Here is a 56,128-nt window from a genome sequence, read left to right on the forward strand (position 1 = left end):
TGGCATGATGGTGATGGCGCTGGCCGTCGCCATGCTGACCACCGCTTGATAACGCTTTATCAATGAAAAAGCCGCCCGGTTCGCCGGGCGGCTTTTTGTTTGGCCGATGGTTTGGCCTAAGCAGGCTCAGCGCGGCGCTTCGTAGAGCTCCAGCGGCAGACCGTCGGGGTCGGCGAAGAAGGTGAAGCGCTTGCCGGTCAGCTCGTCCACCCGCACCGGCTCTACCACCACCTGATGAGTCAGCAGATGGGCGATGACCCGGTCTAGATCGCTGACCCGAAAGGCGAGATGGCGCAGGCCGCAGGCTTCGGGCGTAGAGGGGCGGCTGGGTGTGACAGGGAAGCTGAACAGCTCCAGCTGACTGCCATCCGGCAGGGCCAGATCCAGTTTCCACGACTGGCGCGCTTCGCGCAGGGTCTCGGCGATGATGGGCAGCCCCAGCACCTGGTGGTAGAAGTGGCGCGAGCGTTGGTAATCGCTGGCGATAATGGCCACATGGTGGATGGCGTCAAACAGCGGAAAGGTCATGGTGCTTCCTTGTCAGCAGCATAGTGAACGGGCAGCCTGTGCTGCCCGTCCTGTTGATTTAGTTGAAGAAACTACCGAGCAGGTCATCCAGTGCACTGCGCGGTGAGCTGCTGGCACAACCGGCCGGTGATCCCATGGTGGCGGTCTTGGCCGGTACTTGCAGGCTGCCCGGACAGCCGTTGGTGACGTGGGTACCGCTGGCGCGGGAGAAGTTGGCCCAGCTGACCCCTTCCGGCATCTTTAGCCCCAGACTGTTGACGCCGCGCTGGCTCATGTAGCCGCTAAAGAGTTGCAATGCGCCGCTGGCACCGGTCAAGCCTGCTGGAGTGTTGTCATCGCGACCGACCCAGATGCTGACCAGCTCGTTGTTGTCCAACCCGGCAAACCAGGAGTCGCGCAGCTCGTTGGTAGTGCCGGTCTTGGCGGCCATGGTGGCACCGGGGAACTTGGCACTCAGCGCGCGGGCCGTGCCCTGACTCACCGTCTTGGTCATGGCGAACAGGGTCAACCAGCTTGCCTGCTGGTCAGTGACCCGCTTGGCGGTCTGATCATGCTTATAGAGCAGGGCACCATCCCCATTGACCACGGCGCGAATGGCCGACAGCGGCTGGGTCAGCCCCTGATTGGCGATGGGCAGATACATCTGGTTCACCTCCATCGGGGAGAGGGCTACCGCCCCCAGCACCAGCGATGGATAGGGCTGGATCTCCTGCTGGACACCCAGTTTGTGCAGGGTATCCACCACCTTCTCCAACCCGACCTGCAGACCCAGATTGACGGTCGGCACGTTGAGGGAGCTGGCCAGCGCATCCATCAGCGGCACGCTTTGGCGGAACTTGCGATCGTAGTTTTGTGGTGTCCAGATCTGACCATCCTGACCGCGAATGCGGATCGGCTGGTCCTTGAGTGGGGTCGCCAGGGTCAGACCGTTAGAGAGGCCAGTCAGATAGACCGCCGGTTTGACCAAGGATCCAATCTGGCGGCGGGCATCCAGCGCCCGGTTGAAACCGGCATAACGGGGATCCCGGCCTCCGACCAGTGCCACCACTTCCCCTTTATGCCAGTCAGAGACCACCATGGCGGCTTCGAGGCGTTTTTTGCCACGCAGCTTCTCGATATCGCGCAGGCCGAACTCGACCGCCTGCTCGGCCGCATGCTGGGCGATAGGGTCGAGGCTGGTGAAGATCTTGAGGCCAGACTGCTTGAGCAGATCGGCACCGAAGCGGCTCTGGATCTCCCGCTTGAGCAGCCCCATAAAGGCCGGGGTACGGCCATAACTCATCTGGCCACGGGCGATGATGCCGAGGGGCTGGCGGCTGGCCAGATCATACTCGGCCGGTTGCAGGCTGCCGTGATCCATCAGCAGTTTCAGCACCAGATCGCGGCGGGTTTTGGCCCGCTCCGGGAAACGCCAAGGGTCGTAATAGGAGGGGCCCTTCACCAGCCCCACCAGCAGGGCGACCTGATCGATATCCAGCTCGTTGGCCGGAATACCGAAATAGAAGTAGGAGGCGAGGCCGAAGCCGTAGACCCCTTGCGAGAAGTTCTGCCCCAGATAGACCTCGTTGAGGTAGGACTCGAGGATCTCGTCCTTGCTGTAGCGATAGTCGATCAGCACCGCCATATAGGCTTCTTGCAGTTTGCGCCACAGGCTGCGCTCGCGGGTCAGGAAGAAGTTTTTGGCCAGCTGCTGGGTGAGGGTGCTGCCCCCTTGCACGGTGCGGCCCGCCAGCAGGTTCGCTGCCATGGCGCGGATGATGGCCACCGGCGAGACGCCGCCATGCTGGTAGAAGTCGCGATCCTCGGTGGTGAGCAGGGTCACCAGCAGGCTGTCGGGCACCTCGGCGAGGCGGACCAGCAGGCGATCTTCCCGATCCTCGGTGTTGAGGCGATCGAGCAGCACCGGGTCCATCTGGGCGTAACCGAGCTGGCGCTGGTTCTCCAGCGACTGGATCCCCTCAAGACGCGGACCGTTGAAGGTGAGGCGCAGGCCACGGGCACCATCGGCCCCGTCATAGAACTGGAACGGGCGGCGAATAAGCTCGATACGGTTGCCATTGATGCTGTATTCGCCGGGGGTATGGGGCTGACGCACCTGCTTGTAGCTCAACATGTTGAGTTCGCGCAGCATTTGGGCCTGGGAGATGCGCTGGCTGGGGTAGAGCTCCAGCGGGCGGCTGTAGACCATCACCGGCAGTTGCCACTTCTCGCCATCGAAGCGCTCGCGCACCTTGGTATCCAGATAGATGCCGAATACCACCATAAAGGCCGCCACCACCAGGGAGAGCTTGAAGCCAAGCCAGAACAGCTTGCGCCAGATGGTGCGTTTGGGAGCTGCCTTCTTGGGGGGGCTCTTGCGTCGTTGGGTTGCCATGGTTCCTCTTTACCTGTTCGTCATTATTCGTTGTGTTGCCATCGCGGCGTAATCGAACGATCGTGGCCGATTATCCATCAAATGGTCGGTGAGATTTCGTTCATCGAACCTACAACCCCATCTTCTTCTTGATGACCTTGGTCGGCATCGCCTCCAGCGGATTGTCCGGCCAGTAGTGGCGGGGATAGCGCCCCTTCATCTCTTTCTTCACCTGCTCGTAGGAGCCAGCCCAGAAGGCGGCCAGATCGGCGGTGATCTGCAGCGGCCGCTGAGCGGGGGAGAGCAACTCCACCACCAGCGGCACCCGGCCATCGGCCACGCAGGGGGTCGAACCTTGCCCGAACATCTCCTGAATGCGTACCGGGATCACCGGTGCCTGCCCCGGCTGATAGCGGATCCGCACCCGGCTGCCGGTCGGTGCCGCAAAGTGGCTCGGCAGCGCCTCGTCCAGTCGCTTGGGCAACGGCCAGGGCAGGGATTGGCGCAAGATGTCGCCGAGGTTGAGCTTTTTCAGCTGCTCCAGCCGGGTCATGCCACTCACTGCCGGTAGCAGCCACTGTTCCAGACCGGCCAGCAGGCTGTCGTTATCCATGGCGGGCCACCCCTCATCGGGCAGCCAGTCGCGGGCGCAGCGCAAACGGGCCAGCAGTCCTTCGCTGCTCTCGTCCCAAGGCAGCACATGCAGCCCCTTGCGGCGAATGCCTTGCAGCAGGCAGCGTCCTTTCTGCTCATCAGAGAGTTCGGTCAGCGGCCGCTGGCTCAGCACCAGTTCGCCTAACACCAGCTGGCGTTCGGCGCGCACCCGCTCTTCCCGTTCATCCCAGTCGAACCACTGTCGTTCGCTCACCAGCTCTGGCAGCAGGCGCACCAGCTCCTCCAGCTCGACCGGTTCGGCGATAAAGATGCGGCTGCCGCGATCGTTCTGCCCCATCTCGATGGCGATCAGGGCCGCTTGTCCCTGACATGGATGACCTTCTACCAGATCGCAGCTCACCCCACCACCGAGTTGATAGCGACTGCCGCTGCGCAGCTTGCCGATGCGATCCGGCCAGGCGAGGGCGCAGAGCAACCCCAGCCACTGACCCTGCGCATTGGCAGGGCGGGCGCCAAGCCGTTCAAACCAGCGGGCCGCACTCTGGCGCAGGGCTCCCTGACGGCGGTGGAACAGCACAGAGAGGCGCTCCGAGCCTCGCATATCTTCTTCCTGCAACGCCACCAGATATGCGGCATCGGCGACAATCCCTGTCAGACCCTCGGACTCCAGCTCGCGGGCGCGCAGCAGCATGCGGGCGAGGCGAGGGTGGGTACCGAAGGCGGCCATGGCACGGCCAGCGGCAGTAAGTTGTTGCTCACCCAGCGGCTTCATGGCGCCAAGGGCCACCAGCAGCCGCTGGGCGCTGGCCACTGCGGCGGCGGGGGGCATGTCCAGCAGCGGCAGATCTTCCACCTTGGCGCCCCACTGGGCGGCGTCCTGCAGCAGGCCGGTCAGCTCCTGAGTGAGAATGTCTGGCGGGCTCTGCTCGGCGAGCCGCTCCTGCACTTCGCTGCTCCAGAGCCGGTAGCAGACGCCGGGGCCGAGACGGCCGGCACGTCCTGCCCGCTGGGTGGCGGAAGATTTGGCTATCTGGCGGGTCTCCAGTCGGGTGACGCCGCTTTTCAGATCAAAGGAGGCGCGCCGCTCCAGCCCGCTGTCGATCACCACCGAGATCCCCTCGATGGTGAGGGAGGTCTCCGCCACATTGGTGGTGAGCACCAGCTTACGGCGGCCAGCAGGCGCCGGTTCAATCGCTGCTTGCTGCGCCGCCATGTCGAGGCGGCCGTAGAGGGGGGCGAGGGTCACATCATCCGGCAGCCGCCCTTCCAGCCACTGTGCCAACCGCTCGATCTCCCCCTGTCCCGGCAGAAACACCAGCAGGCTGCCGCGGTGGGCGGCCAGCGCCTCCTGCACCACGGCGCCGACCTGCGGCTCCAGCCACTGCTGGCGGTTGGCGGGGCGGTAGTGGTAGTCGATGGGAAAACCGCGTCCCTCGGAACGGATTACCGGGGCATCCAGCAACAGGCGCTCGAGCGCCATGCCATCCAGAGTAGCGGACATCACCAGCAGCTTGAGGTCATCGCGCAGCCCTTGCTGGCTCTCGATGGCGAAGGCCAGCGCGGTATCGGCGTGCAGACTGCGTTCGTGGAACTCATCGAAGATCACCAGCGAGACACCGGTCAGCTCGGGGTCTTGCTGCAGCATCCGGGTCAGCACCCCCTCGGTCACTATCTCGAGCCGGGTCTGGCCACTGGTGCGGCTCTCGCCACGGACCCGCAAGCCAATGCGCTCGCCCACCTTCTCCCCCAGCTGGCGAGCCAGAAAGCTGGCGATATTGCGCGCCGCCAGCCGCCTTGGCTCCAGCATGATGATGCGGCCGGGCAGCCGGTTCTGGCGCACCAGCTCCAGCGGCAGCAGGGTCGATTTGCCTGCGCCGGGAGGCGCCTGCAGGATTACGCTGCTGTGGCTGTCGAGGGCGGCAAAAAGTTCGGGCAAGACCGAAACGATGGGGAGCTGGGACAAAGCGATGGGAACCTTCTGTGACGAGCGGGAAATCGGCGCCTATTCTGCCACAGCCAGCCGCGCCACCGTGAGTGGATGTGACAGGCTGGCCAGTCGGGCAGGTGGCGAGACACGGCCGGATAGCTGTCATAGAATGAGGCCATCCAGTGAGCGTTAAAGAGGTACTCTCATCGATATGGCAAAACTCTTCTTTGCTCTGCCCGTCAAGGCGCTCGCCCCCGAGCTTATCGGCTGGCGCGATCAGCAGTCCTGGCCCGGTCAGCCGGTGCCGCAAGCAAACCTCCATCTGACCCTGGCCTTTCTGGGGGAGGCGGACGAGTTGACCACCCGTCGTCTCATTGCTGCTGTTGAACACCAACACTGCCCGCCGCTCTCCATCAGGCTGGATGAGACCGGCTGGTTCAGCCGGGCCAAGGCCGCCTGGATCGGCCCGAAAGAGTGGCCCAACGAGCTGAACGTATTGGCCCGGGCGTTGCGCCGCCATGGCGAGAAGCTGCGCCTTGGCAATGGCGAGCAGGGTTATCGCCCCCACGTCACCTTGTCGCGTAAGGCGGGTGAGGCGCCGGCACCCCTGCCAGCCCCAAATTTTCTGCTGCAGGCCGATGAGTTCTGCCTCTATCAATCCATCTCGACCCCGGACGGGGTTCGCTACCAGCCGCTCGCCTGCTGGCCGCTTCGCACCAGAGAGAAGGTAAGTGCATGAAGTTTGATCCGCCATTGCAATCCGGTCAGCTTATTTCACGCTACAAGCGGTTTCTGACCGATGTGCAACTTGATAACGGTGAGCTGATCACCATCCACTGCGCCAATACCGGCGCCATGACCGGCTGCGCCGAGCCGGGTACCCGGGTCTGGTACTCCACCTCCGACAACCCCAAGCGCAAGCTGCCCAACAGCTGGGAGATCGCCGAGAGCCCGGCGGGCCACTTTATCTGTGTCAATACCGCCCGTGCCAACCAGATCGCCCGCGAACTGATCGAGCAGCAGGCGCTAGCCCCGCTGGCGGGTTACAGCCGGTTGCGCACCGAGGTGAAGTATGGCGAAGAGAACAGTCGCATCGATCTGCTGCTGGAAGATGACGAGAAGGGCAATTGTTACATCGAGGTAAAATCGGTGACCCTGCTCGACGAGCGGGAAGGGGCTGGCATGGGTTACTTCCCTGATGCGGTCACTGCCCGTGGTGCCAAGCATTTGCGGGAACTGATGGCGATGAAAGCGGCAGGCCACAGGGCCGTGCTGTTATTTATGGTGTTGCACTCCGGAATAACCCGGATGCGCCCTGCAACCCATATAGATCCGCACTATAGTCTGCTAATTGAGCAGTCAATAGCAGCCGGGGTTGAAATTTTATGCTATCGGCCCCATGTTGGGGTCTACGGCATGGTGGCTCAGAATTTTATTCCGTTTGAATCTGGCCACTTGTGATCCGAGGGATGTGGATAAATATAGGATTAGGTAACATTATTGGTACGGCTCGTTTGCTTACCCGTTACCCTTCTGCTATAGATGTCGCCCTCAATTTATGGATGGCACGTGTAGCGTGTTGAATTAGGAGACAGGGCATGCCAACAGGCGAAAGCAGAAAATCTCTGGGCCCCCTGGCGATTGCGGGTGTCGAGCCTTACCAGGTCCAGCCGGGTGAGGAGTACATGAATGACAAACAAAAGACGCATTTTCGCAAGATCTTGGGCGCCTGGCGTAATCAACTGATGCAGGAAGTTGATCGCACAGTTGATCATATGAAAGATGAAGCCGCTAACTTTCCGGATCCGGTAGATCGTGCCGCGCAAGAAGAAGAGTTTGCTCTCGAGTTGCGTACCCGGGATCGTGAGCGCAAATTGATCAAGAAGATCGAAAAGACCTTGGTGTTGCTTGAAGACGATGATTTTGGTTACTGCGAGCATTGCGGTATCGAAATTGGTATCCGTCGTCTTGAAGCCCGTCCTACCGCCGACCTTTGCGTCGACTGCAAGACGCTGGCCGAGATCAAGGAAAAACAGATGGCCGGTTGATCCCGCCCCTCTGACAGATAAAAAAGGGAGCTCGCAGGCTCCCTTTTTTATTGAGCTTTTGGCGGGTGGCCCCCAGAATGCAGCCTCAATGTATTGCTTACCCGAACAGCCATGTCAGTGAATACCACGCCCTTACCCCACATACGCCCCTATGTCGGTCGCTTCGCCCCCTCACCCTCAGGCCCGCTTCACTTCGGTTCGCTGATTGCGGCACTTGGCAGTTTTTTACAGGCCAGAGCGCAGCAGGGGCGCTGGTTGGTGCGGATTGAAGATATTGATCCGCCGCGGGAGATGGCGGGGGCCGCGGGTCTGATCCTCCACACGCTGGAGGCATACGGCCTGGAGTGGGACGGGGAGGTGATGTACCAAAGCGATCGCCACGACCGCTATGACCAGATCATCGATCAGCTCTATCGGGCTGGTGATCTCTACTGGTGTCGCTGTACCCGCCGCGAAATCATGGCTGCGGGGGGGCTTTATAGTGGCCACTGTCGCCCCCTTGGGCTGACTGCAGAGGGTTGCGCCGCCCGGTTGCGCCAGCACCAGCCTGTCTACCACTTCGATGACAGGTTGCAGGGCCATATCGCGGTGCCAGCGGCGCTGGCCGAAGAGGATTTCATTATCCGCCGCCGTGATGGCCTCTATGCCTACAACTTGGCGGTAGTGGTGGACGACATGGACAGCGGCATCACCGAGATAGTGCGCGGCGCCGATCTGCTGGAGCCCACGGTGCGCCAGATTGCGCTCTACCAGACCCTGGGGGCGCCGGTGCCTGACTGGGTGCATCTGCCGCTGGCGGTGCTGGCCGATGGCAACAAGTTGTCGAAGCAGAACCATGCGCCGGCACTGGCCCTCGATGAGGTGCGCCCGGCCCTGTGGCAGGCGCTGCACTTCCTCGGCCAGTGCCCCCCCCCCGAGCTGATGGCGAGCCGGATCGACGAAATCATCGGTTGGGGCATTGCCAACTGGCAGCTCGAACGGGTGCCCGCCAGCCAGAAGATCCCGCTGGACGTTGAGTAAATAGAGCCAGTTTTCGTGTAATAGGACGGGAGCTAGGCGCAGATAGACCGCTATTTTTGGGGCCGGATTGATTCAAATGAGGTGAAGTCACCACATGGTTTTTCATTTGGCCAGGCGTGAGCTATGCACAGGTAGACCGCTATTTTTGCTGACAGACGGTTTCATGCGGGATCAATTGTCAGCATGGTTTTTCATTTGGTCAGGCGTGGGCTATGCACAGATAGACCGCTATTTTTGGGGCCGGTTTGATTCAAATGAGGTGAAGTCACCACATGGTTTTTCATTTGGTCAGGCGTGAGCTATGCACAGGTAGACCGCTATTTTTGCTGACAGACGGTTTCATGCGGGATCAATTGTCAGCACGGTTTTTCATTTGGTCAGGCGTGAGCTATGCACAGATAGACCGCTATTTTTGGGGCCGGTTTGATTCAAATGGGGTGAAGTCACCACATGGTTTTTCATTTGGTCAGGCGTGAGCTATGATAGGCCGCTATTTTTTGGCCTCCCGTCAATTTAGAAGTAATTAAGAGGTGTACCATTTTTTCCCAGATCGCAAACTTTTGCCGCAAGGTGCTCGGCAAGGAAGACGGCGAGCAGCCGGCGGAATCTCCTGTTCCAGCCCGTGTCGCCGGTCAACGTCGTACCTTAAGCCGTGACCAGCACCCTGTTTCGCGCAAAGAGATCAGCGAGAATGCACTCAAGGTGCTCTATCGCCTGAACAAAGGGGGTTATGAAGCCTACCTGGTCGGCGGCGGAGTCCGGGATATTCTGCTCGGGAAGACGCCCAAGGATTTCGACATCGCCACCGATGCGACGCCGGAGCAGATCAAGGCGCTGTTCAGCAACTGCCGCCTGATTGGCCGCCGTTTCCGCCTGGCCCACATTGTCTTTGGTCGTGACGTGATCGAAGTGGCCACCTTCCGGGGTCACCACCATCAGGTCAATACCAGCAAACATATGTCGGTCCAGTCTGACGAAGGCATGCTGCTGCGCGATAACGTCTACGGCACCATCGAAGAGGATGCCGAGCGCCGCGACTTTACCGTTAACGCCCTCTACTACAGCGCCAAAGATTTCACCCTGCACGATTTCGAGGGGGGGCTGGAAGATCTGGCCGAGCGCAAGCTGGAGCTGATCGGTGATCCCGAGACCCGCTACCGCGAAGATCCGGTGCGGATGCTGCGTGCGGTACGTTTTGCCGCCAAGCTGGATATGACCATCAGCCCGCGCACTGCCGCCCCCATCGCCGAATTGGCCTCGCTGCTGCAGGATATTCCTCCGGCCCGCCTGTTTGAGGAGACGCTCAAGCTGTTCCTGGCTGGCGACGGTCTGGCGACCTACAAGCTGTTGCGTGAATATGGTCTGTTCCAGCCATTGTTCCCGCAAGTGGCTGCGCTGTTCACCCCGCACGGCAACTCCCCTTACGAGCAGTTTATCGAACATGCCCTGGCCGATACCGATGCACGGGTCCGTGAAGATAAGCGGGTCAATCCGGCGTTCCTGTACGCCACCCTGTTGTGGGGTTGTGTCGAAGCCCGTGGTCGGGTACTGGAGAATGAGAGTGGTCTGCCCTGGTATGACGCCTTCATGCTGGCGATCAACGAGGTGCTGGACAATCAGGTGCGGATCATCGCCGTTCCCCGCCGTTTCACTACCGATGTCCGCGATATCTGGGCACTGCAACAGCGTCTGACCCGTCGTCAGGGCCGTCACCCCGAGCGCGCCATGGAGCATCCCAAGTTCCGCGCGGCGTTCGACTTCCTGTTGCTGCGCAACCGGGTCGAGCGTGGTCTTGGCGAGCTGGCCAGCTGGTGGGAGCGCTATGTCGCCTCCAATTCCGATGTGCGGCCGCAACTGCAGCGGGAGGCGACCCGCCGCCCTGCGAGTGGCGAGCGTGCCCCGGCCGCTGAACCCCGCAGCGCTGACGGCGAGAAACGCAGCAGCAACAGCCGCAACCGTCGTCGCCCCCGTCGCCGCAAACCGAAAGTGGCCGAGTGATAACAGACGTGATGACCGAGGTCTTCATCGCGATTGGTTCCAACCTGTCTGACCCGCTGGGTCAGGCTCGTCGCGCCGTCGCCGCCCTGGCAACGTTGCCGGAATCTGTGCTGGTGGAGGCCTCGTCGTTTTACAGCAGCCGTCCCATGGGCCCTGCTGACCAACCGGACTACGTCAATGCCGTGGCCCGGCTCAACACCCGGCTCGCGCCCCTTGCGCTGCTGGATCAATTACAAAAAATCGAGCTGGAACAGGGACGTGTGCGCAAAGATGAGCGGTGGGGACCCAGAACACTGGATCTCGATCTGCTGCTCTATGGGGATCAGGTGATCAACCATGAGCGTCTGATCGTACCCCACTACGGCATGAAGGAGCGGGAGTTCGTACTGCTGCCCCTTGCCGACATTGCGCCTGCTCTGGTGCTGCCCTGCGGCACCCCGCTCGCCCGACTGGTTGCCCGCTGCCCGCATAATGATTTGGCCATCATTGCGCCGAGTGCAGATCTACAGGAGCCTCTATGAGCAAGATCACCACCGCCAGCCTGCTGAAGATGAAGCAGGAAGGTCAAAAGTTCACCGCCATCACCGCCTATGATGCCACTTTTGCCAAGCTGTTCGACGACGAAGGCGCCCACGTGCTGCTCATCGGCGATTCGCTGGGTATGGTGCTGCAAGGGGGTCAGGATACCCTGGCGGTCAACATGGATGAGATGGTCTATCACACCCGCTGTGTGGCGCGCGGTGCCAGCAAGGCGCTGGTCATCGCCGACATGCCGTTCATGAGCTACGCCACCCCGGAGCAGACTTACCAGAACGCCGCCCGCCTGATGGCTGCCGGTGCCCGCATGGTGAAGCTGGAAGGGGGCGACTGGCTCTGTGACTCCATCCGCCACCTCACCCGCAACGGGGTGCCGGTGTGCGGTCACCTCGGCCTCACCCCGCAATCCGTCCATGTCTTTGGCGGCTTCAAGGTGCAGGGGCGTGACGAGTTTCAGGCCCAGGAGATCTACCGTCAGGCCCTCGAACTGCAAGCGGCCGGTATCCAGCTGCTGGTGCTCGAGTGTGTGCCCACGGCGCTGGCCGAGCGCATCACCAAGGCGCTGCGCATCCCGGTGATTGGCATAGGTGCGGGTCCCGCGACCGACGGCCAGATCCTGGTGATGCACGACGCCTTTGGCGTCACCTCCGGTTATGTGCCCAAGTTCACCAAGAACTTCCTGGCCGAGACCGGTGATGTGCGTGCCGCCATCCGCCTCTATGTCCAGCAGGTGAGCGAGGGGAGCTTCCCCGGCCCTGAACACTGTTTTAACTGATCCGGTTCGGTATTCTGATGGGGGCATATGCCCCCATTTGCCTTTGTTGGCCAGAGATATTTAATCCGGATCTTGTTAATTCATCTGAGGTTGTGCTTCTGCATAGTTGAATTGCTGATAGTTGAACTACTGGATAGTTGAACTATTGGATAGTTGAGCTGCAGATGATGCTGGTGAACAATCCAGTGCCATCCGCTTTGGGTGATGTAATCCGTCTCTTTTTGATTTATCGGAAGGTGAATTGCTGATGTTGGTCGTAAATAATCCCGTCGTTCTGCGTGAGCAGATCAGCCAATGGCGCCGTGAAGGGCGCGCCATCGCATTCGTGCCCACCATGGGCAACCTGCATCAGGGTCACCTGACTCTGGTGAAAGAGGCGCACAGCCACGCCGAGAAGGTGGTGGTCAGCATCTTCGTCAACCCGATGCAATTCGACAAGGTCGAGGATCTCGCCAACTACCCGCGCACCCTGGAGCAGGATTGCGCTGCGCTGGAAGCAGCCGGTGTCGACATGGTGTTCACCCCGACCCCGGAGATCATGTATCCGCAAGGGCTGGCGAGTCAGACCTTCGTCGAGGTGCCGGGCCTCTCCGGCCTGCTGGAAGGGGCGCTGCGTCCGGGTCATTTCCGCGGTGTCAGCACCGTCGTTACCAAGCTGTTCAATCTGGTGCTGCCGGATGTGGCCTGCTTCGGTCAGAAGGATTACCAGCAGCTGGCACTGATTCGCAAGATGGTGGCCGACATGGCGATGCCCATCGAGATTGTCGGCGTGCCCACTGTACGAGCCGAAGACGGGCTGGCGCTCTCTTCGCGCAACGGCTACCTGACTGCCGCCGAGCGGGCGCTGGCCCCCGAGCTGGCACGCACCATGAACTGGATCGCCGAGCAGATTGAAGCGGGTGACCACCACCTGCCGTCGCTGGTGGCGCAGGCCAGTCAGCGTCTCGACAACGCCGGTTTCCGTACCGATGCCATCGACATCGTCGATGCCGCCACCCTCGAATCCGCCACTGACGAGAGCGTGCAGCTGGTGATCCTGATGGCTGCTTATCTGGGCAAGGCCCGCCTTATCGACAATCAAGTGGTCACGCTGCAACAAGCCTGAACCCGCCACAACCAGGAGGACCCCATGTCCAAGAAGGTTTACTGCATTGCCCAATTCCTGCCCAAACCCGGTCAGGAGCAAGCCCTGTTTCAGGTGCTGCAGGCGCTCGAACCCAATACCCTGCGTGAGGATGGTTGCCTGCAATATCGGGTGACCCGCCACATCCTGAGTCCGTTTGCCGAGGGGGAGAGCTTCCCTATAGTGTTCAACGAAATTTGGCAAGATATGGCGGCTTTCGAAGCCCACTGCCAGCGCGTCGAGATCACCACGTTCTTCGAGCGTTACTGCCTGGCTGATGATGGTTTGGCCGCCAAGTGGAACGTCTGCGTCTATAGCGACGAACCCGAGCAGTACGACGCCCCCGTAAAGAAGTAATTCCCCCGATTGCCAGCGGACGCCCCCTCGGGCGTCCGCTGTTTTTTCGCGCCTGCAATCCGGCGTTCTCCCCCGCGACCCCGCTCGCACCCGCTGTTTTCTCTCTCCACAATCGGCCCTGATGGCCGCTACAGGTGTTTATTTATGTTTACCTTGTTTACTTCATTGCTCTTCTGTCTGCTCTGTTTCGCCCTGACCCGGCTGCCCGCGACTGTGCCGCTGTCGCGCAAGGTGCTCGCCGGTCTGCTGCTGGGGGGGCTGTTTGGTCTCGGTCTGCAACTGGGGTGGGGCGCCGATGATGCCGGTGTCCAGCAGACGCTGGAGTGGGTCAATATCGTCGGCGGCGGCTATGTCAGCCTGCTCAAGGTGGTGATGATGCCGCTGGTGTTCACCTCCATCCTCTCTGCCATCAACAAGCTGGAGCAGGCCCAGTCCCTCGGCAAGATTAGTGTCGTGCTGATCGGCTCCATGCTGACCCTGGTGATGATCGCCGGTGTGGTGGGGATGACCATTACCCACCTGAGCGGCCTTACCGCCACCGGGCTGTTGAGCCACGGCAGCGACAGCGCCGCCCTGCAACAGAGCATGAGCACCATCGACAGTGCCCAGACTCTGCCTGCCCTGCTGCTCTCGCTGGTGCCCACCAACTTTGCCGCCGATATGGCGGGTAGCCGCGGCCTCTCGGTGATCGGGGTGGTGATCTTCACCGTGCTGGCGGGGGTTGCTCTGCTCCAGCTGAAGGCGGAGCAGCCGGAGGCGGGGGCTCGCGCTGCCGTGGCCATCGACACCCTGCAACTGTGGGTGATGAAGATGGTGCGGGTGGTGATTGCCCTCACCCCCTATGGCGTGATGGCGCTGATTGCCCGAGTGGTGGCTCACTATCCCCTGAGCGAGATCCTCAGCCTGCTCGGCTTTATTCTGGTCTGCTATGTCGCCATTCTGGCGATGTTTGTGGTGCACATGGTGATCCTGCTGCTGATCGGCCAGAACCCGCTGCACTATTTGCGGGAGGTGTGGGGCGTGCTCACCTTCGCTTTTGTCTCCCGCAGCAGCGCGGCCTCCATCCCTCTCAGCATCGAGACCCAGCAGCGCCTTGGGGTGCCCGCCAGCATCGCCAACTTTGCCGCCTCGTTCGGTGCCAACCTCGGCCAGAACGGCTGCGCCGGTATCTACCCGGCCATGATGGTGGCGATGATCGCCCCCATGCTCGGCATCAACCCGTTTGATCCCCTGTTCCTGCTCACCCTGCTGCCGGTCATCGCGCTCGGCTCCATCGGGGTGGCCGGGGTGGGCGGCGGTGGCACCTTCGCCGCGCTGATCGTGCTCTCCACCCTCAACTTTCCCATCGCGCTGGTGGGGGTGATGATCGCCATCGAGCCGCTGGTGGACATGGGCCGTACCGCCCTCAACGTCAACGGCTCCATCATGGCGGCGATGATCACCAAGCGGTTGCTGGGCAAACAGCAGCTGGCCCAAGTGCAGAGTCAGGAGCAGGCACTGGAGCAGCCACAGGGCGCCAGCTAACCCTGAGTGCGACGCAATATGAAAGAAGCCCGCAGTTGCGGGCTTCTTTATGTCGGCAGTGTAGCCTTGTGGGCCGTGGTTACTCGGCAGAGACGGGGTAACCGGCCCCTTTCCAGGCGAAGATACCGCCCGGTACCCGATAGACCTGCTGATAGCCCTGAGTCACCGCCCAGGCGGCGGCATTGTGGCTGCGGCCGCACTTGACGAAGCCGCAGTAGATCACCACCGGACGGGACTTGTCTTCACCCAACAGCGCCTGGAACTGCTCCGGGGTGCCGCTCCCCTCGACGATCTCGCTCCAGTTGTCGCCGGACTTGGCCTCCTTCACGAAGACGAAGTTCTTGGCGCCCGGGATGTGCTCTTTCTTGTAGGAGTCCTCATAGGGCATGGTGTCGATGATCACCAGCTCCTCGCCCTTGTCCATCCGGGTTTTCAGCTCGGCCACGGTCAGCAGCTGATAGCCCCCCTGCTGCGTCTCTTGCGCCAGCTGCACCGCCGACTGCTCCAGCTTCACCTCCTGCTCGAACTGGTTATCGCCACAGCCCGCGAGGGCAAAGCTGGCGGCGATCAGCGAGGCCAGCAGGGTGCGGGATCGCAATGTCATCATGTCACTACTCCTTTAGAACGGGAAAAACAGGGCGGGAGGGTCGCAGCAGGGCGCCCGCAAGCGTCAGTAGCAGCAGATCCCGCACAATGGCTTGTGGCAGCGAGCTGAGATCAGCCTTGCCAAGACAGCCGCAAGAGATGTCGAGCCCAATGGCAATGCCATAGCCCAACACCGGAATAAACAGGGCGAGCAGCCCGATCACCAGCCACAGTCCCCAGCGCCGGTTGGCGATGACCGCCACGCCCGCGCAGAGCTCCAGCGCGATCAGCCCCCAGCTAACCGGCGGGATCAGCGACGGCCAGATCAGCCCGAAGGCCGCGATCTGTTCGACAAACAGGGCGGGGGATACCAGCTTGAACCCGGCCGAGGCGACGAAGAAGCCACCCAGTGCCAGATTGGCCAGCATGCGCAGCAATGCAGGCATCATCTACCTCTTTATAGAGAGAGGTAAATTCTAACCATTACCGATTGAGCCGCAATGGCTAAACCCATTGCGAGCAAGATAAATCTCGATTTTGCGGGGCTGTGCGAGGGGGGGCTTCATTTTCTACTGATACCCTGATGGCCGTATTGCTCGGGGGAAGCGCTTTTGGTTGTCCGGCTTGTTCCCCGGTGTGCTGCTGGCTAAAGAAAACGGGCACCCGAAGGTGCCCGTTGCAGTGAACCGTTGAGCCGATCAGTGGCGCAGTCCGGTGCCCCGGGAGATGAGCCACCAGGCGATACCGTAGAGCGCCACGATAAAGCCGATGATGATGAGGTAGGCGGTACCGAGCGGCACGTCGGAGATACCGAGGAAGCCGTAGCGGAACGCGTTCACCATGTAGATGATGGGGTTCACCTGGGAGACACCCTGCCAGAAGGGGGGCAGCAAGCTGATGGAGTAGAACACCCCGCCCAGATAGGTGAGCGGCGTCAGCACGAAGGTGGGGATGATGCTGATGTCGTCGAAGGTCTTGGCAAACACCGCGTTGATGAGCCCCCCCAGCGAGAAGAGGATCGAGGTGAGCAGCACGGTGAAGCAGACGCTGAACAGATGGTGGATCTGCAGCGGCACGAAAAACAGCGACACCAGGGTGACGATGAGGCCGACACAAAGGCCACGCGCCACGCCACCGCCCACATAACCGGCGATGATGACGTAGTTGGGCACCGGCGCCACCAGCATCTCCTCGATATTGCGCTGGAACTTGGCGCTGAAGAAGGAGGAGGCGACGTTGGAGTAGGAGTTGGTGATCACCGACATCATGATGAGGCCGGGCACGATGAACTCCATGTAGGTGAAGCCGCCCATGTCACCGATACGCGAACCGATCAGGTTGCCGAAGATGACGAAGTAGAGGCTCATGGTGATGGCCGGTGGCACCAGAGTCTGGATCCAGATCCGGGTAAAGCGGCTCACCTCCTTGGCTAGAATGCTCTTGAAGGCGATGTAATAGATGGCCAGATTCATGCTTTTCTCCCCTCTTCGACCAGATTGACGAACAGCTCTTCCAGCCGGTTGGCCTTGTTGCGCATACTCACGACCTGCACCTGCTGGCTCGACAGTTGCTCAAACAGGCTGTTGAGTGACTGACTCTTGTCGAGATCCACCTCGAGGGTGCGCTCATCCGGCATGCGGCCGTTGAACTCTGGTACGTCCGGTACGGCAGAACCTGGCGCAAGGTCGAGCAGGAAGGTCTCACGGCCCAACTTGCCCAGCAGGTTTTTCATGCTGGTGTTCTCGATCAGACGACCCTTGTCGATGATGCCGATGTTGCGGCAGAGCATCTCGGCCTCTTCCAGATAGTGGGTAGTGAGGATGATGGTGATACCCTGCTCGTTGAGATCCTTGAGGAAGGTCCACATGGAGCGGCGGATCTCGATATCGACCCCGGCGGTCGGTTCGTCGAGGATCAGCAGTTTGGGTTCATGCATCAGGGCGCGGGCGATCATCAGGCGACGCTTCATGCCGCCTGAGAGAGTGCGGGCAGCCATGTCGCGCTTCTCCCACAGATCGAGCTGGCGCAGGTACTTCTCGGCGCGGATTTTCGCTTCCGCCTTGGGCACGCCGTAGAAGCCGGCCTGATGGGTGACAATCTGGATCACCTTCTCGAACTGGCTGAAGTTGAACTCTTGTGGCACCAGCCCGAGCTGGGCCTTGGCCTGTTCCAGATCGCTGTCGATGTCGTAGCCAAACACCTTCACCTTGCCGGCGCTTTTGTTCACCAGCGAACTGATGACGCCGATGGTGGTGGATTTGCCCGCGCCGTTCGGGCCGAGCAGGGCGAAGAAGTCCCCTTGCTTGACGGCAAGATCGATGCCTTTAAGGGCTTCGACGCCCCCCTGATAGGTCTTTTTCAGGCCGCTGATTTCCAGTGCGTTCATTACAACCTCTGTGATGGTTGAACCCGGCTCGATACAGAAAGGGCGGCCAAGGCCGCCCGCACAGAGTGTGTGGCACCAGGCCACGTCACCCGCGATATTCCTGAACCTGGCTTACTCCTGGGGTACCACTTTGCCGATAAACGGCAGGTTGCGGTACTTCTGGGCGTAGTCGATGCCACAGCCGACTACGAACTCGTCCGGGATGGCGAAGCCAATCCAGTCTACCGGCACCTGCACTTCGCGACGGGAGGGTTTGTCCAGCAGGGTGCAGATAGCCAGAGATTTCGGCTCGCGCAGGGAGAGGATCTCGCGCACCTTGTTGAGGGTGTAACCGGTGTCGATGATGTCTTCCACGATCACCACATCCTTGCCCTTGATGTCATCGTCCAGGTCTTTCAGGATACGGACGTCACGGGTGCTGTGCATGCCGGAGCCATAGCTGGAGGCGGTCATGAAGTCCATGGTGATAGGCAGTTGGCACTGACGGCTGAGATCAGCCAGAAATACGCAGGATCCGCGTAGCAGTGCAATCATCACGACTTCGTCGGAACCCTGATAGCGAGCGGTGATCTCTTCACCCAATTTGGCGATCCGGGCGGCTACTTCAGCCTCGGAGATCATCACCTCGACAGTGTGTTTCATCACTTACTCCCATAAGGCCAAAGGGGATTTGGCCGTTCATGAATATCAAAACCGATGATTCTACCACTCATGTTGAAGGGTGCTAGAGATACGTGGTGCTTTTATCGGCTTATTTTAATTGATAGAGTTAGCAGGCACTCAGGCATGATTAGTTAAAATACTATAAACACCATAATCAATAACTATTAGATGATAAAAACTATGGAACCACGCGCAGAAATAAGACGTCGTACCCGGCTCTCGCCGGAAGCTCGTCGCTCCCAATTGATGGAATGTGCCATCGAGGTGTTCTCCCGTCGCGGCATTGGCCGTGCAGGGCACGCCGAGATAGCCGAACAGGCCAAGGTCTCAGTTGCTACCGTATTCAACTATTTCAACACCCGCGAGGAGTTGGTTGATGAGGTGCTGGCCGAGATCGAACGCTTTGTGAACCATATGCTGTCACAGGCATACGATGCCAACGGCTCTATCTTCGACAAGGTCAGACGTCATGTCAGCCTCTCTGTCGATGCTGCCTACGATCAACCGGATTATGCCGGTATCTGGCTGGAGTGGAGTTCATCGGTTCGGGAAGAGGTATGGCCCCGCTATACCCGGCTGCTCGATCAGTGTCTTGAGCTGATCGCCAGCGAGCTGCAAGCCGCCATGGATGCAGGGGAGATCACCAGCGTGCTGTCGGCACAGGATCTGGCCCGCTCCCTGAGTGGTTTTGGCTATGTGATGATGCAGATGATCAATCAACCCCAGCGCCCAGCGCGCGAAGAGGTGACTGATTTCCTGTTCAAGTACGTGACGGCGCCTATTCAGGCTCGCTAACACGGCTTAACGAAAAAACGGCGCCACTCATTGAGTGGCGCCGTTTTTTTATGGCCGGATGTAGCGGGTCACCTCAGTGGTGGCCATAGCCCCAGCGGCTGGTCAGCGCATGCTCGACACCCAGATGATCGAGGATGCGGGCGACCATAAAGTCCACCAGATCCTCGATGCTTTTCGGCTCATGATAGAAACCGGGGGCGGCAGGCATGATGGTCACCCCGAGCCGCGCCAGTTTCAGCATGTTCTCCAGATGGATCGCCGAGAAGGGGGTTTCGCGGGGCACCAGAATCAGCTGGCCGCGCTCCTTGATCACCACATCCGCCGCCCGCTCCAGCAGGTTGTCGGAGGTGCCGTTGGCAATGGCCGAGACGGTGCCCATGGAGCAGGGGCAGACCACCATCTGTTTGGGCGCCGCCGAGCCGGAGGCCACCGGCGAGAACCACTCCTCCTTGCCACAGGCGACGATCTGCCCATCTTTGGCGCCATAGTGGCGACAGAGATAGGCAGAGAGCTCTTTCGGCGAGCCGGGCCACTCCTGCTGCTGTTCGGTCTTGAGTACCACACGAGCCGCCGAGGAGGCGAGCAGGTAGACCCGATAGTCTGCCTGCACCAGACACTGGAGCAGGCGCAGGGCGTAGGGGGCGCCGGAGGCGCCGGTCAGCGCCAGGGTGATCGCTTTGTTCATAGTTCGCCGTGGTAATCCTTGAGGCGGGCGATCAGCTTGTCATGAATGCCACCGAAGCCGCCGTTGCTCATGATCAGAATATGGTCGCCATCGCGGCTCTCGGCCACCAGCCGGTTGATCAGGGTCTCCAGATCGTTGAATACCTTGGCCGGTCGGGTCATATGGGCCGTCACCTCGCCGAGATCCCAGCCGATGTTGGGGGGTTGGAAGAAGAACACCTCGTCGGCGCCATCGAAGCAGCCAGCCAGCTCCTCCTTGTGAACCCCCAGCTTCATGGTGTTGGAGCGTGGCTCCAGCACCGCCAGAATACGGGCTTCTCCCACCTTGGCGCGCAGGCCGCCGAGAGTGGTCTCGATGGCGGTGGGGTGGTGGGCAAAGTCGTCATAGACACTGATGCCAGCCACCTCGCCTTTGAGCTCCATCCGCCGTTTGGGGGATTTGAATTGGCAGAGCGCCGCAATACCGTGCTCCACCATGACACCGGCATGGCGGGCGGCCGCGATGGCCATCAGACCGTTGTTGACGTTGTGTTCGCCGATGCACTCCCAGTGCACCTCGCCTTGTTTTTCGCCACCCAGCCACACCTCGAAGGCGGAGCCGTCATCGGCCAGCTTGACCGCCTTCCACTTGGCGTCGTTCTGACCCACCAGCTCCACTTCGCTCCAGCAGCCCATCTTGCGTACGGCGGTGAGGTTGTCATCGGCTTGCGGGAACAGCACCCGGCCGTTGCTCGGTACGGTACGCATCAGGTGGTGGAACTGGCGCTGGATGGCGGCGAGATCCGGGAAGATGTCCGCGTGATCGAACTCCAGATTGTTCATCACCAGGGTGCGCGGGTGGTAGTGAACGAACTTGGAACGCTTGTCGAAGAAGGCGCAGTCATACTCGTCCGCTTCAATGACAAAGAAGGGGGCGGAGCCGAGACGGGCGGAGACCGGGAAGTTGCCCGGCACGCCGCCAATGAGGAATCCGGGCTCCAGCTTGGCGTACTCCAGCACCCAGGCCAGCATGCTGGCGGTGGTGGTCTTGCCATGGGTGCCTGCAACGGCCAGCACCCAGCGATCCTGCAGCACATGCTCCAGCAGCCACTGGGGGCCGGAGATATAGGGCAGATTGCGGTCCAGCACATATTCAACACAGGGGTTGCCACGGCTCATAGCGTTGCCGATCACCACCAGATCCGGCGCCGGATCGAGTTGGGAGGGGTCATAGCCTTCGGTCAGTTCGATGCCCTGTTGCTCGAGCTGGGTACTCATGGGGGGATAGACGTTGGCGTCGGAGCCGGTGACCCGATAGCCAAGCTGTTTTGCCAACACCGCCAGACCACCCATAAAGGTGCCGCAGATCCCGAGAATGTGAATATGCATACCGCTTCCTTTCGCAGTAAAGGGAAGTGCGCATTCTAGGGGGTGTTGCGGTGGTGGCACAAGCCGCACTCATGGTGAGAGGCCCACAGATGCTGCACCGGAAGCAGAAATCTTGTCACTGTTGGGGTGTGCGAGGCTGGAATGGGAAGGTGGGCTTTATTTGAGGCTTTATTTCGTGTCGCACTTTCTTACAATTCTTCGGTTTTGTGACGCACTCTACAGTTTTACGATATCGCCCTTTTCCAAAGGAGAGTCCCCATGGGCAAGTTCCTGCTTTGCTATCTGGTCGGTGGTCTGGTGGCCATCAGTTGGGCTGCGTTGCCCGCTCATGGTCCCTGGGATCAGTGGGATCTCGCGATTTTTCATACCGTCAACGGCTGGCTCGGGCAGTCGGCGCTGTGGGGCGATCTGGTGGCCATCACCAATAATCGGCTGTTCGATCTGGCGGTACTGGCCTGTATGGGGCTGATCCTGGCCCGCTGTTTCTTCGCCCGGGATCTGGCGGGTCGTCGCCAGTTGGTGGCGATGGGCATAGTGATGTTGCTGAGCGCACTGGTGATCAACCAGCTTGGCCACCGATTGCCGGTGGAGCGACCCAGCCCGACCCTGATGGTGGCCGATGCGCTGCGGGTGACCCAGATCAGCGGTATTCCGACCAAGGACTCTTCCGGTGATAGCTTCCCGGGGGATCACGCTCTGTTCCTGATGATCTTCGCCGGCTACGCATTGCGCTATCTGCCGCGCTGGGCGGGAGTCACCGCATTGCTGATGGTGCCGATCTTTTCCGCGCCGCGCATTCTGGCTGGCGCGCACTGGTTTACCGATGTCTATGTCGGCGCGTTGGGGCTGGCGACCCTCTGCCTGCCCTGGCTGCTGTTGACCCCGCTGGCGGATCGGCTGATAGAGCGCATCGCCCCCCGATTGTCCCGTGTGCCGCTGCTGCGCAGTCAGGCCCACTGATTGAATGTCGCAAAACAAAACGCCCCGACATGAAAATGTCGGGGCGTTTTGTTATCCACCCACGAGATATCAGCCTTGATAGCCGTTCGGGTTGTTGCTTTGCCAGCGCCAGGTATCGACCATCATCTGCTCCAGACCGCGCTCAGCCTGCCAGCCCAGCTCGGCACGGGCCAGTGTCGGCTCTGCCCAGCACTCGGCGATGTCGCCCGGGCGACGGGGTTTGATCTGGTAGGGAATGGGTCGGCCGCTGGCCGCTTCAAACGCCTTGACCATCTCCAGTACCGAGTAGCCCTGACCTGTGCCCAGGTTGTAGGTGAAGACGCCGGTGTCGCTCTTGATGCGCGCCAGTGCTTTCAGGTGGCCGATGGCGAGATCCACCACATGGATGTAGTCACGTACGCCGGTGCCATCCGGGGTCGGGTAGTCGTTGCCAAATACCCCCAGCTCCTTGAGCTTGCCGACACCCACCTGGCTGATATAGGGCAACAGGTTGTTGGGGATGCCGTTGGGATCTTCACCAATCAGGCCGCTCTCGTGGGCGCCGACCGGGTTGAAGTAACGCAGCAGTACGATAGCCCAGCGGGGATCGGATTTGGCGAGATCGCGCAGGATCTCCTCCACCATCAGCTTGGAGCGACCATAGGGGTTGGTGGCGCTGGTGGGGAAATCTTCCCGCAGCGGTACCGAGGCGGGATCGCCATAGACAGTGGCCGAGGAGCTGAATACCAGCCGGAAAACCCCGGCCCTGGCCATCTCTTCGCACAGCACCAGAGTGCCGCTGATGTTGTTCTGGTAGTAGGTGAGCGGGATCTGGCTCGACTCCCCGACCGCCTTGAGGCCGGCGAAGTGGATGACCGATTCGATCTGGTGGTTGGCGAACAGCTGCTGCAGGCAGGCTCTGTCCAGCACATCCCCTTCGACGAAGGTGACCGGTTTGCCGGTGATCTGCTCGACCCGCTTGAGTGACTCCGGTGAGGAGTTGGAGAGGTTGTCGAGTACCACGACCTGCTGCCCCGCGCCGAGCAGCTCAACCAGGGTGTGGGAGCCGATATAGCCGGCGCCCCCTGTGACCAGTATTGTCATTTTTTATCCCGTGTTCTGGTGAAACTGGGGCAGAGTCTAGCGCCCCTGTCTACTTGGGAAAAGGTTGGGATACCGATGACGCCTTCACCTCGCTGTAAAAAAGCCTTCACCACGCCTCAATAATCGAGACTGATATCCCCTTTCGCAGTGCAGGAACAGGCCAGTGCCACGCCGCTCTCCAGATCCTGCGCACTCAGGGTTATCACGCTCTGGCGCTCGATGTCACCTGTGGTGGTGCAACGACAGCTGCCACATACCCCGGCACGACAAGCCGCCATCATGGTTTCGCCCGCCGCTTCCAGTGCTGCCAGCAGGGTCTGACCCGGCAGGATCTTCACCTTTTTGCCGCTCTTTTTCAGGGTCAGCCAGAAGTGGTCGCTGGTGGTGGCGGGCTCTGCGGAGGGAAGACCAAAGGACTCCTGATGCAGCTGCTCCGGCGGCAATCCCAGCTCCGTCAGCATGGCCCTGACCGCAGCCATATAGGGGGCCGGGCCACAGAGATAGACATGGCGTTCGCGCAGATCTGGGGCCAGTTCGGCCAGCATGGCGGGGGTGAGTCTGCCAACCCAGGGGTGATCTGAAGGGGCTTGTTCCAGTACTTTCTCCAACACTAAAGCGTGGCGCACGCCGGAATGAGCCGCAGCCAGCGCAGTCAGCTCCTCGGCAAAGATCACATCCTCTGGCGAGCGGGCGCTGTGAATAAAGCGGATGTCGGCATCCGGCCGTTTGGCGAGCTCGTCCCGCACCATGGACCACATGGGGGTTATGCCGGATCCAGCGCTCAAGAGCAGCGGCCGTTCACAGGGCAGAGCGGTCAGGTTGAAATCGCCGAACGGGCCATCGGCCCGTATTTGATCACCCACCTGCAAGGTCTGGTGCAGATGGCGGGAGACCCGTCCCACCTCCTTGATGGTCACCTGCCAGCACGAGTCTTGCGGGCTGGAGGAGAGGGTGTAGGCGCGGCACTCGGGCTTGCCGTCAATCTCGGTGTGCAGGGTGATGCACTGGCCAGCCAGTACGGGGGGCAGGCTGCCTGCAACCGGCGCCAGCTGCCAGCTCACTACGTCGTGGGTGTTCTGTTGGCGGCCAATGCAGGTGAGGGTGAGAGCGGTCATCACAAGGCTCCTTATGTTTGAACAAATTTGAAAAGGGTTGAGAAACGTCTGATGAAAAAGCCGGATTCAGAAAAAAGGCGAGCCGGGCGGCTCGCCAAACGCTTACAACATAACGCTTACAACATGCTGAGCGTGTAAGGCGGATATGGTGCCGATCAGGCCGCCAGTATTTCCGCCAGATCCGCTTCGGCTGTGGTGGTCCCTTTCAGGCCAAACTGCTCCTCCAGCACCTTGAGCAGGGCCGGGGTGAGGAAGGCGGGGGCGGTCGGGCCGGTACGGATGTCCTTCACCCCGAGGGAGAGCAGGGTGAGCAGAATGACGATGGCTTTTTGCTCGAACCAGGAGAGCACCAGCGTCAGCGGCAGATCGTTGATGCCGCACTCGAACGCTTCGGAGAGCGCCAGTGCCAGCTGGATGGCGGAGTAGGCATCGTTGCACTGACCGACGTCCAGCAGGCGTGGAATACCGCCGATGTCGCCAAAGTCGAGCTTGTTGAACTTGTACTTGCCGCAGCCCAGGGTGAGCAGCAGGCTGTCTTTTGGTGCAGCCTTGGCAAATTCGGTGAAGTAGGCGCGCTCGGCCTTATCGCCATCACAGCCCCCCACCAGGAAGAAGTGGCTGATCTCTCCGGCTTTCACCTTCTCGATCACTGCGGGCGCTGCCTGCATCAGGGCGTTGCGGGCAAAGCCGATGGTGATGAAGTGCTCCAGCTCGGTGTGCTTGAAGCCTTCCAGTGCCAGTGCTTTCGCTACCACGGCGGAGAAATCATCCCCCTCCAGATGGGTTACGCCCGGCCAGCCGACGATGGAGCGGGTGAAGATGCGATCTGAGTAGTTGCCCACATTCGGGTCGATGATGCAGTTGGAGGTCATCACCACCGAGCCCGGGAAGTTGGCAAACTCCTTCTGCTGGTTCTGCCAGGCGGAGCCGTAGTTGCCCACCAGATGGGGGTACTGCTTGAAGAAGGGGTAGGCCAGCGCGGGCAGCATCTCGCCGTGGGTGTAGACATGGATGCCGGTCCCTTTGGTCTGCTCCAGAATGAGCTTGAGATCCATCATGTCGTGGCCGGAGACCAGAATGCACTTGCCGGGGATCGGCGTGACCCTGACCTGGGTCGGTTCCGGGTGGCCGAAGGCGCTGGTTTCACCCAGATCCAGCATCTCCATGATTTTGAAGTTAAGCTGACCGATCTCCATGGCGCAGCTGAACAGCCGACCCATTTCGCTCGGGTCTGTGCTGAGCCAGCTCATGATGCGGTGGAATTCGGCGGCCACCTCGTCACTCTGCTGATCCAGCACCCGGGCGTGCTCCATGTAGGCGGCGGCGCCCTTGAGGCCGTAGAGGCAGAGCAGGCGAAGCCCCATGATGTCTTCGTTCACCTCGCTCTTGCCCCGATTGGGGGCGGCTGGCGCGGCATGGGCAAGTTGCTCCAGCAGCTCGGCACCGGGCTCGAAGTTGGCGGATGGCGGCAAGTCGTTTACCTGCACGGCCATGGCGGTCAGACGATCGGCCAGCTGCTGGCGATAAGCAAGGGCCTGATTGACGTAGGCCACGATGCGGGCGGAGTCGAAGTTGACGTTGGTGAGGGTGGCGAAGAAGGCCTTGGGCACGAAGGCATCGATTTCGCGGTCGATGATGTTGTGCTCGCGGGCGGCCTGCGCCCAGGCGCTGAGCCCTTGCAGGGTATAGATCAGCACATCCTGCAGATCCGAGGTTTCCGCCGTCTTGCCGCACATACCTTGTGCGTAAGCACAGCCGTTGCCAGCCGGGGTACGAATTGTCTGTTCACATTGCACACAAAACATCATGTCTCTCCTAATTGGACATTTCAGTTGTCTGTTTTGTGGCGATTCTATTCCTCTCGCGAAAAACTTAATAGGCATTCAATTTGCCAATTAAGATTCCCTTGATGCAGATCAAAAACAAAAAAAGCCGCCCAAACAGGGCGGCAAGCGGGTGGCTAACAGGAGAGACAACTCAGGTTTGCAACAAAACTCAATTTAACAATGGGTTAGGCCAGATAAGCACGCAGCATCCAGACCAGTTTTTCCTGCTGCTGCACATAGTCGGAGAGGATGGAGGCGGTGCCCTCATCACCGGCTTCGGCAGCCTGGCCCAAAATACGGCGTTGGGCGACCAGTAGCTCACGGAAGCTCTCCAGCAGCGATTCGACACAGGCGCGGCCATCGTGCAGCCCCTTCTGCTCGGGGATGGCTGAGACTTTCAGGTAGTCGCTGAAGCTGTGCATGGGCACGCTATCCAGTGTCAGGATCCGCTCGGCCAGGGTATCGACTTTCAGCAGCAGGTCGTTGTAAATCTCTTCAAATTTCAGGTGCAGTTCGAAGAACTGGTTGCCACGGATATTCCAGTGGAAGCCGCGCACGTTCATGTAGAGGATCTGGTAGCTGGCCAGCAATTTGTTCAACTCGGCTGCCAGGACTTGTGATTGAGCAGTATCAAGACCAATCGGGCTTTTCATCATTCACCTCCAGATGTGGAAATCGGTTTGAAATTGTCTTTCGGAACGCAGTAAGAGTAACGCCTTGCAAAATAGAGGGACAATCGCTCGTGGCTAACGGTTTGATAGCTAATGGCTATCAAACCGTACGTAGTCGTGCGGGGGGATCAGGAGACGTATTTTTCGAGCAGCGCCATCAGGATGGCCTGACATTCGCGGTCTGCTTCGCTATCGACCTTGCTGGCGCGAAAGTGGAGCTGAAAGGCGCGCATGACGGCGCGGCTCTGCTCATCCCACTGGCCAGTCTGGGGCAAGCCATAGCCATAGCGGGCCAGCTGCTGTTGCCACATGGCCGCATCCCATTCAGGCAGGGGGCTGGCCAGCAGCGCGGCAACCCGAGCTTCATCGGGCCAGGCACCGACCCCGTATTCCAGATAGAGCTGGCGCCAGGGGAAGTGGGGGCCAGGGTCCTGTTTGCGCTCGGGGGCGACATCGCTGTGGCCCAGTACCTGAGTGGCCGGGATCTGGTAGCGGGCGACCAGCTCCTGACTGAGGGCGCCGACGGCGGCAATCTGCGCCGGGGTGTAGGGTTGCCAGCGCCGCGCTTCGGGGGCCAGCTGCTCATCTTGCGGTGGATAGCCGAGGTTGACGATCTCGATGCCAAGGGAGCTGGCATTGAGCCCGGCATATTGGTGCCAGCGGCTTCGCCCTGCATGCCAGGCGCGTTCGCTGTCCGGCACCAGCTGATAGATCGGCAGCGGGGTCTCGCGGTTTTCGCGGGGGATCAGGTAGTGGGCGCTCACCTTGTGCTCCGGCTCGGTCAGCAGGCGCAGGGAGTTGGCATCATCTTCGTCGGTGTAATGGAGGATCAGAAAGGCGATGCGGGCGTTCTGGTTGGCACTTTGATAGCGGGTAGAGAGCTGATACCCGGCCGGAGTGCAGCCACCCAGCAACAGGAAGAAGAGGGGGAGTAACAAGCACCAGCGCCATCCCCCTGCTGCAGCCGGTCCGGTGAGCGTGGTAAGAGTGAGTCGCTGGTGCATGTCGAAGGCTCTGCTCGGTCAGCCGCGCTGCTTGTTAGCCGCGGTACTTGGCAGTGAGGCCGATCAGGAAGTTGCGCAGGATCTGATCCCCGCAATCCTGATAGTGCTTGTGATCCTTGGAGCGGAACAGGGCACTGAGCTCGGATTTGGAGAGGCTGAAGTCGGCGAGTTTGAGGGTGCCGAGCATATCCTCTTCTTTGTAGTTGAGGCCAATGCGCAGCTTGCGCAGGATCAGGTTGTTGTTGATCCGGTTCGGGATCACCTGGGCGGGGGCATCTGCTCGCACACCACGGCGGGCGATGATGAAGCCATCCAGAAATTGGCTCAGGGCCGCATCGGGGCAGGCAACATAGCCTGCTTCTTGCTCTTCCCCTTCCGCCGCTTCTTTCATCAGCCAGCTGTGCAGATCGGTGTGGGTGACCGGCAAGTTGCCTTTGGCGAACATGTCGACCATCTCATCGTTGCTGATGGTGAGGGCGTAGCGCAGACGGCGCAGAATATCGTTGTTGGTCATGATGACTCCTGTTTAAACGGCGCAACTTTACCATCTGGCGGCCCCCGCGTCAGAAAAAGCGGGGACCGATACAGTTTCAATCAAGCAAATTTGCTTCAGGGAAGATAGCGGGGTGCCTCCTGACGCACCAGTTCCAGCGCATCCTGCAGCTCCAGCAGTTCGGGCTCCAGCTCGCTGACCACCATGCCGTCCCGCAGTTGCTGCTCCAGCTGGGAGAGTAGCCGCTGCAAGCCGGGCACCCCGGAGTAGGCGCAACCACCGTTAAGGCGGTGGATCTGGGTCAACACCTCCTCATCGGCAATTTCACTCGCCAGCGCGGCATCCAGCACTGGCTCGACTTCGTCGAAACTGGCGAGCAGCATGGCCAGCATCTCTTTGGCGAGCTCCTCTTTCCCCGCCGCCTGACGCACCGCCAGTGCCCAGTCGATCTGCTGGGCACCGTCATTCTGGTGACGGCGATGGGCAAAATCGGTGATGAGCTGGGCCAACATGCTCTCGTCGATGGGCTTGGTCAGATAGTCATCCATCCCCTGGCGGATCAACCGCTCCCGTTCACCGGGAATGGCGTGGGCGGTCACCGCCACGATCGGGGTGGTGGTGTTGAGGGACTGGTTGCGGATCGCCTGGGTGGCGCTGATGCCATCCATGATCGGCATCTGGATATCCATAAAGATGATGTCGAATGGCTGGCTGCGGGCCTGTTTGACCGCCTCTTTGCCGTTTTTGCACACCACCACCTGGCTGACCATCTCCTTGAGCATGGCGGCGATCAGCTTGAGGTTGGCGGCGTTGTCATCCACCGCCAGCACCTTGATCGGCTGCAATGGGTGGTGGGCGGGCTGCGCTGGCAGTTTGTGGCGGCTTGCTTCCGGTGAGAGCAGGGCGTGCAGCAGCTTGCGATGGTTGACCGGTTTGGAGAGGCAGTGCTGGGCGCCGTGGGCCAGCATAGCTTCATAGAGCGCCGGTTCGTGGCTGCTCAGCAGCACTATGGTGTTCTGCTGCTGACCGCTCAGGCTATCGAGCCGCTGGAGCACTTGCTGCGGTATGTGTCGGGTGCTGCTGCCGATCAGCACCATATCCTGCTCGCTCATTTCAGGCCAGGGGGCGTCAATTGCCAAGGGGTGTACGTCGAGCTGCCACTCGGCCAGCAGCGCAAGCAGCGAGGCCTGGGCGAAGGCGTCCGGCTCCAGCAGCCAGAGCCGTTTACCCTGAATACGATCCAGCGGCAGCTGGTCGGTTTGAGGCAGCGGTGAGACCTCCACATCCAGACTGAACGAGAAGGTCGAGCCCTGGTCCAGTACCGATTCAAAACGGATCTGGCCACCCATCTGCTGTACCAGCTTCTGGGTGATGACGAGGCCAAGCCCGGTGCCGCCGTAGCGGCGAGAGATGGAGGAGTCGGCCTGGTTAAAAGCCTGGAATAGCTGGCGCTGTTGCTCTGGCGAAATGCCGATGCCGGTATCGCTGATCTGGACGTTGAGTCTCACCTTGTGGTGGCCGCTGCCGATCTGTTCGATATGGACATCTACGTTGCCCTGCTCGGTGAACTTGATGGCGTTGCCAGTGAGGTTGGTCAACACCTGTTGTAGCCGCATGGGGTCACCGGTGAGGGTGTCTGGTACGTTCGCATCCACCCGTAGCGAAAGCTCCAGCTGTTTGTCGTGGGCACTGGGGCCGAGCAGGTGCATGGTTTCGTTGAGGGTGTCGCGCAGGCTGAATGGAATGTGCTCCAGCTGCAGCTTTCCCGCCTCCAGCTTCGAGAAGTCGAGGATGTCGTTTATGATGCCAAGCAGGTTGCGCGCCGACTTCTCGATGGTCTGCATGTAGTCGGTTTGGCTCGGGGTCAGGCTGGTTTTCAGCAACTGGCGGGTGAAGCCGATGACCCCGTTGAGCGGGGTGCGTAGCTCGTGAGACATGTTGGCCAGAAACTCTGATTTGACCCGCGCTGCCTCCTGCGCCCGTTTTTTGGCCATGTCGAGCTCGACGTTCTGGATCTCGATCTGCTCCAGGGTTTCGCGTAAGTCAGAGGTGGCCTGATCGATATTCTGTTGCATCTCTTCGTGATATTCGGAGAGCGCCTTGGCCATGGCGTTGATGCCGTTTTTCAGCATATCCAGCTCGCCGGTGAGCTGGCCGCTGACCCGGGTATCGAGCCGCCCTTCCCTGATCTTGTGCACCGCCTGCACCATGTGGGTGATGGGCTGGGTCACGCTCTTGACCAGCCGGAAACCAAACAGGGTGCTGAAGGCGACGCCGATGATCACCATGATGATGGCGAAGAAGGTATCGCGGTACTGCAGTAGCATGGCCCGATCTGTGGTCATCTGCATCGCGATATAGCCGATCATCGGTGGCTCGGCATCGCTGGGCAGCGGGAAACCGTCCATGCTGGTTTCGGCCTGGATCGGGGTACGCAAAATGATGTCGTCCCCCTGCAAGGTGATGCTGGTCAGATCCGGGATCGGCACCCCATCTGGCAATCTGAGGCGGGTGAAATCCCGGTGATAGTTCGAGGTGACGAACAGCTGGTTGTCCTGGGTGAAGACAGCGATGGACTTGATCAGCGGAGAATTTTTGCGGTGGGTCAGGCCAATCAGCCGCTTGAGGGACTCGCGGCTGTGCTGGGTCATGCCATATTCACTGGCAATCGCCAAGGGTTCAATGATGTTGATCCCCTGATCGATGAGGTTGTTTTCCAACTGCTGATAGCGGTGGAAGGTAAAGTAACCGGCCATCAGGCCACCGATGATCAGGGTGGGCAAAATGGTAAAGGCGAGAACGCGTGCTCTCAGGCCATATTTGGTCATACGAACAGGTCACCAGTGAACTGGATTGGCGATAGGGTCGATGGCAATACACGGGCTCTGTGGCCGTATTTGGTCATACTATTATTCTTGTGGGACAATACCCAGCTGCAGATTCCACAATCATGACATAGCCACCTATAGGCACCAAGTTTTATGGCCCAGTTTTTCAAGCCCCAAAAGAAGTCAACCCAGCTCCAACGTATTGAATTTACGATAGGCAGTCTGGATCATCATTGCGTCGGTATTGGTCGTCACCAGGGTAAGGCGATCTTCGTTGAAGGGGCGCTGCCCGGCGAGGTCGTCAAGGCTCGCATCACCGAAGACAAGAAACAATATGGCCACGCGGCGTTGCAACAAGTGGTGACGCCAGCGGCTAATCGCATTGCCCCCTTCTGCAGCCACTTCCGCGAGTGCGGCGGTTGCAATGCCCAGCAGATGTCAGTAGCCGATCAGCAGAGTGCCAAGGCGGCGGGACTGGTCAGTCTGTTCGAGCGGTTGGGCAATATTCAGGCCCCGGCACTGGATCCGGTACTGACCGGTGAAGATCGTGCCTACCGCCGGGTCTGTCGACTGGCCATCAAATTTGACAAGAATGGTCGCTGCACCCGGGTCGGTTTTCGCCGTCGCAACAGCAACGATTTGGTTGAAATCGACGGCTGCCCGGTGCTGACTGCACCGCTCTCGGCACTTATCCCGCCGCTGCGTGAGTGCCTCAACCGGCTCAAGAGCCAGCGCGAGCTGGGCCACGCCGAGCTTATCCAGGCCGAGCAGGGGATTTTGATGCTGCTGCGCCATACCGGTCGCCCCAATGAGGCGGATCGCGCCCTGCTGGTGGCGTTTGCCCAGGCGCAGGGGATCGACCTCTACCTGCAGGCGGCGGATGAGCGTATCGAAGCGCTGCAGCAACAATTTTCCCCGTCCTACTCACTGGATGGCCTGTCTCTTGCATTTGTTCCCGGTGATTTCATTCAGGTCAATGGCCCGATCAACCAGAGCATGGTGGAGCAGGCGTTGGCATGGCTCGGCGCGACCAAAGATGACAAGGTGCTCGATCTGTTCTGCGGCATAGGTAACTTCACCTTGCCACTGGCCCATCAGGCCCGGGAAGTGGTCGGTGTCGAAGGTGAGCTGGCCATGGTGCAGCGGGCTGAAGAGAACGCCCGCCGCAACGGCATCACCAATGCCCGTTTTTACAAGGCGGACCTGAGCGGTGACATCGTCGGCATGTCCTGGGCGCGGGAAGGGTTTGATCTGGTGCTGCTGGATCCGGCTCGCCCCGGTGCGCTGGAAGTGATGGGGCACGTAGTGAAACTTTCCCCCAAGCGGGTGGTCTATGTCTCCTGTAACCCGGTCACCCTGGCTCGCGACAGTCAGGTGCTGGTGAAAGGGGGCTACCGTCTGGTGCGTCTCGGCATGCTCGACATGTTCCCTCACACAGGCCATCTGGAATCCATGGCGCTGTTTGAGCGGATCTAGGAAACGGATGCCCAGATGCGCCACCGCGGCCATCTGGCGTCTTTGGTTCGGTTGCGCGAGAGCGACAAAAGCTCACCCAGTGTGACAGCTTGGCGCTGTTTGGGCTGTCGTGATTGGGGTAAGCTAGGCACTCGTACATAGGTAGGGCCGGTGGGGCTACTCTATTGTCTTTTTTGACAATATGCCTTGAAAAGCCTCCCAAACATCCCCATTTGACGCAGTCTCATGAGGAGAGAAAGCGTTAGCTTTCGGCCCGATAATTTAAAGGATTGATACCATGGTGGCGGTTCGCGATATTCATTTGAAAGATAACTTCACTCTGGAGGAGTGGGTTGGCTCACTCGCACTCAGTGACAGTGACAAAGATCAGCTGCGAACTGTTTACCAGTATTGTTTGACGCTCGGAGACGAAGCCCTCACCAGTCGCCTGCTGGTGCGTGGCGTCGAGATGGCGGGCATCTTGTTGATGCTCAGCATGGATCTCGGCACCCTCAAGGCTGCGATCATCTATCCCTTCGTCGAGGCGGGTCTCATCAGCCAGGAGCGGATGGACGAAGACTTCGGCCCCAAGATCGCCAAGTTGGTGGAAGGGGTGCTGGAGATGGAAGCGATTCGCTCCCTGCAGACCCTCCATCGTAGTGAAACCTCGCCGGAACAGGTCGATAACGTGCGCCGCATGTTGCTCGCCATGGTCGAGGATGTGCGCGCCGTGGTGATCAAGCTGGCGGAGCGGATCGCCTGCCTGCGGGAAGCAAAAAAAGCGGATGAAGAGACCCGGGTCTTGATGGCTCAGGAGATCACCAACATCTATGCGCCGCTGGCCAACCGGCTCGGCATCGGCCAGCTCAAGTGGGAACTGGAAGATCTCGCCTTCCGTTACCTGCACCCGGACACCTACAAGCAGATCGCCAAGCAGCTCGATGAAAAGCGTCTTGATCGGGAGCGTTACATCCGCGAGTTTGTGCAATCCCTGCGGGATGGCCTCAAAGAGGCGGGGGTCGAGGCTGAAGTCAACGGTCGTCCGAAACACATCTACAGCATCTGGCGCAAGATGCAGAAAAAACACCTCGAATTCAACGAGCTGTTCGACGTGCGTGCGGTGCGGGTAGTCACCAAGCGGCTGCAGGATTGTTATGCGGCGCTCGGCATCGTTCATACCCACTTCCACCATATTCCCCGCGAGTTTGACGACTATGTCGCCAACCCCAAACCCAACGGTTACCAGTCGATCCATACCGTGGTGGTCGGGCCCGAGGGCAAGACCGTCGAGATCCAGATCCGTACCGATCAGATGCATCAGGATGCGGAACTCGGCGTGGCGGCTCACTGGCGCTACAAGGAAGGGGCCCATGCGGTCAACAAGGCCAACAACTTCGAAGACAAGATCGAGTGGCTGCGCAAGCTGCTTGCCTGGCAGGAGGATCTTTCCGAGAGTGGTTCCCTGCTCGAGGATCTGCGCAGTCAGGTGTTCGAAGATCGGGTCTACGTCTTCACCCCGAAAGGGGATGTGATCGACTTGCCAGCAGGTGCGACTCCGCTCGACTTTGCCTATCACGTCCACAGCATGATCGGCCACCGCTGCATTGGTGCCAAAATTGATGGCCGCATCGTGCCGTTCACCTACGCGTTGCAGACCGGCGATCAGGTCGAGGTGATCACCCAGAAGGAGCCGAACCCGAGCCGCGACTGGATGAACCCCAACTCCGGCTTCCTGCGCTCCAGCCGGGCGCGGGCCAAGGTGGCGACCTGGTTCAAAAAGCTGGATCGGGACAAGAACATAGTGGCCGGTCGCGAGCTGTTCGAGAAAGAGCTGGATCGCCACAACCTCAGCATGTCCAAGATCGACAAGGGCAACATGCTGCGCCGCTTCAATCAGGAGAGCACCGACGATCTGCTGGCCGGGATTGGCAGTGGCGATATCCGCATCAATCAGGTGCTCAACTATCTCGACACCTGCTACAACAAGCCGACGGCGGAGGAAGAAGATCGCCGTCTGCTGGAGAAGCTGGAACAGAAGGCCAATGCGCCGCTGCGCCACAAACCCAAAGATCACATAGTCGTGGAAGGGGTCGGCAACCTGATGACCCATATCGCCCGCTGCTGTCAGCCGATCCCGGGAGACTCCATTCAGGGCTTCATCACCATGGGGCGCGGCGTCTCCATCCATCGGGAGGATTGCGAGCAGCTCAAGGAGCTCTGCCGTCGTAACCCTGAGCGGCTGATCGATGCGGTGTGGGGGGAGAACTACTCCGGCGGCTACGGTCTCACCATCCGGATCATCTCCAACGATCGCTCCGGCTTGCTGCGCGATATCACCACAGTGCTGGCTAACGAGAAGATCAACGTGATGGGGGTGCGCTCGCGCTCGAATGTGCGTGAGCAGACCGCCGAGATCGACATGGAGCTGGAGATCTACAACATCAACGCCTTCAACCGGGCGTTGGCCAAGCTCAGCCAGCTTAACGATGTGATCAGCGCCAAGCGTCTCTGATTGTCATCAAGAACCAACTCGTGACCGACCGCCAGGTCGGTCACTGTTTTCCCCCTGTGGTACGCATCAACAAGCGAAGATCCCATGTTCCAGCGTTACGACCGCTCTCACTTGCTCGACATGAGATTGACCGGCTGCGCGGCTTGATGTTGCTTGATCCCCCTTTAACGAATCGATAGTGAGTAGCCCATGTCTCAACGTTACGACCTTCCCCAACTGCTCGACATCATGGCTCGTCTGCGCGATCCGCAAACCGGTTGCCCCTGGGATCTGAAGCAGAACTTCCAGAGCATAGTGCCGCACACCCTGGAAGAGGCCTATGAAGTGGCCGATGCCATCGAGACCGAGGATTGGCAGGGATTGAAAGGGGAGTTGGGTGATCTGCTGTTTCAGGTGGTCTTTTATGCCCAGCTTGGCAAGGAACGAGGACTGTTCGATTTTGCCGATATCATCGATACGGTGAGTGAAAAGCTCATTCGCCGCCATCCTCACGTCTTTTCTGATGCAGACCTCGATAATGAGCAGGCAGTGAAGGCCAATTGGGAAGCGGAAAAAGCCAAAGAACGCGCTGCGCTTGATAAAGAGAGCGTGCTGGACGATATCCCGCTCTCCTTGCCCGCCTTGACCCGCGCCGCAAAAATTCAGAAACGCTGCGCCACCGTCGGCTTTGACTGGAAGACTCTCGGGCCGGTGGTGGACAAGATCCACGAAGAGATCGACGAAGTGATGGAAGAGGCGTTGATGGCCGATGTGGACGAGGCGCGGGTAAGCGATGAACTCGGCGACCTGCTGTTTGCCACCGTCAATCTGGTGCGCCATTTGGGCAAGGATCCGGAGCAGGTGCTGCGAGGCGCCAATGGCAAGTTCGAGCGGCGCTTTCGTCAGGTTGAGCAGTTTATCGCCGCAGAAGGCTTGAAAATGACCGATTGCACCCTTGAAAAGCTCGATGCTGCCTGGGATCGGGCCAAGGAAACCGAGCAAAATTGATTTGGCGCAAGATGGGGTGACGATGAGCCTGATAGATTTTTGTTCATTGTTTGGGAGAGGGGTTTTTGCTATATTGTTTCCCCGTCCTGCTTCATCCCCGAAGCACCCCTTAAAACTCCCTAAACTTCTTTCAGGTTCAGCATGACGACAAAATATATTTTTGTAACTGGTGGCGTTGTTTCATCCCTCGGCAAAGGCATTGCCGCAGCTTCTCTGGCGGCCATTCTGGAAGCCCGTGGTCTGGATGTGACCATCATGAAACTGGACCCCTATATCAACGTGGATCCGGGCACCATGAGCCCGACCCAGCATGGTGAAGTGTTCGTAACCGAGGACGGGGCCGAAACCGATCTGGATTTGGGCCACTACGAGCGTTTCATCCGCACCAAGATGACCCGTCGCAACAACTTTACCACCGGCCGTATCTACGCCGATGTACTGCGTAAAGAGCGCCGTGGTGACTATCTGGGTGCCACCATTCAGGTTATCCCGCACATCACCAACGCCATCAAAGAGCGGGTGATTGCCGGTGCCGAAGGCCATCAGGTTGCCATCGTCGAAGTGGGCGGCACCGTGGGTGACATCGAATCCCTGCCGTTCCTCGAAGCGATTCGCCAGCTGGCGACCATCGTTGGCCGCAACAACGCCATGTTCATGCACCTGACCCTGGTGCCTTACCTGGCGGCTGCCGGTGAAGTGAAGACCAAGCCGACCCAGCACTCCGTTAAAGAGCTGCTTTCCATCGGTATTCAGCCTGATGTGCTGATCTGCCGCTCTGACCGTGCCATTCCGGCCAACGAGCGCGCCAAAATTGCCCTGTTCTGCAACGTGCCAGAGCGCGCCGTCATCTCCATGAAAGACGTCGACTCCATCTACAAGATCCCTGCACTGCTCAAGTCCCAGAATCTGGACTCCTACTTCACCGAGCGTTTCGGTCTGGAGTGCAAGGAAGCCGATCTGTCCGAGTGGGAACAGGTTGTTTTCGAAGAGGCCAACCCGACTGCAGAAGTGACCATCGGTATGGTCGGCAAGTACGTATCCCTGCCGGATGCCTACAAGTCGGTCAACGAAGCACTCAAGCACGGTGGTCTCAAGACCCGTCTTTCCGTCACCATCAAGTACATCGACTCCCAGGATATCGAGACCCGTGGCTCCGAGCTGCTGGAAGGTCTGGATGCGATTCTGGTCCCGGGTGGCTTCGGTGAGCGTGGCGTGGAAGGCAAAATTCTGGCGGCCCAGTATGCCCGTGAGAACAAGATCCCCTACCTGGGTATCTGCCTCGGCATGCAGGTTGCCATGATCGAATTTGCTCGCAACGTCGCGGGTATGGCTGGCGCGCACTCTTCCGAGTTCAAGAAAGATTGTGCCTATCCGGTTGTCGGCCTCATCACCGAGTGGGTTGATGAAGAAGGTAACGTCGAGACCCGTACCGAAGGCTCTGATCTGGGCGGCACCATGCGTCTGGGTTCCCAGCTCTGCCACCTGGTCGAAGGTTCCAAGGTGCGTCAGATGTACGGCAGCCCGACCATTTACGAGCGTCACCGTCACCGTTACGAAGTGAACAACAAGCTGCTGCCGCAAATTGAAGCAGCCGGTTTGAAAGTGACCGGTCTCTCTGCCGACAAGAAGTTGGTGGAAATTATCGAGATCCCGGATCACCCCTGGTTTGTGGCAGCGCAGTTCCACCCGGAGTTCACTTCCACTCCTCGTGATGGCCACGCTCTGTTCGCCGGGTTTGTGAAGGCGGCAGGCGAGTATCAGAAGCGTAATTTGAAGTAATTTAAAATAAATGCGGTTGGGGCTCTGTGCCACAGCCGCTTTTTTTGGCATATTTTTGTTGTTTTTTTACGAAACCTGAGGAAATACACATGTCCAAGATCGTTAAAGTAATCGGTCGTGAAATCATCGACTCCCGTGGTAACCCGACCGTTGAGGCCGAAGTTCACCTGGAAGGTGGTTTTGTTGGTATGGCAGCAGCTCCGTCTGGCGCATCTACCGGTTCCCGCGAAGCGCTGGAACTGCGTGACGGCGACAAGAGCCGTTTCCTGGGTAAAGGCGTTCTGAAAGCCCTCGAAGCCGTAAACGGCCCGATTGCTCAAGCTCTGCTGGGTAAAGATGCCAAGGACCAGGCCGCTATCGACCAGATCATGATCGACCTCGACGGCACCGAGAACAAATCCAAGTTTGGCGCCAACGCCATCCTGGCTGTTTCCCTGGCTAACGCCAAAGCCGCCGCTGCTGCCAAAGGCATGCCGCTGTACGCTCACATCGCTGAGCTGAACGGCACCGCGGGTGTTTACTCCATGCCGCTGCCGATGATGAACATCATCAACGGTGGTGAGCACGCCGACAACAACGTCGACATCCAGGAGTTCATGATCCAGCCGGTTGGCGCCAAGACCCTGAAAGAAGCTGTCCGCATGGGCGCTGAAGTGTTCCACAACCTGGCCAAAGTGCTGAAGTCCAAGGGCTACAACACTGCAGTCGGTGACGAAGGTGGTTTCGCTCCTAACCTGAAATCCAACGCCGAAGCACTGGAAGTAATCGCTGAAGCCGTTGCTGCTGCCGGTTACAAGCTGGGCACCGACATCACTCTGGCGATGGACTGTGCTGCTTCCGAGTTCTACGACGCAGAGAAGAAAGAGTACAACCTGAAAGGCGAAGGTCGTATCTTCACCTCCAACGGTTTCTCTGACTACCTGGCTGACCTGACCACCAAGTTCCCGATCGTCTCCATCGAAGATGGCCTGGACGAATCTGACTGGGACGGTTTTGCTTACCAGACTGCTGAACTGGGCAAGAAAATCCAGATCGTTGGTGACGACCTGTTCGTAACCAACACCAAGATCCTGAAGCGCGGTATCGACAACGGTGTTGCTAACTCCATCCTGATCAAGTTCAACCAGATCGGTTCCCTGACCGAAACTCTGGCTGCCATCAAGATGGCCAAAGACGCTGGCTACACTGCCGTCATCTCCCACCGTTCCGGTGAGACCGAAGACGCGACCATCGCCGACCTGGCTGTTGGTACTGCTGCTGGCCAGATCAAGACCGGTTCCATGAGCCGTTCTGACCGTGTTGCCAAGTACAACCAGCTGATCCGTATCGAAGAAGCTCTGGGTGCCAAAGCTCCTTTCCGCGGTCTGAAAGAAGTTAAAAACCAGGCTTAATTTGCTGGTTTGCCAGCCTCGGCTGGAATGAAAAAACCGGAACCCTTGGGTTCCGGTTTTTTTTATGCCTGACCCTGCCACAACGGCCTGAGAGGCGAGGGCGTTGTGCCTTTAGTCTCGGGTCAGACAAAGGGGAGCATGCGCTGATAGCGCCCTGCATGCGCCTTGAAGCCCAGCTTTTCAAACAGGGCGATAGAGCTGACGTTATCTGCATCGATATCTGCGGTGAGGCAGGTGACTCCCAGTGTGTAGGCGTGGGCGAACAGCAATCCCAGCGCTTCCGACATAAACCCTCTGCGCCAGTATGCGGCATTAAGCAGGCAGCCCACCTCGCAGCAGTGGCCCGCCTCGTTGAAACTGTGCAGGCCGCAGGTGCCGATCACCTTGTTGCACTTCCGCTCGACAATCGCCCACTCCAGCGACTCACCCGTTTGCTCCAGCCGCACCACGCTCGCCATCATCTGCGTCACCATGGCGAGGGAGGTAAAGCAGGGATCAGAGGCAAACTTCATGGTCAGTGGATTGCCATACATCTCGAACAGATCGGCAGCATCCTGCGGGCCAATGGTGCGCAATACAACCCGAGTGCCGGTTAAGTCAGGCTTCATAAATATCCTTGTGATGTGTTACGCCAGCAAAGATACAGGTGAAAAATGAGACAGCGTGAAAGTCGGTCTTTAAAGGCAACTGGCACTATCACGAAATATTTGTATCGCGAACGTCCGATTACGCTTCGCTAATCGAGCCTACGGGCTAAATACATAATGAATCAAATAGTCGTTGATAAAAATGCTGAAGTGAGTACCTTTTCCATCATTTTGGATTTTTTTAACTTTTGACGGGATACTTTTATTCTTCTAAATAACAGCTAACGCCCGCTTAAGGGGCAGGCAACGCTACTACAAACTTACCCCATAACACTGTAATCACAAAAACTAACGCATAGTCAAAATGCCACGAGTTGGTTGTCACTCTTGAAGTGCTTGTTATATTTTTATTCGCAAACACCACACTTTATACAATAACCATGAGGATCTGATTCAATATAATTTGCTGGGTTAGGTTTACCTAAAATAAATGAGTTTACACAACTGGATTTTTTAAAAACCCTAATACCTAAGTAAGACAATGCATTACAAAATGCATTCATTTCAGCGGATGTATTAAGTTCATAACTTTCACCAGAAGTACAATCGAGCACCTGTTTATCTGATTTTTCTTTAGTAAAAGCAGGTAGCACAGCAATAGGAATCAACTTACCTTTAATTGTTTCATCTAGAAGCAAGTCGCCTACAACACAATGTCTAATACCATTCAAAATCAAGGCTTGAGCTATTTGACTTGCTTCTAAATCAGTAATGCCTTGAATGAATGGCTTAATCATAACATTAGTGGCAACACCAGAGTTATTGAGAACCCTAATGCTTTTTAACCTACTGTCGGGTGTATCAGAGTATGGTTCAATAACTCTAAAATTTTCAATTGAACTAATCGAAGTAGAGTACATTATATGTCCATAGTATTGATTTATGAAAATGATTTCACTCAAAATCTCCTGATGCAACTCATATCGGCTCATTATTTGAATAGGGTTACCTAAGTTTGCAAGCCTCTTTAACCAGTTCATCGAATGATGACATAAATTTTGATTATATCTTGGAAATGGATCTCCCCAAGCACCTATAGAAATAATTGAGCCATCTTTACCCATCTGAAAAAATTCATGTGATTCCAAATATAGAATAACTTGTTCTATATCAAATTCATTTTTTACTGCTTTTGTTGTATAACCTTTGTCATATATATAGCAAAAGTGACATTGCGCATTACAGCCTAATATTGGGCTGATAAAGATACGCCCTCTTTCGTAATCGGGTTTACGTATCACTTACAGTCTTCCCACAGTTTGGCAAAATACTTACTCCAATAAGAATAGCCCTCTCCTCGCGAAAACTCATAAGATATGGTCTGTTGACTTGATAGGTTTTTTAAATAAGGTCCGACATAAATTCTGTCATCTACTTTGAAATAAAAGTCTAAAGGTAAAGCATCGTAGAAACGGATTTCAATATCGTAACAATTTGATTTACCTTTCAATTCCGCAACCCAACTAGCCAAGCTTTCTATAGATTTTCTGGTAGAACCTACGACTAGGTCTTCTCGTTCATCTACTAAGTCTAATATTTTTGAATCTGGATTTAGGGTCAATATTTTAATTTTAACCCCTTTACCTAAAAGTTTTTCCATCTCATCAGATTTCATTTCCCTAAAAGCCTTAAGACCAAATGCCACAATCTCTACTGTATCCTTACACTTTGATAGAGATATATTTGTAGAAGCATTCATTTCTGATCTGGCTCCATAAATCGCCTCAACTCCCCAACGATCTATAATCTCAGCTCTTCTTTGACTTCTCAGCATATATTCTGAAGTTAAAAACATTATGATGTTACTTGCTAATATTGAGCAACCGACGCTGATCTGGATATTTTTCCAATCCGTATATTCGGGAGTGTAAAAAAGTGACGTCGCTATCAAAATTACTGATACTAGTATAGTTATCGTTGTTATCGTCTTAGTACTCCAGCGTTCTCTTGAACTAGCACTCATCATATTTTATTTCCTCATCTTAAAAAATATAACGTCAAAATCAGCCTCGCGTTTTTTCGTCGACTGCATTTTTTGGTTAGCCATTATTGCCAGAAGCTGTTCAAAATCAGGTTCAGCTTCGGGCTTAGTTTCCGGGCAATTAGGACACCCACCTTTTGGATCACTCTGCCTTCTTGCTAAAACCGAATCTCCACCGACTCCACACTACGCTTTGCCTCACCGTGATAAACCGCTTCGATATTATTGCCGTCCGGGTCGAGGACGAAGGCGGCGTAATAGCCGGGGTGATAATTGCGCTCGCCGGGAGCGCCGTTATCTTGGCCACCATGGGCCAGCGCGGTTTGATAAAAGCGATCCACCATGGCGTTGTCTTGCGCCTGAAAGGCGAGATGATGGCGGCCGGTCAGTACCCCCAGCGCGGCGGGGCTATCGACAACGGTGACAAACAGTTCGTCCGCCCAGAAGTAGCCGTCACCTGTGCCGCCCAATGGAATATCGAGGCTGGCCAGGGTGGCTGTGTAAAAGCGCTGGCTGGCGGTCAGATCCCTCACCACCAGCTGGATATGGTCGATCAGCCGACCGCGATGCAGAGTTTGTGTTTCCATACACCACCTTGATTTGAATGTTGTGGATGGGCCACCGGCTTGCCGGTCGCTTTGCTTTGACAAAAAGGGGCTGGGCAAAATTTGGCATGGCTACCGCCCCTGAATTTCAGCCTCCAGTCTGCTGCCTTTAACCAACGGGATGGGGTTGGCATGGCTCATGGGAGACTCCGACGAGGTGTGTGTTGCCAATCGGGTATATTAGCGGCGGGCAGGCGGAGGGAAAGGGGGAGATGGCGGATTCCTGAGCAAGATCAATAAATTAATGAGTAAGGCCGTTTGATCGCCAGTTGGTGGGATGGTGCGGGTCTTGCGCGGGAAGGTGAAGGGTTGGCAGGGCGTGATGTAGAAGGCGCGGTTTACTGTTGCTCGCCGCTTTCGATGTTTGCTTTTTCAAAGAAGCGGAGCGGCAGTGCCGCTCCGTATCAGGTTCAATCCTTGGTCGGGGTCTCTGTGCAGGTGAGGGTTGGCTGGCCGTAACGCTCCAGCGTGGCTTCGTCCCCTTTGGTGAAGAAGGTGAGGTTTTGCCCTTCATAACGGGCGCCGCTGGCGCTGGGGGCTTCATAGGCGAGCACTTGTTGCTGCTTGTCGCCCTCGCTCAGGTTGATCACCGCGACCGGTAGCTTGGCATCGTTATAGAAGTAGGTGGAGAGCATGACGTGCTGGCCGCACTGGTAGTTGACCGGGGTTGGCACCATCAGTTGGCCGCCGCTGATCTGCAGCTCGGTGAGCCGCAGCAGGTAGTTATCCTCCACGCACTGGCGCAGATCCTGCCCCTTCCAGCAGTCGTTGCGACCCTTGATCCAGCCGCGCTGCATGGCGCGCTCGGTCTTGAGCTGTTCGGGAGAGAGCGCAGCAATCGCCTTGGGATAGAGGACCGCCAATTCGTTATCAAGGGCTGCCAGTCCGGCATCCTTGCAGATCAGGGTTTCGACCGCTCCGGCTGCTTTGCCGCAGTCAAAGGAGGGGGTCGCAGCGCTGGCCAGCAGAGGGGCAAACAGCAGGGTGGCAAGCAAGGTCTTGTTCATCATAGATTCCAGCAAAAAGAGGGGCGTTGCCTACTACAGCACACTCTACAGGGCAATGCAGCAGAGGCGCCGAGCGCTTTTTGCAGGGGGAGGGGCGGTTGTGGCATAGCTCACTCTGGCGCGGAGGCGTTTGTTGTTGGCTGAGACAATAACGGGTTAACAACAGCGCGGAGGCGTCGCTATTTTGAGCGAACGCCCAGTGGGTGGCATTGCGCTTTCGCTCCGCCTCAAGTGACGTGCTAGATTGCCAGCTTTTGTTTATAACAAGCAGGCTAAAAATATGTTCAGGTTTTTGATGGGGGCCTTGTTGGCTATCACGCTGTCCGGTTGCGCCGCCATGTTCAATGGCACCAGCCAACAGGTTTCTATCCGCAGTCAGGATCCGGATGCGGAGATTTACGTCAACGATATGCTGCTGGGCCATGGCAATGTGATCACCTCGTTCAAGAAGAAAGAGAACTACATCATCACGGTCAGGCGTGCCGACTGCTACTCGGTGAGCATCCCGGTCTCCAAGTCGTTTGACGCCACCACCCTGCTCGGGATCTTTATCGATTTCGGCGTTGTCTCCATTCTGGTGGTCGATGGTGTCGGCACCGGTGCCTGGCAGAAGTTTGATCAGAGCGCCTATATCGTGGATCCACTCTGCAAGAAAGCCTGATAAGACCTGATGGGGGCATCGGGTGATGCATCCAGTCAACGGTTTTTACTGATGTGAAAAACCCGACCTTCCTTGCCAGAATGTCGGGTTTTTTGTGCGGGTAACGCCGGGGCCGAGGGGCGAGTTATCCAGTTGCTTGGTTAGGCGCAGTTGCTTGGTTTGGCGCAGCTGCTTGGTGTGCCGCCGTTGCTTAGGCCAGCGCCAGTTGCTGGCGGCTACGCCACAGCCGCTCGTGGAAGAAGAACACCACGGTATTGATGGCCGGTTCGATCGCCGCCATCACGCCACCGGTGAGCAGCTCGCCGCTCAGCAGGAAGGCAACCCCGAAGGCGATGCTGAAGTGCACCAGTGCGAAGCTGCTGGTCTTGGCCTGCAGGCTGTGGTTTGGCTTGAACTTGTGCCAGCCAAGGTCATGAAAGTAGAAGGCGACCGTGTTGACGGCGGGCTCGATCAGGGCGATCAGGCTGGCGGTCAGCAGCTCACCGGTCAGCAGGTAGGCCACGGTAAAGGCAACGATAAAGTGCAGGATGGCAAAGCTGATGGTTTTTTTCATGATGGCGGCTCCCTCTGTTGATGAGATGAGTATCCGCTAGAATGAGACTAAATGAAAACTATTCTCATCTATTGCCAAAATAGAGAAAACCTATCAACGGGCGAGTTGCCGGTGTGGTTCAGCGGTTGCCAATCGTAGCCAAGGCGATAAAGTACGGTTTCATCCACATTTGCCCATGAAAAAGGATCTTTCATGAATATCAATGCCACCCTGCTTGGCCAGTTCATTGCGTTGCTGATGATCATCGTTGGTGTCATCGCTTGGCGGCTAGCGCGCCGCAAGAGCGAGCATCCGGCGTTGGTCACCCTTATCTGCTCCCTGCTCTGCCTGTTTCCGCCCTTTGGCCTGCTGGCCCTGTTGCTGGTTGCGCTGAAACAGGATCTGCCCGCCCGCTCATAGAGTGCGCAACGGCTGGCGAACAGGTTCAGGCGGCCGCACACTCCTGCCGCACCAATAGAAAAAGCCCCATGACGGGGCTTTTGCTTTTCAACTCAGTGAGCACCGCGGGGGCGGGGGATTAACCCTCGACCTTGTTGAGCCACTCCACCTTGTACTGGGCTCCGGCACCCTGGGCCAGCTTGGCACACAGCGGTTTCAGGAAGGCCTCGATCTGCTCGTCCAGCATCCAGGGCGGGCTGATGATCAGCATCCCTGAGCCGTTCATGCCCCAATCGCTGGTCTGAGCGGCCACTTCCAGCTCGGCTACCAGCACGTTACCGAAGTTTTCCCGCTTGATGGCGCGCAGCATGTCGCGGGATTTGTCCGCCTCTTGCCCGAGGATCGGATACCAAAGGGCGTAGATGCCGGTCGCCCAGCGTTTCTGCGCCTTTTTCAGGGTATCGACCACGGCGAAGTAATCTTCCTTCAGCTCGTAGGGCGGATCGATCAGCACCAGCCCGCGGCGCGGGGTCGGCGGCAGCAGGGCGATCAGCCCCTCGAAGCCGTCACGGTGGTGCACGGCAACGCGGGGGTCATAGCCCATGTTGGCGCGCAGATCGTCCACCTCGTTGTTGTGTAGCTCCATCAGCGCCAGCTTGTCCTGCTCGCGGGAGAGGCGGCGGGAGAGCTCCGGCGAGCCCGGGTAGTAGTGCAGCTCGCCGCCGTCTCCTTCTTGACCGGGGTTCATCTCTTCGATGACGCCGAGATAGGGGGCCATGGCAGACCACTGGGCCCGCTCATCCCACAGGCGGCCGATGCCGTCGGCATACTCGGCCTTCTTCTGGGACCAGTCGCCGCGCAGGTCGTAGAGACCGCCACCGGCATGGGTGTCCAGCACGATGAAGGGCTTATCCTTCTTCTTGAGGGATTCGATGATCAGGGCCTGAACGGCGTGTTTCAGCACGTCGGCGTGGTTGCCGGCGTGAAAGGCGTGGCGATAGCTCAGCATATTAGGTCTCTGAGGGGCCCCTGTTGGGCACCCAATAACGATAGATAGTTCAACAAATTGCGGCTGTTGCCGCGATACAGGGAGAGGCTGCGCAGGGTCTGCAGCAAGACCCCTTGCTGCAGCCGTTCCAGCTCCAGCTCGTGGGCCAGCATGGTTTGGTACTCCTGCGCATCGACCCGTGCCTTGGCGCTCTGGCGCAGGGCGCGCCAGGGGGTCAGCACAGCTTCGGTCTGCACCAGTGCCGGTTGCAGATCGGTGAGATCGACCACGATGCCGAGCTGATCGAGCCGGTGCAACAACAGCGCCAGATTGACGTTGCCCCCCAGCGTTTGCACGGTGAGCCAGTCCTGACTGCGCTCACCATAGATCTTGCCACTCCAGTGCCAGAAGCCCAGCGGCGTCGGTAACTCGTGTACCGCGATCCGCTCGCTTGCCATCAGTTGCTCATCACGCAAAGAAGGCTTGCTCCATGGTTTCCAGCTCCTCAGAGAGGCTCATCCACTCCAGCTCAACGTCCTCCAGCTGCTCCTTGAGGGGGCCCTGGGATTTGAGCAGTTCGGAGAGCTGGTTCTTGGCGCTCTCTTCATAGATGGCAGGATCGGCCAGCTGGCTCTCGATGTCGCCAAGCTTGCCCTGCAGCTTCGCCATGCTCGCTTCGAGTTTTTCGAGCTTTTGACGCAGCGGGCGGGTCTGCTGGCGGAACTGGGCTTCAAGTCGTTTCTGATCCTTGCGTGCTACCGCCGAGTTGGCGGAGACCGGGCCATCCGCCGGTTTGGCGTTGGCCTCTTTCTCCTGCTCACCGAGCCACTTGTGGTAGTCGTCCAGATCGCCGTCGAACGGCTCGACCCGGCCACCGTGCACCAGATAGAAGTCATCGGTAGTGGTACGCAGCAGGTGACGGTCGTGCGACACCACCACCATGGCCCCTTCGAAGCCTTGCAACGCCATGGTCAGGGCGTGGCGCATCTCCAGATCCAGGTGGTTGGTCGGTTCATCCAGCAGCAGCAGGTTCGGCTTTTGCCAGGTGACGAGAGCCAGCACCAGCCGCGCTTTTTCGCCGCCGGAGAAGGGGGCCACCTTGTCGAGGGCCTTGTCGCCGTGAAAGCCGAAGCTGCCCAGATAGTTGCGCAGCTCCTGCTCCGATTTGTCCGGCGCGAGGCGGGCCAGATGATCGAGGGGGGTATCGTCAAGGCGCAGGGTTTCCAACTGATGCTGGGCGAAGTAGCCGATGCTGACCCCGGCGCTCACCTCCAGCTTGCCAGACAGCGGCGGGTTGGAGCCCGACAGCATCTTGATGAAGGTGGATTTACCGGCGCCGTTGCGACCGAGCAGACCGATCCGTGAACCCGGTACCAGGTTCATTTTGATCTTCTCCAGAATGACCTTGTCACCGTAACCAGCGCACAGGTTCTCCATGGCGATCAGTGGGGTCGGCAGGGCTGACGGCTGGCGAAACTCGAAGCTGAATTCGGAATCGGCGTGGGCGGGCAGGATCTTTTCCATCCGCTCCATCGCTTTAAGACGGCTCTGGGCCTGACGAGCCTTGGAGGCTTTGTAGCGGAAGCGGTCGACATACGCCTGCATGTGAGTCATTTCCCGCTGCTGCTTCTCGTACATGGATTGCTGCTGGGCCAGTTGTTCGGCGCGCTGCAGTTCGAAATCAGAGTAGCCGCCGGTGTACTCGTTGAGCTTGCCGTTCTCGATATGGATGATGCGGTTGATCACCGAATCGAGGAAATCGCGGTCGTGAGAGATGAGGACGAGCGTGCCCTGATAGCCCTTGAGCCACTTCTCCAGCCAGATCACTGCATCGAGATCCAGGTGGTTGGTCGGTTCATCGAGCAGCAGCAGATCGGATCGGCAAAGCAGCGCCTGGGCGAGGTTTAGACGCATTCGCCAGCCACCAGAGAAGCTGCGCACCGGCGAGCCGAGCTGCTCGTCGCTAAAACCCAGACCATGGAGCAGTTCGGCCGCGCGGGCGCGAATGCTGTAGGCGCCTATGGTGTCGAGCTTGCCATGCAGCTCGGCGACCAGCAGGCCATTGTCATCATGTTCGGCCTGCTGCAGCTGGCCTTCCAGAATGCGGAACTCTTTGTCGCCGTCGATCACGTAGTCGAGGGCGGAGCAATCGAGCGCCGGGGTTTCCTGGGCGACACCGGCAATCTGCCAGCCGACCGGCAGACTGAAAGCGCCGTTGTCGATGCTCAGCTCACCGCGAACCAGTGCAAAAAAGGTGGACTTGCCACAGCCATTTTTACCCACCAGGCCTACTTTGTGGCCGGGGTGAATGGTGGCGGATGCGTTGTCCAGCAGCTTGCGGCCGCCGCGGATCAGTTCGATTTGACTGGCAACTATCATGGAGAGGGTCTGCTTGCTCAAAATGGAGGAGAAAATCTGGCGCGGATCTTACGTGAAATGGCGAGGATTTGCACTTGAGCAAAGGGCTGGCCACTGGCTGGCGCGGTAAAAACATGCCATAACAGAGAAACCAGTTCAGTTCGCGGAGGTTAGCATGCATATCAGGGATATTATGACGACTCGAGTCGCCACCGTTTCTATGGATGATCGACTCAATGTCATCAAAGGTATCTTCGAGCAGGCTCACTTCCGCCATTTGCTGGTGCTGGAGGAGGATAAGCTGGTGGGGGTCATTTCGGACCGGGACCTGTTTCGCGCCATCAGCCCCTACCTCGACTCCGAGGCCGAGATGAGCCGCGATACCGAGACCCTCAACCGACGGGCTCACCAGGTCATGAGCCGTCAGCTCATTACCATCGGCCCCCATCTTACGGTGCGTGACGGCGTCAAGCTGATGCTGGAGAAGGGGGTCTCCTGTCTGCCTGTGCTGGAGAACGGTGAGCTGGTCGGCATCATCAGCTGGAAGGATTTTCTCAAGGTGGCGCTGGAGAGTGACGCGCTGGATTGAGCCCGGCGTTCAGCATACCAAGCTGATACAGAGCACTAAAAGAGAGAGGGGAGCCAAGGCTCCCCTCTCTCTATTTGAGCGCAGCTGACCAGAGCGCCGCTGACTGCACCGGTTGGCGCGCCGTCTGCACCATCATGACTCGGGCCGTCTTTCGACAAGGCATGAGGGGCCGCTGCCGGAGAGGTGCGGCTGCAAATGGGTGCGGATCTCGCGCAGGGTGCGCTGGTACTGCTGTCCATGTTGATCGAGAAACGCGGGGCTGTGTTTGAGGCGTCGCTCCAGGGTGTCGACCAGCAGCGCCACCTTGGGAGCTGCCATGCCCGCAGGCCAGCCGTGTTGCAACAACTCCAGCAGGTGCCAGGCATCGCCGGGCAGAGCGGGGAACTCCACCAGCAACTGCAAGCCCGCCTGCAGAGCAGTCTGATACTGGTTGGCCTGCATCGCCTTGTGGCGCAGCTGGCGCAGTTCGCTCAGTCGTTGTTCTCGCGCCGTCAGGCGCTGGCCCAACTCGGTCACCAGATGATGAAACAGCTGGCGGGTCAGCGGGTGGGGCGCCACTCTGGCGCGGTAGTGGGTCAGCTGGGTCAGGTAGCGCTGGGCGTGGTGGGGCAGGCCACAGAACTGGCTGACCGCAAAGCCCAGCAGCAAGGCGAGATGGTTGTCGCTCGCATCGTCCGGCTGGTGATGGGCAATCAGGATCAGCGCCTCGTCAAAGCGGTACTCCAGCCCCAGCATCAGCGCATGCAGCAACCCATATTCGTGGGGTTCCAGCGTGGTCGTCCGTTTGAGGTGATCCCACTGCTGTTGCAGGGAACGAAGCCGGTTGCCGGACGGGGTTCCCCACAGTACCGCCAGACTGGCATTGAGCATAAAGCCGTCGATGGTGAGCCGGATGTGCTGTTCGGTGAAGTGGCGCAGGGTCAGGCTGTTGGCCTGCTCCAGCACTTTCTCCTCGTTTTTCTGCACCAGCCCGAGCAACATGGCCAGCTGATGCCAGCGCGGCTGATGGGGACGGATCTGCTGCAGTTCCCCCATGGTTTCCCACGCCGCCTGCCACTGATGCTGGTGCAGCTGGCTGGCGAGTTGCAGCTCCAGCCGAGTGGCGGCAGGCAATTTGGCCTGATGGCGCTGCAAGTCGGTCTGAGCGTTCTGCAGTTTGCCGAGCCCCAGCATGGCGTAGAAGAACCCGGCGCGTGGCCAGCTTGCCAGATACTCGTTGGTACAGAGAGCGTAGTGCTGGGCGGCGGCGATCCTCTCGGCCGATTGCAGCAGCAGGTAACCCTTGAGCCGATCCAGCCAGGGTGCCAGCGAGCGATGCTCCCGCTGAAACAGCAAGTCTTCGCACAGGGCGGTGGCCAGTTGCCACTCTCGCAGCAGGATGGGGGCGGCCAGGGTGCGAGTCAGGCTGCTTAACTTCACCAGTTGCTCGAGCACGACGGTGAGCTGTTGGGTCATGAAGGGGAGCTGCAGATAGAGGGAGAAGTAGAGATCCGAGGGGAGAAAATCCTGCTCACTCTGATCGGCATCCAGCAACAGCAGTACGCAACCGGGTTGCAGCAGGCCGAGGTAGTGAGCCTCGTGCAGCAGGCGAGCCCCCTCCAGCCCCTGCTGTTTGTCCTGCTGGCAGATGATGGCGCTGAACGCCTGTTGTTGCAGCAGGGCAAACAGGCCGCTGTGTACGTGGCCAGGATGACTGTGGTAGTGGATCTGGTCGGCGGGCACACCCTGTTCGGTCAGTTGTCGGGTGATGGCGCTGCGGAGCAGGGGAGCCTCTTCAAGCAGCAGTATCTTCATGCGCGCACTTCCTGTGAGCAAACCATTCAGTTGATTATGGTAGACCCAATGGGAACATCGGCCCAGTGCTTGATGAGTGAAAAGTTAACAGTAGCCGGCAGGGTGGTGGAGGACGCACTATAAGCTGTTATTTCAATCGGTTGTTGCCATCTCTCATGGCTGATATCGGTTATTGCCGAGGGCGGGCCTGCGCCGCAAAGGGGCAGTCGGCCTGGCGGATCAGCCGCGAGCCCTGGCCATGTTCCCCCTGCCAGCGTAATTCGAGCTTGCCGAGGCGGCCCAGATGGCGCAGCTCGAACTCGTAGCGCTGGCAGAGGTTGTCTTGAGGCAGGGTTGCCATGCCTGCTGGCAGGCGGTATTGATAGCGCAGGATTGGCCCATCCTCCAGCTTGCTGCTCACTGGCACCAGCCCCTCCTGCGTGGGCTGCGGGGCACCCAGATAGCGGCGCAAACTGAGCGGTGCATCGATCGCCTTTTGATAGTGCAGGCCGTTCATCGCCGCCAGCTCCTCTTCCAGCCGTTGCAACTCCCCTTCCAGTCCATTGAGCGCGGCCCCCAGCTGCTGGTGGGTCGATGATGAGGCGCAGCCACCCAGCAGCAGGGTGGCAAGCAGCAGGACGGCTCTGATGGGGGGCATGGCATCTCCTTGGCGAATGAGGGGCAATTCGGGCGGCCCTGACTATAGCAGGGGGTTGCTGGGGGGCGTCCCTTGCAGCAGTTGTGCCAGACGTGCTAGCCCTTCGCCGACCCGGGCGTCGGTGGCGGGTTGGCTCAGGCTCAGGCGCACCCCTTGCGGAGCGGCAAACTGGCCAGCGGCGAAGTGTTCCCCGCTCGCCACGCCGACGTCAAGGGCATCGGCGGCGGCGGCAAACTGCTGGCTGCGCCAGGGTTCCGGCAGCGGCAGCCAGGCGTGCATGCTCCCCGGCTGCCAGCGGGCAGCGGGCAGCAGATGGCGCAGCAGTTCGCCACGGCGTTTCAGTATCTCTCTCTGCTGTTGGATCAGCGGCATGATCTGGCGCTGGCTGACCATCTTGCAGGCCAGTTCAACCAGCAATGGGCTCACCATCCAGCTCGACAGCCGCATGGTTTGGGCGAAGGCGCTGCGCAGGGCGGGGGGCGTCAGCACGAAGCCGACCCGCAGGCCGCCGCAGGCGATCTTGGCCAGACTGCCCAGATAGATGACCCGCTCCGGCGCCAGATTGACCAGCGGCTGCGGGTGGGGCTCTGGCAGCAGGCCGTTGACGTCATCCTCGATGATCAGCAGATCGTGGCGACGGGCGATGGCGACGATGGCCTCCCGCCGCGCCAGACTCATGATGGCGGTAGTGGGGTTTTGCAGGGTCGGGGTTAGGTAGAGCAGTTTGGCCCGGCGGGTGCGACAGGCTGCCTCCAGCGCCTCGGGCAGCAACCCCTCCTCGTCCATCGCCAGCCCCACCACCTGATTTTTCAGCTGGCGGGCGTTGCCCAGCATGCCGGGGTAGCTCAATCCTTCGCACAAAATGGTCTCCCCCACGCAGTTGGTGGCCAGCAGCGCCAGCATTATGCCGTGCTGGGCACCGTGGCTGAACAGCAGTCGATCCTCACTGCAGGCCACCCCTTGCTCCACCAGCCAGTCGACGAACTGCTGGCGCTGATCCGGCCGCCCCGCCTCCTGGTCGTAGCCGAGCAGGGCGTTGAGATCCCCGTCCGCCACTTCCCCCAGCAGGGGACGAATGATGGCGGCCCGATCCAGCTGCACCGGCAGGTTCTGCCACAACTCGATGCGGTGCCCCTCCTCTTTGCGGATCACCCACTCATTGGCAGGATCCGTGTTCGCCCCCTTAACCTCGCTCTTCTTAACCCAAGTGCCGTGGCCCACTCGGGCTGCCAGCAGGCCGCGCCGCTCCGCCTCGCTGTAGGCGCGGGTGATGGTGCCGACGGTGACACCCAAGCGATCCGCCAAGGATCGGTGGGTAGGCAGGCGGGTCTGCGGGGGCAGTTCGCCGCTTGCGATCCCCTGTTCGATCGCCTTGACCAGCTTGAGGTAGAGGGGGCCATCGAAGGCCGCCAGGTCGGGGGGCCAGATTGTCATGGTGACAATAAATCCATTGATCCAAATTTGTTCCCAATATAGCGTGAATTTCATCCCAATCACAACCAGATAGCGCACATTGTATCGATACAATGTGGCAAATAAGGAGTCACAATATGACGATGGAGTGGTATGTCACCCTGTTCGGTTTTGCCGTACTCACCTGCGGTACGCCGGGGCCCAACAACCTGATGCTAACGGCCTCCGGCGCCAACTTCGGGGTGCGCCGCACCCTGCCACATTTGCTCGGGGTGGGGGTAGGTCAGCCGGTGTTGCAGCTGGTACTGGCCTTGGGGCTTTATCCCCTGTTCGAGCGCTGGCCGCTGCTACGGCTCGGTTTGCAGATCTTCGGCAGCCTCTACCTGTTGTGGCTGGCCTGGCGCATCGCGGTGGCCGGTGCACCGGGAGATCCGGCCCGGCGCGCTCGTCCGCTGACCATGCTGGAAGGGCTGGGTTTTCAGTTCCTGAATCCCAAGGCGTGGATGATGGGGATCTCCGCCATCAGTCTGTTCAGCCTCTCCGGTGCCAGTTACTGGCCGAGTCAGCTGGCGGTGATGACCATGTTTGTGCTGGTGGCGCTGCCGGTCTGCTTTGTCTGGGTGCTGTTCGGCCATCAGCTGAGCAACTGGATCAGCTCGGATCGGGGCTGGCGGCGACTCAACGGTTCTCTCGGTCTGCTGACGGCACTCTGTGTGGTGATGCTCTGGTATTGAGCCGTGTTGCGCTGGAGGGGGAGGTGGTCGAGAAAGAGGCATTTCTGACTTGTCGCCACGGGGTTGGCTCTGCATATTAGAAGGCTTTCCCCATAACGGGCGCTTTACATCGACAAGAGGTTGAGATGGATCTGAACTGGTTACTGCCCCTGGCGGGGTTTGCCTTGGTCACCTGCGGCACGCCGGGGCCCAACAATATGCTGCTCACCAGCGCCGGCGCGGCGCAGGGCTTTCGCCGCACTATTCCCTTGCTGGTAGGGGTGGTGGGGGGGATCAATTTGATGATCCTCGCCACCGCGCTGGGGCTCGGGGTGGTGTTTGAGAAAGTGCCACTGCTGCACGACGGCCTCAAGCTTATTGGCTCGGCTTATCTGCTCTGGCTGGCGTGGAAGGTGGCGACTGCCAGCGGCCCAGCGGAGGGCAATCGACCACTCATTCCTGCCCATCAGGGGGCCATGCTGCAACTGCTCAACCCCAAGGCGTGGATGATGGCGCTCTCCGCCATCAGTGGTTTCACCCTGGCGGGGGAGGCCTACTGGCCCTCCGCGCTCTGGGTGTTGGCGATCTTCTTTGTTACCGGCCTCTACACCGGGGCGTTCTGGGTGCTTTTTGGTGCCCAGGTGCGGCAAATCATCCGCACAGCCCGGGGTTGGCGGCGTTTCAATCTTGGCATGGGGCTGGCGACGGCCGCCTGTGTCGGGATGATCTGGCTTTAGCCCGGGGCTGACCCGGGCCTTCACCGGCTGTCTTGTTGGCCCTGCGGGGCCTTTTTTATCTCGCCCGCGTTGCCTTGCCTGCAAGGTGGCGTGGCACTGCCCTCCCTTGGGCTGAAAGGAGTTCATATGAAATGTATCGGTCTGCTGGGTGGCATGAGCTGGGAGTCCACCGTCAGTTACTATCAGGCGCTCAACCGCGGGGTGCGGGCGCAGCTTGGCGGTTTGCACTCGGCGCGGGTACTGCTCAACAGTGTCGACTTTGCCGAGATAGAGCGGTTGCAACATGCCGGTGACTGGCCCGCCACCGCCCGTTTGCTGGCGGCGGAAGCGCGCAAGCTGCAGGATGGCGGCGCCGATTTCTTGCTGATCGGCACCAACACCATGCACAAGGTCGCCCCCGAGATTGAGGCGGCCATCGATATCCCGCTGCTCCATATCGCCGATGCCACCGCCGCCAAATTGCAGGCAGACGGGGTAACCCGAGTCGGCCTGCTCGGCACCCGCTTCACCATGGAGCAGGATTTCTACAAGGGGCGCTTGCAGGATCGCTTCGGGTTGGCGGTGCTGGTACCCGATGAGGCAGGGCGGGAGCGGGTGCATCGGATCATCTATGATGAGCTCTGCCTTGGCGAGATCCGCGAGTCGTCTCGCGCCGAGTATCTGGCCATTATCGAGGAACTGGCGGCCGCTGGTGCCGAGGCGGTGATCCTCGGTTGTACCGAGATTGCCCTGCTGGTGGGCGATGCCCGAGCTGCCGTGCCGCTCTACGACACCACCGCCCTTCATGCCGAGGCTGCCGTAGCACTGGCGTTGAGCCTTGATTAATTAACTGGTCAGATCTCACTATTGTTGCTTGCCGCATACCCCTTGCCATAAAAGCGTGTAAAATCGCGCCCTGAATTCTCCCGGCCAACGCAGGTTGGCCGCGACTCCCTAGCATGCAAGGCTGACATTGTGACTGACGTAGATAGATTCGCGGATATTCGCCCCTACCGTGATGAAGAAGTACCGGCCGCCATCGAACGACTGATCCAGGATGATGAGTTTATCGGGGCCATTGCCAGATATCGTTTCGGTTCTCTGATGAGCTGGCTGGGTTGGGCCATTCGCCCGCTGATCCGCCTGTTCCTGCGCCGCAAGTGGTGCAAGGTCACTACTGTGCGTCAGGTGCAGCTCGGCGTGACCCGTTATATGTCGCGGATGATTGCCACTTCCACCAAGGGGATCACCTTCTCCGGGATCGAGCATCTGAAAAAAGAGCAGGGTTACCTGTTTGTCTCCAACCACAGAGACATCGCCATGGATCCGGCGTTCGTCAACTGGGGGCTGCATAGCCATGGTTTCGATACCGTGCGTATCGCCATCGGTGACAACCTGCTGCGCAAGCCCTGCGCCACCGAGCTGATGAAGCTCAACAAGAGTTTTATCGTCAAGCGATCGGCCAAAGGGCCGCGTGAGATGATGAAGATGCTCGGTGAACTGTCGGCCTATATCGGCAACTCGGTGCACGAAGGTCACTCCATCTGGATCGCCCAGAAAGAGGGGCGCGCCAAGAATGGTGATGACAAGACAGATCCGGCCATCCTCAAGATGTTCTACCTTGACGGCAAGAAGCAGAAGATCGACTTCGTTGATTACATGCGCAGCCTCAACATAGTGCCGGTCAGCATCAGCTAT

General features: G+C 59.0%; 54 protein-coding genes (2 of these 54 cut by a window edge). 25 read left to right on the forward strand and 29 right to left on the reverse strand.

Translation table 11 applies throughout. The features are described 5' to 3' along the window. On the forward strand, nt 1-49 hold the 3' portion of the coding sequence (locus tag BN4575_RS07040) for an SMR family transporter (protein WP_042023541.1). It extends 272 nt beyond the left edge of the window; the window shows 49 of its 321 coding nt (coding positions 273-321); its start codon lies off the left edge, out of view; its stop codon occupies nt 47-49. Between the two features lie 77 nt (nt 50-126). On the opposite strand, the gene BN4575_RS07045 is transcribed toward BN4575_RS07040, so the two are convergent. From BN4575_RS07045 to hrpB, 3 genes are all read right to left on the reverse strand, one after another. Continuing rightward, entirely contained in the window at nt 127-528 is a 402-nt protein-coding gene (locus BN4575_RS07045; protein WP_068977673.1) for an SMU1112c/YaeR family gloxylase I-like metalloprotein, read from the reverse strand. Nucleotides 529-586: 58 nt separating this feature from the next. Further along, nucleotides 587-2,902: a penicillin-binding protein 1B gene (gene mrcB, locus BN4575_RS07050; RefSeq protein ID WP_068977674.1), complete on the reverse strand. Its 2,316-nt coding sequence runs from the start codon at nt 2,900-2,902 to the stop codon at nt 587-589. A gap of 109 nt (nt 2,903-3,011) precedes the next feature. Further along, nucleotides 3,012-5,459, reverse strand: a complete 2,448-nt coding sequence (gene hrpB, locus BN4575_RS07055; protein WP_068977675.1) for an ATP-dependent helicase HrpB — start codon at nt 5,457-5,459, stop codon at nt 3,012-3,014. A 175-nt stretch (nt 5,460-5,634) separates the two neighbouring features. On the opposite strand from hrpB, the gene thpR reads away from it, so the two are divergent. The 10 genes from thpR (at nt 5,635) to BN4575_RS07105 (ending at nt 14,805) form a co-directional block, all read left to right on the forward strand. After that, entirely contained in the window at nt 5,635-6,162 is a 528-nt protein-coding gene (thpR, locus tag BN4575_RS07060; protein WP_068977676.1) for an RNA 2',3'-cyclic phosphodiesterase, read from the forward strand. Then, a complete protein-coding gene (sfsA, locus tag BN4575_RS07065) occupies nt 6,159-6,884 on the forward strand; it encodes a DNA/RNA nuclease SfsA (protein ID WP_042023551.1) in 726 nt (241 codons plus the stop codon). The genes thpR and sfsA overlap by 4 nt, the downstream gene beginning before the upstream one ends. 137 nt (nt 6,885-7,021) lie before the next feature. Next, nucleotides 7,022-7,471, forward strand: a complete 450-nt coding sequence (gene dksA / locus BN4575_RS07070; protein WP_042023554.1) for an RNA polymerase-binding protein DksA — start codon at nt 7,022-7,024, stop codon at nt 7,469-7,471. 111 nt (nt 7,472-7,582) lie between these two features. Next, entirely contained in the window at nt 7,583-8,491 is a 909-nt protein-coding gene (gene gluQRS, locus BN4575_RS07075; RefSeq protein ID WP_068977677.1) for a tRNA glutamyl-Q(34) synthetase GluQRS, read from the forward strand. A 522-nt stretch (nt 8,492-9,013) separates the two neighbouring features. Further along, nucleotides 9,014-10,489, forward strand: coding sequence for a polynucleotide adenylyltransferase PcnB (gene pcnB / locus BN4575_RS07080; protein ID WP_042023560.1), 1,476 nt, complete (start codon nt 9,014-9,016; stop codon nt 10,487-10,489). A gap of 11 nt (nt 10,490-10,500) precedes the next feature. Further along, entirely contained in the window at nt 10,501-11,010 is a 510-nt protein-coding gene (gene folK, locus BN4575_RS07085; RefSeq protein ID WP_068977678.1) for a 2-amino-4-hydroxy-6-hydroxymethyldihydropteridine diphosphokinase, read from the forward strand. Continuing rightward, nucleotides 11,007-11,801 carry a 3-methyl-2-oxobutanoate hydroxymethyltransferase gene (gene panB, locus BN4575_RS07090; protein ID WP_068977679.1) on the forward strand — a complete coding sequence of 265 codons (795 nt, stop codon included), beginning with the start codon at nt 11,007-11,009 and terminating at the stop codon, nt 11,799-11,801. The genes folK and panB overlap by 4 nt, the downstream gene beginning before the upstream one ends. A gap of 247 nt (nt 11,802-12,048) precedes the next feature. Then, the gene (panC, locus tag BN4575_RS07095; RefSeq protein WP_068977680.1) at nt 12,049-12,906 is read left to right on the forward strand and encodes a pantoate--beta-alanine ligase; all 858 of its coding nucleotides are present in this window, start codon (nt 12,049-12,051) and stop codon (nt 12,904-12,906) included. A gap of 24 nt (nt 12,907-12,930) precedes the next feature. Beyond that, entirely contained in the window at nt 12,931-13,281 is a 351-nt protein-coding gene (locus BN4575_RS07100) for a putative quinol monooxygenase (protein WP_068977681.1), read from the forward strand. A 144-nt stretch (nt 13,282-13,425) separates the two neighbouring features. Beyond that, the gene (locus BN4575_RS07105) at nt 13,426-14,805 is read left to right on the forward strand and encodes a cation:dicarboxylate symporter family transporter (protein ID WP_068977682.1); all 1,380 of its coding nucleotides are present in this window, start codon (nt 13,426-13,428) and stop codon (nt 14,803-14,805) included. A gap of 79 nt (nt 14,806-14,884) precedes the next feature. Here BN4575_RS07105 and BN4575_RS07110 read toward each other — a convergent pair whose 3' ends face one another. From BN4575_RS07110 to hpt, 5 genes are all read right to left on the reverse strand, one after another. Then, entirely contained in the window at nt 14,885-15,412 is a 528-nt protein-coding gene (locus BN4575_RS07110; protein WP_068977683.1) for a rhodanese-like domain-containing protein, read from the reverse strand. 4 nt (nt 15,413-15,416) lie between these two features. Next, nucleotides 15,417-15,836, reverse strand: a complete 420-nt coding sequence (locus BN4575_RS07115; protein WP_068977684.1) for a MauE/DoxX family redox-associated membrane protein — start codon at nt 15,834-15,836, stop codon at nt 15,417-15,419. Between the two features lie 252 nt (nt 15,837-16,088). Continuing rightward, complete coding sequence (locus tag BN4575_RS07120; RefSeq protein WP_068977685.1) at nt 16,089-16,862, reverse strand: ABC transporter permease; 774 nt, start codon at nt 16,860-16,862, stop codon at nt 16,089-16,091. After that, on the reverse strand, nt 16,859-17,776 hold the full coding sequence (locus BN4575_RS07125) for an ABC transporter ATP-binding protein (RefSeq protein ID WP_068977686.1): 918 nt from the start codon (nt 17,774-17,776) through the stop codon (nt 16,859-16,861). Before BN4575_RS07125 ends, BN4575_RS07120 begins: the two co-directional genes overlap by 4 nt. Before the next feature lie 111 nt (nt 17,777-17,887). Then, nucleotides 17,888-18,418: a hypoxanthine phosphoribosyltransferase gene (hpt, locus tag BN4575_RS07130; protein WP_042023605.1), complete on the reverse strand. Its 531-nt coding sequence runs from the start codon at nt 18,416-18,418 to the stop codon at nt 17,888-17,890. A 201-nt stretch (nt 18,419-18,619) separates the two neighbouring features. On the opposite strand from hpt, the gene BN4575_RS07135 reads away from it, so the two are divergent. Continuing rightward, on the forward strand, nt 18,620-19,234 hold the full coding sequence (locus BN4575_RS07135) for a TetR/AcrR family transcriptional regulator (protein ID WP_042023607.1): 615 nt from the start codon (nt 18,620-18,622) through the stop codon (nt 19,232-19,234). 73 nt (nt 19,235-19,307) lie between these two features. Here BN4575_RS07135 and BN4575_RS07140 read toward each other — a convergent pair whose 3' ends face one another. Both BN4575_RS07140 and mpl read right to left on the reverse strand, forming a co-directional pair. Then, a complete protein-coding gene (locus tag BN4575_RS07140; RefSeq protein WP_068977687.1) occupies nt 19,308-19,919 on the reverse strand; it encodes a flavin prenyltransferase UbiX in 612 nt (203 codons plus the stop codon). Next, entirely contained in the window at nt 19,916-21,286 is a 1,371-nt protein-coding gene (gene mpl / locus BN4575_RS07145; RefSeq protein ID WP_068977688.1) for a UDP-N-acetylmuramate:L-alanyl-gamma-D-glutamyl-meso-diaminopimelate ligase, read from the reverse strand. The genes BN4575_RS07140 and mpl overlap by 4 nt, the downstream gene beginning before the upstream one ends. A gap of 258 nt (nt 21,287-21,544) precedes the next feature. Between mpl and BN4575_RS07150 the strand changes: the two genes are divergently transcribed. Next, nucleotides 21,545-22,246 carry a phosphatase PAP2 family protein gene (locus BN4575_RS07150; RefSeq protein WP_068977689.1) on the forward strand — a complete coding sequence of 234 codons (702 nt, stop codon included), beginning with the start codon at nt 21,545-21,547 and terminating at the stop codon, nt 22,244-22,246. Between the two features lie 69 nt (nt 22,247-22,315). On the opposite strand, the gene galE is transcribed toward BN4575_RS07150, so the two are convergent. The 7 genes from galE to barA all read right to left on the reverse strand — a co-directional run bounded on the left by galE (nt 22,316) and on the right by barA (nt 31,266). After that, complete coding sequence (galE, locus tag BN4575_RS07155; protein ID WP_040097369.1) at nt 22,316-23,329, reverse strand: UDP-glucose 4-epimerase GalE; 1,014 nt, start codon at nt 23,327-23,329, stop codon at nt 22,316-22,318. A 116-nt stretch (nt 23,330-23,445) separates the two neighbouring features. Further along, complete coding sequence (locus tag BN4575_RS07160) at nt 23,446-24,444, reverse strand: hybrid-cluster NAD(P)-dependent oxidoreductase (protein ID WP_068977690.1); 999 nt, start codon at nt 24,442-24,444, stop codon at nt 23,446-23,448. Between the two features lie 155 nt (nt 24,445-24,599). After that, a complete protein-coding gene (gene hcp / locus BN4575_RS07165) occupies nt 24,600-26,249 on the reverse strand; it encodes a hydroxylamine reductase (protein ID WP_068977691.1) in 1,650 nt (549 codons plus the stop codon). Between the two features lie 206 nt (nt 26,250-26,455). Beyond that, nucleotides 26,456-26,923 (reverse strand): Dps family protein, encoded by a 468-nt coding sequence (locus BN4575_RS07170; RefSeq protein WP_042023626.1) that lies wholly within the window; start codon nt 26,921-26,923, stop codon nt 26,456-26,458. 146 nt (nt 26,924-27,069) lie between these two features. Beyond that, entirely contained in the window at nt 27,070-27,945 is an 876-nt protein-coding gene (locus tag BN4575_RS07175; RefSeq protein WP_068977692.1) for an N-acetylmuramoyl-L-alanine amidase, read from the reverse strand. Between the two features lie 34 nt (nt 27,946-27,979). Beyond that, on the reverse strand, nt 27,980-28,459 hold the full coding sequence (locus tag BN4575_RS07180) for a DUF1456 family protein (protein WP_042023631.1): 480 nt from the start codon (nt 28,457-28,459) through the stop codon (nt 27,980-27,982). Nucleotides 28,460-28,554: 95 nt separating this feature from the next. Next, nucleotides 28,555-31,266 (reverse strand): two-component sensor histidine kinase BarA, encoded by a 2,712-nt coding sequence (gene barA / locus BN4575_RS07185; RefSeq protein ID WP_068977693.1) that lies wholly within the window; start codon nt 31,264-31,266, stop codon nt 28,555-28,557. Between the two features lie 153 nt (nt 31,267-31,419). Between barA and rlmD the strand changes: the two genes are divergently transcribed. From rlmD to eno, 5 genes are all read left to right on the forward strand, one after another. Next, on the forward strand, nt 31,420-32,742 hold the full coding sequence (gene rlmD, locus BN4575_RS07190) for a 23S rRNA (uracil(1939)-C(5))-methyltransferase RlmD (RefSeq protein ID WP_068977694.1): 1,323 nt from the start codon (nt 31,420-31,422) through the stop codon (nt 32,740-32,742). Nucleotides 32,743-33,019: 277 nt separating this feature from the next. Further along, nucleotides 33,020-35,233 (forward strand): GTP diphosphokinase, encoded by a 2,214-nt coding sequence (gene relA, locus BN4575_RS07195; protein WP_042023639.1) that lies wholly within the window; start codon nt 33,020-33,022, stop codon nt 35,231-35,233. A 189-nt stretch (nt 35,234-35,422) separates the two neighbouring features. Continuing rightward, complete coding sequence (gene mazG, locus BN4575_RS07200) at nt 35,423-36,220, forward strand: nucleoside triphosphate pyrophosphohydrolase (protein WP_068977695.1); 798 nt, start codon at nt 35,423-35,425, stop codon at nt 36,218-36,220. Between the two features lie 141 nt (nt 36,221-36,361). Next, nucleotides 36,362-37,999, forward strand: coding sequence for a glutamine hydrolyzing CTP synthase (gene pyrG / locus BN4575_RS07205; protein ID WP_068977696.1), 1,638 nt, complete (start codon nt 36,362-36,364; stop codon nt 37,997-37,999). 89 nt (nt 38,000-38,088) lie between these two features. Continuing rightward, nucleotides 38,089-39,390, forward strand: a complete 1,302-nt coding sequence (gene eno, locus BN4575_RS07210) for a phosphopyruvate hydratase (RefSeq protein WP_042023643.1) — start codon at nt 38,089-38,091, stop codon at nt 39,388-39,390. Nucleotides 39,391-39,512: 122 nt separating this feature from the next. Here the strand turns inward: eno and BN4575_RS07215 are convergent, their stop codons facing one another. The 5 genes from BN4575_RS07215 to BN4575_RS07230 all read right to left on the reverse strand — a co-directional run bounded on the left by BN4575_RS07215 (nt 39,513) and on the right by BN4575_RS07230 (nt 43,630). Then, nucleotides 39,513-39,998 (reverse strand): GNAT family N-acetyltransferase, encoded by a 486-nt coding sequence (locus BN4575_RS07215; RefSeq protein ID WP_068977697.1) that lies wholly within the window; start codon nt 39,996-39,998, stop codon nt 39,513-39,515. Nucleotides 39,999-40,384: 386 nt separating this feature from the next. Beyond that, on the reverse strand, nt 40,385-41,278 hold the full coding sequence (locus BN4575_RS21685; protein ID WP_141689741.1) for a hypothetical protein: 894 nt from the start codon (nt 41,276-41,278) through the stop codon (nt 40,385-40,387). Continuing rightward, entirely contained in the window at nt 41,275-42,003 is a 729-nt protein-coding gene (locus BN4575_RS21690) for a hypothetical protein (RefSeq protein WP_141689742.1), read from the reverse strand. The genes BN4575_RS21685 and BN4575_RS21690 overlap by 4 nt, the downstream gene beginning before the upstream one ends. Before the next feature lie 173 nt (nt 42,004-42,176). Further along, nucleotides 42,177-42,605, reverse strand: a complete 429-nt coding sequence (locus BN4575_RS07225; RefSeq protein ID WP_068977699.1) for a VOC family protein — start codon at nt 42,603-42,605, stop codon at nt 42,177-42,179. Between the two features lie 428 nt (nt 42,606-43,033). After that, the gene (locus BN4575_RS07230) at nt 43,034-43,630 is read right to left on the reverse strand and encodes an MliC family protein (RefSeq protein WP_068977700.1); all 597 of its coding nucleotides are present in this window, start codon (nt 43,628-43,630) and stop codon (nt 43,034-43,036) included. 280 nt (nt 43,631-43,910) lie between these two features. Between BN4575_RS07230 and BN4575_RS07235 the strand changes: the two genes are divergently transcribed. Beyond that, nucleotides 43,911-44,291 (forward strand): hypothetical protein, encoded by a 381-nt coding sequence (locus BN4575_RS07235; protein WP_042023648.1) that lies wholly within the window; start codon nt 43,911-43,913, stop codon nt 44,289-44,291. A 190-nt stretch (nt 44,292-44,481) separates the two neighbouring features. On the opposite strand, the gene BN4575_RS07240 is transcribed toward BN4575_RS07235, so the two are convergent. After that, nucleotides 44,482-44,844 (reverse strand): DUF2061 domain-containing protein, encoded by a 363-nt coding sequence (locus BN4575_RS07240; protein ID WP_068977701.1) that lies wholly within the window; start codon nt 44,842-44,844, stop codon nt 44,482-44,484. Nucleotides 44,845-45,036: 192 nt separating this feature from the next. Here BN4575_RS07240 and BN4575_RS07245 point away from each other — a divergent pair, with 192 nt between their 5' ends. Beyond that, nucleotides 45,037-45,243, forward strand: a complete 207-nt coding sequence (locus tag BN4575_RS07245) for a hypothetical protein (protein ID WP_042059132.1) — start codon at nt 45,037-45,039, stop codon at nt 45,241-45,243. A 118-nt stretch (nt 45,244-45,361) separates the two neighbouring features. On the opposite strand, the gene BN4575_RS07250 is transcribed toward BN4575_RS07245, so the two are convergent. From BN4575_RS07250 to BN4575_RS07260, 3 genes are read right to left on the reverse strand one after another with little or no spacing between them, the layout of a single operon-like run. After that, complete coding sequence (locus BN4575_RS07250) at nt 45,362-46,231, reverse strand: 23S rRNA (adenine(2030)-N(6))-methyltransferase RlmJ (RefSeq protein WP_068977702.1); 870 nt, start codon at nt 46,229-46,231, stop codon at nt 45,362-45,364. Continuing rightward, nucleotides 46,225-46,686: a DUF2390 domain-containing protein gene (locus BN4575_RS07255; protein ID WP_068977703.1), complete on the reverse strand. Its 462-nt coding sequence runs from the start codon at nt 46,684-46,686 to the stop codon at nt 46,225-46,227. Before BN4575_RS07255 ends, BN4575_RS07250 begins: the two co-directional genes overlap by 7 nt. Continuing rightward, nucleotides 46,679-48,589 (reverse strand): ABC transporter ATP-binding protein, encoded by a 1,911-nt coding sequence (locus BN4575_RS07260; RefSeq protein WP_068977704.1) that lies wholly within the window; start codon nt 48,587-48,589, stop codon nt 46,679-46,681. Before BN4575_RS07260 ends, BN4575_RS07255 begins: the two co-directional genes overlap by 8 nt. Nucleotides 48,590-48,743: 154 nt before the next feature. Between BN4575_RS07260 and BN4575_RS07265 the strand changes: the two genes are divergently transcribed. Then, nucleotides 48,744-49,157 (forward strand): CBS domain-containing protein, encoded by a 414-nt coding sequence (locus BN4575_RS07265; RefSeq protein ID WP_068977705.1) that lies wholly within the window; start codon nt 48,744-48,746, stop codon nt 49,155-49,157. A 132-nt stretch (nt 49,158-49,289) separates the two neighbouring features. Here BN4575_RS07265 and BN4575_RS07270 read toward each other — a convergent pair whose 3' ends face one another. From BN4575_RS07270 to BN4575_RS07280, 3 genes are all read right to left on the reverse strand, one after another. Beyond that, nucleotides 49,290-50,951 carry a hypothetical protein gene (locus tag BN4575_RS07270; RefSeq protein ID WP_068977706.1) on the reverse strand — a complete coding sequence of 554 codons (1,662 nt, stop codon included), beginning with the start codon at nt 50,949-50,951 and terminating at the stop codon, nt 49,290-49,292. Nucleotides 50,952-51,120: 169 nt separating this feature from the next. Continuing rightward, entirely contained in the window at nt 51,121-51,588 is a 468-nt protein-coding gene (locus BN4575_RS07275) for a hypothetical protein (RefSeq protein WP_068977707.1), read from the reverse strand. Between the two features lie 42 nt (nt 51,589-51,630). Continuing rightward, the gene (locus BN4575_RS07280; RefSeq protein ID WP_068977708.1) at nt 51,631-53,022 is read right to left on the reverse strand and encodes an aminotransferase-like domain-containing protein; all 1,392 of its coding nucleotides are present in this window, start codon (nt 53,020-53,022) and stop codon (nt 51,631-51,633) included. Nucleotides 53,023-53,138: 116 nt separating this feature from the next. Between BN4575_RS07280 and BN4575_RS07285 the strand changes: the two genes are divergently transcribed. The 4 genes from BN4575_RS07285 to BN4575_RS07300 all read left to right on the forward strand — a co-directional run. Next, nucleotides 53,139-53,735, forward strand: a complete 597-nt coding sequence (locus BN4575_RS07285; RefSeq protein WP_042021423.1) for a LysE family translocator — start codon at nt 53,139-53,141, stop codon at nt 53,733-53,735. 125 nt (nt 53,736-53,860) lie between these two features. Next, on the forward strand, nt 53,861-54,451 hold the full coding sequence (locus BN4575_RS07290) for a LysE family translocator (RefSeq protein WP_068977709.1): 591 nt from the start codon (nt 53,861-53,863) through the stop codon (nt 54,449-54,451). Between the two features lie 126 nt (nt 54,452-54,577). Further along, on the forward strand, nt 54,578-55,276 hold the full coding sequence (locus tag BN4575_RS07295) for an aspartate/glutamate racemase family protein (protein ID WP_068977710.1): 699 nt from the start codon (nt 54,578-54,580) through the stop codon (nt 55,274-55,276). A gap of 129 nt (nt 55,277-55,405) precedes the next feature. Next, nucleotides 55,406-56,128, forward strand: partial view of a 1-acyl-sn-glycerol-3-phosphate acyltransferase gene (locus BN4575_RS07300; RefSeq protein WP_068977711.1) — the 5' portion only. The gene runs 384 nt beyond the window's last position; only the first 723 of its 1,107 coding nucleotides appear in the window; the start codon lies at nt 55,406-55,408; its stop codon lies beyond the right edge, outside the window.

It is taken from the genome of Aeromonas sp. EERV15 (genome assembly GCF_900079845.1).
GTDB lineage: Bacteria > Pseudomonadota > Gammaproteobacteria > Enterobacterales > Aeromonadaceae > Aeromonas > Aeromonas sobria.

What these genes read in the sequence shown, in the direction of transcription:
- BN4575_RS07045 (WP_068977673.1), bottom strand. Translation starts at nt 528, where the DNA reads ATGACCTTTCCGCTGTTTGACGCCATCCACCATGTGGCCATTATCGCC.
- mrcB (WP_068977674.1), bottom strand. Translation starts at nt 2,902, where the DNA reads ATGGCAACCCAACGACGCAAGAGCCCCCCCAAGAAGGCAGCTCCCAAA.
- thpR (WP_068977676.1), top strand. Translation starts at nt 5,635, where the DNA reads ATGGCAAAACTCTTCTTTGCTCTGCCCGTCAAGGCGCTCGCCCCCGAG.
- sfsA (WP_042023551.1), top strand. Translation starts at nt 6,159, where the DNA reads ATGAAGTTTGATCCGCCATTGCAATCCGGTCAGCTTATTTCACGCTAC.
- dksA (WP_042023554.1), top strand. Translation starts at nt 7,022, where the DNA reads ATGCCAACAGGCGAAAGCAGAAAATCTCTGGGCCCCCTGGCGATTGCG.
- gluQRS (WP_068977677.1), top strand. Translation starts at nt 7,583, where the DNA reads ATGTCAGTGAATACCACGCCCTTACCCCACATACGCCCCTATGTCGGT.
- folK (WP_068977678.1), top strand. Translation starts at nt 10,501, where the DNA reads ATGACCGAGGTCTTCATCGCGATTGGTTCCAACCTGTCTGACCCGCTG.
- panB (WP_068977679.1), top strand. Translation starts at nt 11,007, where the DNA reads ATGAGCAAGATCACCACCGCCAGCCTGCTGAAGATGAAGCAGGAAGGT.
- panC (WP_068977680.1), top strand. Translation starts at nt 12,049, where the DNA reads ATGTTGGTCGTAAATAATCCCGTCGTTCTGCGTGAGCAGATCAGCCAA.
- BN4575_RS07100 (WP_068977681.1), top strand. Translation starts at nt 12,931, where the DNA reads ATGTCCAAGAAGGTTTACTGCATTGCCCAATTCCTGCCCAAACCCGGT.
- BN4575_RS07105 (WP_068977682.1), top strand. Translation starts at nt 13,426, where the DNA reads ATGTTTACCTTGTTTACTTCATTGCTCTTCTGTCTGCTCTGTTTCGCC.
- BN4575_RS07110 (WP_068977683.1), bottom strand. Translation starts at nt 15,412, where the DNA reads ATGATGACATTGCGATCCCGCACCCTGCTGGCCTCGCTGATCGCCGCC.
- BN4575_RS07115 (WP_068977684.1), bottom strand. Translation starts at nt 15,836, where the DNA reads ATGCCTGCATTGCTGCGCATGCTGGCCAATCTGGCACTGGGTGGCTTC.
- BN4575_RS07120 (WP_068977685.1), bottom strand. Translation starts at nt 16,862, where the DNA reads ATGAATCTGGCCATCTATTACATCGCCTTCAAGAGCATTCTAGCCAAG.
- BN4575_RS07125 (WP_068977686.1), bottom strand. Translation starts at nt 17,776, where the DNA reads ATGAACGCACTGGAAATCAGCGGCCTGAAAAAGACCTATCAGGGGGGC.
- hpt (WP_042023605.1), bottom strand. Translation starts at nt 18,418, where the DNA reads ATGAAACACACTGTCGAGGTGATGATCTCCGAGGCTGAAGTAGCCGCC.
- BN4575_RS07135 (WP_042023607.1), top strand. Translation starts at nt 18,620, where the DNA reads ATGGAACCACGCGCAGAAATAAGACGTCGTACCCGGCTCTCGCCGGAA.
- BN4575_RS07140 (WP_068977687.1), bottom strand. Translation starts at nt 19,919, where the DNA reads ATGAACAAAGCGATCACCCTGGCGCTGACCGGCGCCTCCGGCGCCCCC.
- mpl (WP_068977688.1), bottom strand. Translation starts at nt 21,286, where the DNA reads ATGCATATTCACATTCTCGGGATCTGCGGCACCTTTATGGGTGGTCTG.
- BN4575_RS07150 (WP_068977689.1), top strand. Translation starts at nt 21,545, where the DNA reads ATGGGCAAGTTCCTGCTTTGCTATCTGGTCGGTGGTCTGGTGGCCATC.
- galE (WP_040097369.1), bottom strand. Translation starts at nt 23,329, where the DNA reads ATGACAATACTGGTCACAGGGGGCGCCGGCTATATCGGCTCCCACACC.
- BN4575_RS07160 (WP_068977690.1), bottom strand. Translation starts at nt 24,444, where the DNA reads ATGACCGCTCTCACCCTCACCTGCATTGGCCGCCAACAGAACACCCAC.
- hcp (WP_068977691.1), bottom strand. Translation starts at nt 26,249, where the DNA reads ATGTTTTGTGTGCAATGTGAACAGACAATTCGTACCCCGGCTGGCAAC.
- BN4575_RS07170 (WP_042023626.1), bottom strand. Translation starts at nt 26,923, where the DNA reads ATGAAAAGCCCGATTGGTCTTGATACTGCTCAATCACAAGTCCTGGCA.
- BN4575_RS07175 (WP_068977692.1), bottom strand. Translation starts at nt 27,945, where the DNA reads ATGCACCAGCGACTCACTCTTACCACGCTCACCGGACCGGCTGCAGCA.
- BN4575_RS07180 (WP_042023631.1), bottom strand. Translation starts at nt 28,459, where the DNA reads ATGACCAACAACGATATTCTGCGCCGTCTGCGCTACGCCCTCACCATC.
- barA (WP_068977693.1), bottom strand. Translation starts at nt 31,266, where the DNA reads ATGACCAAATATGGCCTGAGAGCACGCGTTCTCGCCTTTACCATTTTG.
- rlmD (WP_068977694.1), top strand. Translation starts at nt 31,420, where the DNA reads ATGGCCCAGTTTTTCAAGCCCCAAAAGAAGTCAACCCAGCTCCAACGT.
- relA (WP_042023639.1), top strand. Translation starts at nt 33,020, where the DNA reads ATGGTGGCGGTTCGCGATATTCATTTGAAAGATAACTTCACTCTGGAG.
- mazG (WP_068977695.1), top strand. Translation starts at nt 35,423, where the DNA reads ATGTCTCAACGTTACGACCTTCCCCAACTGCTCGACATCATGGCTCGT.
- pyrG (WP_068977696.1), top strand. Translation starts at nt 36,362, where the DNA reads ATGACGACAAAATATATTTTTGTAACTGGTGGCGTTGTTTCATCCCTC.
- eno (WP_042023643.1), top strand. Translation starts at nt 38,089, where the DNA reads ATGTCCAAGATCGTTAAAGTAATCGGTCGTGAAATCATCGACTCCCGT.
- BN4575_RS07215 (WP_068977697.1), bottom strand. Translation starts at nt 39,998, where the DNA reads ATGAAGCCTGACTTAACCGGCACTCGGGTTGTATTGCGCACCATTGGC.
- BN4575_RS21690 (WP_141689742.1), bottom strand. Translation starts at nt 42,003, where the DNA reads ATGATGAGTGCTAGTTCAAGAGAACGCTGGAGTACTAAGACGATAACA.
- BN4575_RS07225 (WP_068977699.1), bottom strand. Translation starts at nt 42,605, where the DNA reads ATGGAAACACAAACTCTGCATCGCGGTCGGCTGATCGACCATATCCAG.
- BN4575_RS07230 (WP_068977700.1), bottom strand. Translation starts at nt 43,630, where the DNA reads ATGAACAAGACCTTGCTTGCCACCCTGCTGTTTGCCCCTCTGCTGGCC.
- BN4575_RS07235 (WP_042023648.1), top strand. Translation starts at nt 43,911, where the DNA reads ATGTTCAGGTTTTTGATGGGGGCCTTGTTGGCTATCACGCTGTCCGGT.
- BN4575_RS07240 (WP_068977701.1), bottom strand. Translation starts at nt 44,844, where the DNA reads ATGAAAAAAACCATCAGCTTTGCCATCCTGCACTTTATCGTTGCCTTT.
- BN4575_RS07245 (WP_042059132.1), top strand. Translation starts at nt 45,037, where the DNA reads ATGAATATCAATGCCACCCTGCTTGGCCAGTTCATTGCGTTGCTGATG.
- BN4575_RS07250 (WP_068977702.1), bottom strand. Translation starts at nt 46,231, where the DNA reads ATGCTGAGCTATCGCCACGCCTTTCACGCCGGCAACCACGCCGACGTG.
- BN4575_RS07260 (WP_068977704.1), bottom strand. Translation starts at nt 48,589, where the DNA reads ATGATAGTTGCCAGTCAAATCGAACTGATCCGCGGCGGCCGCAAGCTG.
- BN4575_RS07265 (WP_068977705.1), top strand. Translation starts at nt 48,744, where the DNA reads ATGCATATCAGGGATATTATGACGACTCGAGTCGCCACCGTTTCTATG.
- BN4575_RS07270 (WP_068977706.1), bottom strand. Translation starts at nt 50,951, where the DNA reads ATGAAGATACTGCTGCTTGAAGAGGCTCCCCTGCTCCGCAGCGCCATC.
- BN4575_RS07275 (WP_068977707.1), bottom strand. Translation starts at nt 51,588, where the DNA reads ATGCCCCCCATCAGAGCCGTCCTGCTGCTTGCCACCCTGCTGCTGGGT.
- BN4575_RS07280 (WP_068977708.1), bottom strand. Translation starts at nt 53,022, where the DNA reads ATGACAATCTGGCCCCCCGACCTGGCGGCCTTCGATGGCCCCCTCTAC.
- BN4575_RS07285 (WP_042021423.1), top strand. Translation starts at nt 53,139, where the DNA reads ATGACGATGGAGTGGTATGTCACCCTGTTCGGTTTTGCCGTACTCACC.
- BN4575_RS07290 (WP_068977709.1), top strand. Translation starts at nt 53,861, where the DNA reads ATGGATCTGAACTGGTTACTGCCCCTGGCGGGGTTTGCCTTGGTCACC.
- BN4575_RS07295 (WP_068977710.1), top strand. Translation starts at nt 54,578, where the DNA reads ATGAAATGTATCGGTCTGCTGGGTGGCATGAGCTGGGAGTCCACCGTC.